40 protein-coding genes (1 of these 40 only partly in view) are annotated in these 57,671 nt (G+C 53.9%); 18 read left to right on the top strand and 22 right to left on the bottom strand.

What is annotated here, in order from left to right:
* The first annotated feature begins 175 nt into the window (after window positions 1-175).
* The 3 genes from CCY01nite_RS24005 to CCY01nite_RS23995 all read left to right on the top strand — a co-directional run bounded on the left by CCY01nite_RS24005 (window position 176) and on the right by CCY01nite_RS23995 (window position 5,388).
* Entirely contained in the window at window positions 176-1,114 is a 939-nt protein-coding gene (locus CCY01nite_RS24005; RefSeq protein WP_146867085.1) for an alpha/beta fold hydrolase, read from the top strand.
* A 234-nt stretch (window positions 1,115-1,348) separates the two neighbouring features.
* Window positions 1,349-3,934 (top strand): phosphoenolpyruvate synthase, encoded by a 2,586-nt coding sequence (gene ppsA / locus CCY01nite_RS24000; protein WP_146867084.1) that lies wholly within the window; start codon window positions 1,349-1,351, stop codon window positions 3,932-3,934.
* 47 nt (window positions 3,935-3,981) lie between these two features.
* A complete protein-coding gene (locus CCY01nite_RS23995) occupies window positions 3,982-5,388 on the top strand; it encodes a sulfatase family protein (protein WP_146867082.1) in 1,407 nt (468 codons plus the stop codon).
* A 2-nt stretch (window positions 5,389-5,390) separates the two neighbouring features.
* On the opposite strand, the gene CCY01nite_RS23990 is transcribed toward CCY01nite_RS23995, so the two are convergent.
* Window positions 5,391-6,248, bottom strand: a complete 858-nt coding sequence (locus CCY01nite_RS23990; RefSeq protein ID WP_186831235.1) for an AraC family transcriptional regulator — start codon at window positions 6,246-6,248, stop codon at window positions 5,391-5,393.
* A 125-nt stretch (window positions 6,249-6,373) separates the two neighbouring features.
* Between CCY01nite_RS23990 and CCY01nite_RS23985 the strand changes: the two genes are divergently transcribed.
* From CCY01nite_RS23985 to CCY01nite_RS23965, 5 genes are all read left to right on the top strand, one after another.
* A complete protein-coding gene (locus CCY01nite_RS23985) occupies window positions 6,374-7,195 on the top strand; it encodes a phytanoyl-CoA dioxygenase family protein (protein WP_146867078.1) in 822 nt (273 codons plus the stop codon).
* A 92-nt stretch (window positions 7,196-7,287) separates the two neighbouring features.
* Window positions 7,288-7,911, top strand: a complete 624-nt coding sequence (locus CCY01nite_RS23980; protein WP_146867076.1) for a bifunctional 4-hydroxy-2-oxoglutarate aldolase/2-dehydro-3-deoxy-phosphogluconate aldolase — start codon at window positions 7,288-7,290, stop codon at window positions 7,909-7,911.
* 71 nt (window positions 7,912-7,982) lie between these two features.
* Window positions 7,983-9,131 carry a galactonate dehydratase gene (dgoD, locus tag CCY01nite_RS23975; protein WP_146867074.1) on the top strand — a complete coding sequence of 383 codons (1,149 nt, stop codon included), beginning with the start codon at window positions 7,983-7,985 and terminating at the stop codon, window positions 9,129-9,131.
* A gap of 21 nt (window positions 9,132-9,152) precedes the next feature.
* Window positions 9,153-10,433 (top strand): MFS transporter, encoded by a 1,281-nt coding sequence (locus CCY01nite_RS23970; RefSeq protein ID WP_146867072.1) that lies wholly within the window; start codon window positions 9,153-9,155, stop codon window positions 10,431-10,433.
* Window positions 10,426-11,352 (top strand): 2-dehydro-3-deoxygalactonokinase, encoded by a 927-nt coding sequence (locus CCY01nite_RS23965; protein ID WP_186831234.1) that lies wholly within the window; start codon window positions 10,426-10,428, stop codon window positions 11,350-11,352. The genes CCY01nite_RS23970 and CCY01nite_RS23965 overlap by 8 nt, the downstream gene beginning before the upstream one ends.
* On the opposite strand, the gene CCY01nite_RS23960 is transcribed toward CCY01nite_RS23965, so the two are convergent.
* Window positions 11,333-12,841, bottom strand: coding sequence for a sulfatase (locus CCY01nite_RS23960; protein ID WP_222614485.1), 1,509 nt, complete (start codon window positions 12,839-12,841; stop codon window positions 11,333-11,335). The genes CCY01nite_RS23965 and CCY01nite_RS23960 overlap by 20 nt on opposite strands.
* A gap of 78 nt (window positions 12,842-12,919) precedes the next feature.
* Between CCY01nite_RS23960 and CCY01nite_RS23955 the strand changes: the two genes are divergently transcribed.
* A complete protein-coding gene (locus CCY01nite_RS23955) occupies window positions 12,920-13,672 on the top strand; it encodes a sialate O-acetylesterase (RefSeq protein ID WP_246130030.1) in 753 nt (250 codons plus the stop codon).
* A gap of 44 nt (window positions 13,673-13,716) precedes the next feature.
* On the opposite strand, the gene CCY01nite_RS23950 is transcribed toward CCY01nite_RS23955, so the two are convergent.
* From CCY01nite_RS23950 to CCY01nite_RS23855, 20 genes are all read right to left on the bottom strand, one after another.
* Entirely contained in the window at window positions 13,717-15,564 is a 1,848-nt protein-coding gene (locus tag CCY01nite_RS23950) for a sulfatase family protein (RefSeq protein WP_146867066.1), read from the bottom strand.
* Between the two features lie 148 nt (window positions 15,565-15,712).
* Window positions 15,713-16,267, bottom strand: coding sequence for a hypothetical protein (locus CCY01nite_RS23945; RefSeq protein ID WP_146867064.1), 555 nt, complete (start codon window positions 16,265-16,267; stop codon window positions 15,713-15,715).
* Between the two features lie 78 nt (window positions 16,268-16,345).
* Window positions 16,346-17,740: a sialate O-acetylesterase gene (locus CCY01nite_RS23940; protein WP_186831233.1), complete on the bottom strand. Its 1,395-nt coding sequence runs from the start codon at window positions 17,738-17,740 to the stop codon at window positions 16,346-16,348.
* A 10-nt stretch (window positions 17,741-17,750) separates the two neighbouring features.
* Window positions 17,751-19,931, bottom strand: coding sequence for a DUF2961 domain-containing protein (locus CCY01nite_RS23935; protein WP_186831232.1), 2,181 nt, complete (start codon window positions 19,929-19,931; stop codon window positions 17,751-17,753).
* Window positions 19,928-20,893 (bottom strand): glycoside hydrolase family protein, encoded by a 966-nt coding sequence (locus CCY01nite_RS23930; RefSeq protein WP_146867058.1) that lies wholly within the window; start codon window positions 20,891-20,893, stop codon window positions 19,928-19,930. The genes CCY01nite_RS23935 and CCY01nite_RS23930 overlap by 4 nt, the downstream gene beginning before the upstream one ends.
* Window positions 20,894-20,904: 11 nt before the next feature.
* Entirely contained in the window at window positions 20,905-22,197 is a 1,293-nt protein-coding gene (hisD, locus tag CCY01nite_RS23925) for a histidinol dehydrogenase (protein ID WP_146867056.1), read from the bottom strand.
* Window positions 22,198-22,218: 21 nt separating this feature from the next.
* Window positions 22,219-23,382 carry a glycoside hydrolase family 172 protein gene (locus CCY01nite_RS23920; protein ID WP_146867054.1) on the bottom strand — a complete coding sequence of 388 codons (1,164 nt, stop codon included), beginning with the start codon at window positions 23,380-23,382 and terminating at the stop codon, window positions 22,219-22,221.
* A 10-nt stretch (window positions 23,383-23,392) separates the two neighbouring features.
* Window positions 23,393-24,565 carry a glycoside hydrolase family 172 protein gene (locus CCY01nite_RS23915; protein ID WP_186831231.1) on the bottom strand — a complete coding sequence of 391 codons (1,173 nt, stop codon included), beginning with the start codon at window positions 24,563-24,565 and terminating at the stop codon, window positions 23,393-23,395.
* 6 nt (window positions 24,566-24,571) lie between these two features.
* Window positions 24,572-26,716, bottom strand: a complete 2,145-nt coding sequence (locus CCY01nite_RS23910; RefSeq protein WP_246130029.1) for a hypothetical protein — start codon at window positions 26,714-26,716, stop codon at window positions 24,572-24,574.
* On the bottom strand, window positions 26,713-27,927 hold the full coding sequence (locus CCY01nite_RS23905; RefSeq protein WP_186831230.1) for a hypothetical protein: 1,215 nt from the start codon (window positions 27,925-27,927) through the stop codon (window positions 26,713-26,715). The genes CCY01nite_RS23910 and CCY01nite_RS23905 overlap by 4 nt, the downstream gene beginning before the upstream one ends.
* Window positions 27,927-28,730: a glutamine amidotransferase gene (locus tag CCY01nite_RS23900; RefSeq protein ID WP_146867050.1), complete on the bottom strand. Its 804-nt coding sequence runs from the start codon at window positions 28,728-28,730 to the stop codon at window positions 27,927-27,929. Before CCY01nite_RS23900 ends, CCY01nite_RS23905 begins: the two co-directional genes overlap by 1 nt.
* A 12-nt stretch (window positions 28,731-28,742) precedes the next feature.
* A complete protein-coding gene (locus CCY01nite_RS23895; protein ID WP_146867048.1) occupies window positions 28,743-30,554 on the bottom strand; it encodes a sodium:solute symporter family transporter in 1,812 nt (603 codons plus the stop codon).
* Window positions 30,555-30,573: 19 nt separating this feature from the next.
* The gene (locus CCY01nite_RS23890; protein ID WP_146867046.1) at window positions 30,574-31,782 is read right to left on the bottom strand and encodes a glycoside hydrolase family 172 protein; all 1,209 of its coding nucleotides are present in this window, start codon (window positions 31,780-31,782) and stop codon (window positions 30,574-30,576) included.
* A 28-nt stretch (window positions 31,783-31,810) separates the two neighbouring features.
* Window positions 31,811-33,646, bottom strand: coding sequence for a RagB/SusD family nutrient uptake outer membrane protein (locus CCY01nite_RS23885; RefSeq protein ID WP_146867044.1), 1,836 nt, complete (start codon window positions 33,644-33,646; stop codon window positions 31,811-31,813).
* Between the two features lie 21 nt (window positions 33,647-33,667).
* Entirely contained in the window at window positions 33,668-36,841 is a 3,174-nt protein-coding gene (locus CCY01nite_RS23880) for a SusC/RagA family TonB-linked outer membrane protein (RefSeq protein WP_146867042.1), read from the bottom strand.
* A gap of 190 nt (window positions 36,842-37,031) precedes the next feature.
* Window positions 37,032-38,036, bottom strand: coding sequence for a LacI family DNA-binding transcriptional regulator (locus tag CCY01nite_RS23875; protein ID WP_146867040.1), 1,005 nt, complete (start codon window positions 38,034-38,036; stop codon window positions 37,032-37,034).
* A 183-nt stretch (window positions 38,037-38,219) separates the two neighbouring features.
* Window positions 38,220-38,945, bottom strand: a complete 726-nt coding sequence (locus tag CCY01nite_RS23870) for a DUF6630 family protein (RefSeq protein ID WP_146867038.1) — start codon at window positions 38,943-38,945, stop codon at window positions 38,220-38,222.
* Between the two features lie 86 nt (window positions 38,946-39,031).
* A complete protein-coding gene (locus tag CCY01nite_RS23865; RefSeq protein WP_146867036.1) occupies window positions 39,032-40,741 on the bottom strand; it encodes a GMC oxidoreductase in 1,710 nt (569 codons plus the stop codon).
* Between the two features lie 17 nt (window positions 40,742-40,758).
* The gene (locus tag CCY01nite_RS23860; protein WP_146867034.1) at window positions 40,759-41,280 is read right to left on the bottom strand and encodes a gluconate 2-dehydrogenase subunit 3 family protein; all 522 of its coding nucleotides are present in this window, start codon (window positions 41,278-41,280) and stop codon (window positions 40,759-40,761) included.
* Between the two features lie 196 nt (window positions 41,281-41,476).
* Window positions 41,477-43,177, bottom strand: a complete 1,701-nt coding sequence (locus tag CCY01nite_RS23855) for a right-handed parallel beta-helix repeat-containing protein (RefSeq protein ID WP_146867032.1) — start codon at window positions 43,175-43,177, stop codon at window positions 41,477-41,479.
* Window positions 43,178-43,379: 202 nt separating this feature from the next.
* Between CCY01nite_RS23855 and CCY01nite_RS23850 the strand changes: the two genes are divergently transcribed.
* The 9 genes from CCY01nite_RS23850 to CCY01nite_RS23810 all read left to right on the top strand — a co-directional run.
* The gene (locus CCY01nite_RS23850) at window positions 43,380-43,958 is read left to right on the top strand and encodes a TetR/AcrR family transcriptional regulator (protein WP_146867030.1); all 579 of its coding nucleotides are present in this window, start codon (window positions 43,380-43,382) and stop codon (window positions 43,956-43,958) included.
* 15 nt (window positions 43,959-43,973) lie between these two features.
* The gene (locus CCY01nite_RS23845; RefSeq protein WP_146867028.1) at window positions 43,974-45,305 is read left to right on the top strand and encodes a TolC family protein; all 1,332 of its coding nucleotides are present in this window, start codon (window positions 43,974-43,976) and stop codon (window positions 45,303-45,305) included.
* 26 nt (window positions 45,306-45,331) lie between these two features.
* Window positions 45,332-46,465, top strand: coding sequence for an efflux RND transporter periplasmic adaptor subunit (locus CCY01nite_RS23840; protein WP_146867026.1), 1,134 nt, complete (start codon window positions 45,332-45,334; stop codon window positions 46,463-46,465).
* A gap of 40 nt (window positions 46,466-46,505) precedes the next feature.
* Window positions 46,506-49,697, top strand: a complete 3,192-nt coding sequence (locus tag CCY01nite_RS23835; protein ID WP_146867024.1) for an efflux RND transporter permease subunit — start codon at window positions 46,506-46,508, stop codon at window positions 49,695-49,697.
* 270 nt (window positions 49,698-49,967) lie between these two features.
* Entirely contained in the window at window positions 49,968-50,555 is a 588-nt protein-coding gene (locus tag CCY01nite_RS23830; protein WP_146867022.1) for an RNA polymerase sigma factor, read from the top strand.
* Between the two features lie 69 nt (window positions 50,556-50,624).
* Window positions 50,625-51,806, top strand: a complete 1,182-nt coding sequence (locus CCY01nite_RS23825) for a FecR family protein (protein ID WP_146867020.1) — start codon at window positions 50,625-50,627, stop codon at window positions 51,804-51,806.
* A gap of 100 nt (window positions 51,807-51,906) precedes the next feature.
* On the top strand, window positions 51,907-55,419 hold the full coding sequence (locus CCY01nite_RS23820; protein WP_186831229.1) for a SusC/RagA family TonB-linked outer membrane protein: 3,513 nt from the start codon (window positions 51,907-51,909) through the stop codon (window positions 55,417-55,419).
* Between the two features lie 10 nt (window positions 55,420-55,429).
* A complete protein-coding gene (locus tag CCY01nite_RS23815) occupies window positions 55,430-56,980 on the top strand; it encodes a RagB/SusD family nutrient uptake outer membrane protein (protein ID WP_146867016.1) in 1,551 nt (516 codons plus the stop codon).
* A gap of 16 nt (window positions 56,981-56,996) precedes the next feature.
* On the top strand, window positions 56,997-57,671 hold the 5' portion of the coding sequence (locus CCY01nite_RS23810) for a hypothetical protein (RefSeq protein ID WP_146867014.1). The gene runs 597 nt beyond the window's last position; the window shows 675 of its 1,272 coding nt (coding positions 1-675); it begins with the start codon at window positions 56,997-56,999; its stop codon lies off the right edge, out of view.

The following is a 57,671-nucleotide window of genomic DNA, read 5'->3' as shown; positions in this document are numbered from 1 at the left end:
ATTGAGTAGCAGTTTTACTTTCTTTTAAATGGTTTCGAATAAAACTACAAAAAGTTTCATTCTGTTGCAACGTATTCCGTTTTATTGTCGCTATTCCCCCTATGATTGTCGTATATGCACAGCGATTACGATAGCGTCGTTGCCGAGATTTGTATCCTAAACAAATAAACACGATATGAATAAGCAAATTATAACCGGTTTCGCAGCCGCTATGATGATTACGGCGGCAATATCCTGCCAGCCGCGCCAGAAAGAACCGCAAAAAGTTCCGGCAGAAACAGGGGAAACAACCGTCGGCCAAAGCGCAAAGCCGGCTGAAAGCGGGTATGCGGACGTGAACGGGCTGAAGATGTATTATGAGGTATACGGCGAGGGCAAGCCCATCGTGCTGCTGCATGGCTCTTTTATGAATATCCCCCTGAACTGGTCGCAAATCATTCCGCTGCTGGCGGACGACCGGAAAGTAATAGTGGCTGAAATGCAGGCCCACGGCCGCACAAAAGATATACCGCGGGAGTTTAGTTATGAGGGGATGGCGGACGATGTATCCGGACTGCTTAAACATCTGAAAATAGACAGTGCGGACATACTGGGATACAGCATGGGCGGCGGCATCGCCTTCCAGTTTGCCGTGCGCCATCCTGAGCAGCTGCGCCGGCTCGTGGTGCTGTCAGGCACCTATGCGCATGATGGCTGGTGGCCCGAGGTAGAAGCCAGTTATGCTACGTTCACGCCTGAAATGTTCAAAGGCACGCCGATACAAAAGCAATACGACAGCCTGGGGAATGATCCGGCGCGTTTTCCTGAATTTGTAAAAAAGGTGCTCAGCATTGATCTGAAGCCTTATGACTGGTCGGAAGAAGTAAAAAAGATACAGGCCCCGATGCTCATGGCTATTGGCGATGCCGACGGCGTACGGTATGAACATGCGCTTGAACTGTTTCGCGCCAAGGGCGGCGGGAAAATGGGCGACATCAACGGACTGCCGGAGTCCCGCCTCGCTATACTGCCGGGCACCACGCATATTGGCATGATGTTGCGGACGGACTGGTGGATACCGATGGTCAAAGACTTCCTGGATGCCGATCTGCATGCGCCCCCTCCTACTTTCTGAAGAACGCCCCGCAATGAAAATGCCCCAGGAAGCGCCAGGCTTTTTGGGGCATTTTCATAACAAAGAGGAGCGGCTTTTTATTTTGATTAGGTCTTCACCGATCCCTTTATTTTGAAGGAAAACGCCCCCGTTTTCATCATTATTGTGCGCAAAAAAATATAGTTCGAAAACGCTGTTTTCGCGCTTTTCGCCTTGTACTTTTGGGCTTTCCATACTCCCAAAATTCATCAGCATATGAGCACGTATGTACTTGAACTATCCCACATCAACAGCACAAAGTTGACGCTCGCCGGTGGCAAAGGCGCTAACCTTGGCGAGCTGTCACGGATCAGGGGAATACAGGTGCCGGCGGGGTTTTGCATAACCACCGAAGCGTATAAAAAAATAAATAGCCGGGAACTTGATCATCTGCTGGATGAGTTAACACATTTCAAAGCGGAAGACAGGAAGCAGATCAGCGCGGTCAGCGCAAAGATCCGCATGATCATTGAAAGCACCCCCATTCCCGCGGATATAGCGGAAGAGATTGCAGTTTATCTTGCAAAGTTCGATGAGCACGATGCCTTCGCCGTACGTTCCAGCGCTACGGCGGAAGACCTGCCCGCCGCCTCCTTCGCGGGGCAGCAGGATACCTATCTGAACATCACCGGTAAAGCGGCCATCCTGCAACATATCAACAAATGCTGGGCTTCGCTGTTTACGGACCGCGCGGTCATCTACCGGATACAAAACGGGTTTGACCACCGGCAGGTGTACCTGGCCGTCATCGTTCAGCAAATGGTGTTCCCGCAGGCTTCGGGGATCATGTTTACCGCCGATCCCGTTACTTCCAGCCGCAAGGTGTTGTCTATCGATGCCGGTTTCGGACTGGGAGAAGCGCTGGTTGCCGGCCTGGTATCTGCCGATTGCTATAAAGTACAGGATGATCAGATCATTGACAAGATGATCGCCAACAAAAAACTGGCTGTCCATCCACTGAAAGAAGGCGGAACGGAAACGCAACCGGTAAGTCCTGATCAGCAAAAAGCACAAACATTAACGGATCTGCAAATTTTACAGCTGGCACGTATAGGAAGACAGATCGAAGCGCATTTTGGTTGCCCGCAGGACATCGAATGGTGTTTGGCGGATGATGTATTTTATATGGTTCAAAGCCGGCCGGTCACTACGCTGTATCCCATCCCGGAAGCGGATGACCGGGAAAATCATGTTTATATATCCGTCGGCCACCAGCAGATGATGACCGATCCGATAAAGCCATTGGGACTGTCCTTTTACCTGTTGGTAACCCCTGCTCCCATGCGTCAGGCCGGCGGAAGGCTGTTTGTGGATGTTACCAATATGCTGGCTTCGCCCGCCGGCAGAAAAACGCTCCTCGACTCCGCGGGAAAATCAGATCCGCTTATAAAAGACGCCCTGATGACCGTCATGGAGCGGACAAATTTTATTAAGCCCGCGCCGGATGACGCCGATAAAGTCCCCCGCTCTTTGCGCTCCCAGCCACCAGTCGAAAACGATCCCGCGATCGCTGCAGACCTGATCCGCGCCAACCAGGCATCGGTAGAAACGCTGAAGCAAAACATCCGGGCAAAATCAGGACCGGAGCTGTTTGACTTTATCCTGGAAGATATCAAGGAATTGAAAAGGATTTTATTTGATCCGCAGAACGTGGCGGTGATCATGGCCGGGATCAATGCAGCCTCGTGGATCAATGAGAAAATGGAGGAATGGCTGGGAGAAATGAACGCGGCGGACACGCTTTCGCAGTCCGTGCCCAACAATGTTACGTCGGAAATGGGGCTGGCGTTATTGGATGTTGCGGATGCGATTCGCCCCTATCCCGCTGTAATCGATTATTTACAACATGTAAAGGATGATGGCTTCCGGGATGGATTGGAAAAACTGGATGGCGGGCCCGAAGCCCGGAGTGCTATTGATGCCTATCTTGACAAATACGGGATGCGCTGCGTTGGTGAGATCGACATCACCAGGACCCGCTGGAGCGAAAAGCCCGCTACCCTGATCCCCATGATCCTCAGCAATATCAGGAACTTTGCGCCCAATGCCAGCCAGCAGCGATTTGAGCAAGGGCGGCAGGAAGCGCTGAAAAAAGAACAGGAATTGCTGGACCGCCTGAAGCAGCTGCCGGACGGCGCGCAAAAGGCCGGGGAAGCCAAACACATGATAGACCAGATCCGGAATTTCGCCGGTTACCGGGAATATCCCAAATACGGCATTGTCAGCCGTTACTTCGTTTACAAGCAGGCGTTGTTGAAAGAAGCCGCGCAGCTCGTGCAGGCCGGCATTATGCACGAAAAAGAAGACATCTATTATCTCTCTTTCGAAGAACTGCACGAAACCGTCCGCACCCGCAAGCTGGACGGTCAGATCATCCCCCAACGGAAAGAAGCCTGGAAACGATATGAAAAGCTCACGCCGCCGCGTGTGATCACGTCTGATGGTGAGATCATAACGGGCAGGTATAAACGGGAAAACCTTCCGGCCAACGCCATTATCGGCCTGCCTGTGTCTTCCGGCGTTATTGAAGGGCGGGCGCGTGTTATCCTGGATATGGAAGATGCAGACCTGGAAGAGGGCGATATATTGGTCACCACTTTTACCGATCCCAGCTGGACGCCCCTCTTCGTATCGGTGAAAGGGCTGATCACCGAAGTAGGCGGACTGATGACCCATGGCGCCGTTATCGCGCGGGAATACGGCCTGCCGGCGGTTGTTGGCGTGGAGAACGCGACTACGCTGATCAAAGACGGGCAACGTATCCGCGTGCACGGAACGGAAGGTTATGTGGAGATACTATAATTAAAATGTTTTTATTATGTTTATCGTCCATCGTAAAAACGGAACAGATGCAACCTCAACACAAATGGAAACTGAAGATATCACTGGCAGTTGTTATCGCGGCGGTAGCGCTGTGGACAGGCCGGCATCCCGCTTATTCCGTAACGCATGCGCGGCCGGACAGCAGGCCCAACATCATTTTCGTTCTGACGGATGATATGGGCTTCAGTGACATCGGCTGTTTCGGCGGGAAATTTGTTCCTACGCCTAATATAGACTGTCTTGCCAAAGAAGGCAGGATGTTTACGCAATATTACAGCGCAGCGCCCATTTGCTCGCCGTCCCGGGCGGGATTATTGACCGGCATGTATCCCGGCAGGTGGAATTTCACCACCTTCCTGCATACAAAGAAACACAACCGGGACGCTGAACAGGCGGATTTTCTCGACCCCTCCGCTCCCTCCATCGCCCGTTTCTTTAAAAATGCCGGTTATGCCACCGGGCACTTCGGCAAATGGCATCTCGGCGGAGGCAGGGATGTGAAGAATGCTCCGGGCTTTGAACAGTACGGGTATGATGAACACGCCAGCACTTATGAAAGCCCGGACGCCGATCCGCTTCTTACCGCCACCAACTGGATCTGGTCTGATAAAGACAGCATCAAGCGGTGGGACCGCTCGAAGTATTTCGTGGATAAAACGCTGGATTTCCTCAGCAGGCATAAGAACAAGCCCTGCTTTGTAAACCTCTGGCCCGATGATATTCACACGCCCTGGGTGCCGCGGAAAGACCCGGAATACACCGGCCAATACCCGATGAACCGCGAGGAAGAAGCCGCCTTCAAGCTGGTGCTGAAAGAATATGATCTGCAGGTAGGCAGGCTGATGGACGGATTAAAGAAGCTGGGGATGGAAAAGAACACCATCGTGATCTTCACGAGCGACAACGGCCCGTTACCAAGTTTCAGGGGAAGCAGGGCCGGCGGATTGAGAGGAACAAAGCTTTCTTTATATGAAGGCGGTACGCGCATGCCTTTCATCGTAAGCTGGCCGGGGCATATTCCCGCCGGAACGGTTGATGGATCATCCGTGATCAGCGCCATTGATATCATTCCTTCGCTGGCCCGGCTGGGCAATGTTCCCCTACCCAAAGAATACGCCGGCGACGGTATGGACAGAAGCGCCGTGCTGCTGGGTAAACCGGCATCCAGAACGGGCGACCTGTTCTGGGAATATGGCCGCAATAACATTGCATACAGCTATCCCGGCGGCAACAATAAAAGCCCGAACCTGGCCATGCGTTCGGGGGAATGGAAATTATTGATGAATAATGATGGTACGGACATCCAGCTGTACAACATGGTAAAAGACAAGTACGAAACCACGAATGTGGCGGACAGCGAGCCCGCGGTTACCGCGAAGCTGAAAGACAAATTATTAAAATGGCGGAAATCCCTTCCTGAACTGGATCAGTGATCTTACAGCACGCCAAACTGCTGACGGTAATGCAGCGGGCTTAACTGCATCCTGGATTTGAACGTTTTATAAAAATGGGATATATCGCCAAACCCGCTGTCGAAACAGATATCCGAGATCGTTTTGTCTGACTGAATGAGCTGCTGCGTGGCGTAATTGATCCGGTATTCAATCACCGTTTCCATAAAAGTTTTGCGGGTGATCCGCTTGAAGTATTTGCAAAATGCATTCGGCGTCATGCTGGCAATAGCGGCAGCTTCGTTCAATGAAATCTCTTTTCTGAAATTCTCCACGAGGTAAGCGAAGATCGGGCTTATCCTGGCCTGGTTGGCCGGCGAAAGCTCCGCTATCAGCCGTTGCTGATCGAGCAATGCATATTCTTTCGATACCGCCAGCTGCTGCAGTATCTCCAATAGCCGGATCAGTTTTTTGAAATTATTCTTCTCCTCTGTAAGTTCCTTTATCTGTTCCTGCACCGCAGCCCGTGTTCGTTTTATAAACTGTATGCCGCTGCCGCTTCTGTGGAAGAGCTGGTGAATACCGGCCAGTTCAGCTTTATCAAAAAAGCCGTTCCCTAAAAAATCCGGCGTGAACTGTATCACGATAGAACGCGCTGTCTTCGCGTCCGGCTGCAATTTCCAGCAATGCGGCACATGCGGCCCCAGCAATACCAGGTCGCCATCCGAAAAATCCGCCATATTGCTGCCCGCATACCGTTTGCCGCTTCCTTTTACGATCCACGTCAGTTCATATTCCGGGTGAAAATGATAAGGGGCCGCGAACCCTGTTTTCCCGAACGTTCTCAGCAGGAAAGAAGAATTGCCCGCGGGCTGCAGCACTTCATAAGAGGCTTTAAGCATGGCCTTTTTTATTGTAAAGTAAGCATATTTGCCATCAACGGATAAAATACCCCAATAAATTACCAATTTCAGCATTTTTTTCCCGCCGGCAGATGCTTTACTTCGTCATACTAAAACTTGTCAGCATGCAAACCACCACACCCACCCTGCCGGAATTAAATGATACCAGGGAAATTTCCCCCGCACAGGTGGAAGCCTTCCGTAAAAACGGACATATCCTCATCCCCCATGTGCTGGACGCCGGGGAAGTAGCAGCCTACCGCGATGTGATTGTGGATGCCGCCCAAAAGTATAATACGGAGAAAAGGAAGATGGAGGAAAGGGACACCTACGGCAAGGCATTCCTGCAGATCATGAATCTATGGCGGGTAGATGAACGGGTGAGAAAATTTGTGCTGGCCAAACGCTTTGCAAAGATGGCCACAGACCTGATGGGCGTATCCAACGTGCGCATCTACCATGATCAGGCTTTATTCAAAGAGCCTGGCGGCGGCCCCACCCCCTGGCACCAGGACCAGTACTACTGGCCCATCGATACGCATAATACCATTACCATGTGGATGCCGCTGGTGAATATCGATGTGGACATGGGCATGCTCACCTTCGCATCCGGATCGCATAAAAACGGCGTTGTTTTCGATTACGAAATCTCCGATGAATCGGAAGGTGCGTTCAATCAATATGTCAGCCAGCAACAATTCCCCGTTACCCGCGCCTCCACCATGAATGCCGGCGATGCCACCTGGCATTACGGGTATACCATTCACAGCGCGCCCGGCAATAATTCGCCGGACATGCGGGAGGTCATGACGGTGATCTATATCGCGGAAGATGCGAAGATCACGGCGCCCAAACACAAATGGCAGCAAAACGACCATGCCACCTGGCTGATGGGTTTGCCGGTGGGCGGACCGGCGGCGTCCGAATTGAATCCGCTGGTGTTGTAGCGGCATCGAAAACTTTGTGCGGCTGTTGGAAAGGTTGAAAATACACTTAATTATTTCTATCTTTCCACTATTCAATCATACGCACAAATTCCATGTCCACACTCTCTCAAATACTCGAACACAAGATCATTGCTATTATCCGCGGAGTACAGCCGGCAGACGTATTGCCCATCGCGGAAGCCATGCACGCAGGCGGTATCCGCCTATTGGAGGTGACCATGAACTCCCTCGAACCGCTGGCCGTTATTAAAGAAGTGTCCGCCAGCATGGGTGATAAAATGATCATAGGCGCCGGCACCGTGCTGGATGCCGCTACCGCCCGCGAAGCAGCCGCTGCGGGCGCGCGGTTCATTCTTTCCCCTGTACTGGAGCCAGAGGTCATCAAAGCCGCCAGGGACCTGGGCATAGTGAGCATTCCCGGCGCTTACACGGCCACGGAAGTGTATGCGGCCTACAAACTGGGGGCGGACATGATCAAGGTATTCCCCGCCACTTCTCCCGCATATATCAAAGACATTTCCGCACCACTGCCCAAAATGCACCTGCTGCCCACCGGCGGCATTACGCCGGACAATATCAAAGACTTCCGGAAAGCCGGCGCCGCCGGATTTGGTATCGGCAGCGCGCTGGTGAACGCCAAAGCCGCCGTTACGCCGGAGTACCTGCAGCAGCTGACGGAAAAATCGCGTCAGTTCATCAAGGCCATTCAATCCTGAACAAGCACTGCATGAAACGCGAAGCCTTCACTGCCGCAAAACGACTGAAGTAAAAAAGACAATCAACACAGATGAAAATAAAAAGCTACGAACTGTTCCAGGTGCCGCCACGCTGGCTGTTCCTGAAAATAGAAACCGACGAAGGCATTACCGGCTGGGGCGAACCGGTGATAGAAGGAAAAGCCGCCACCGTCAAAGCCGCGGTGGATGAACTGATGGAATACCTGCTGGGCAAAGACCCCATGCATATCGAAGACCACTGGAACGTGATGTACCGCGCCGGCTTTTACCGCGGCGGCCCCATCCTGATGAGCGCTATCGCCGGCATAGACCAGGCGCTGTGGGACATCAAAGGAAAATATTACAACGCACCCGTCTACCAGCTGCTCGGCGGCCTGGCGCGGGACAAAATGAAAGTCTACTCCTGGATCGGCGGCGACCGCCCCGCGGAAGTAGGCGCCGCCGCCCGTAAAATGGCGGAGCAGGGTTTCCTCGCCGTAAAGATGAACGCCACGGAAGAGCTGCAGTATATCGACAGCTATGAAAAGATTGACGCCGCCATTCAGCGCATCGCCGCTGTACGCGACGCGGGGGGGCCGGGCATGGGCATCGGCATAGACTTTCACGGCAGGGTGCACAAGCCCATGGCCAAAATACTGGCGAAGGAACTCGAACCCTTCCGCCCCATGTTCATTGAAGAACCCGTGCTGCCGGAAAACAATGAAGACCTCCGCGAGATCGCGCAGCATGTTGCCATTCCCATTGCCACCGGCGAACGCATGTTCTCCAAATGGCAGTTCAAGACATTGCTGAAAGACGGGTATGCGGACATCATACAGCCGGATGTTTCCCACGCCGGCGGCATCACCGAATGCAAAAAGATTATTTCCATGGCTGAAGCCTTTGATGTAGCCGCCGCCCCGCATTGCCCGCTCGGCCCCATTGCACTGGCCGCCTGCCTGCAGGTAGACGCTACCTGCCACAACGCCTTTATTCAGGAACAAAGTCTTGGCATCCACTATAACCAGGGCAGCGATCTGCTGGACTACCTCACAGATAAAACCGTGTTTCAGTACAGGGACGGATACGTGGATATTCCCTCCCAACCCGGTCTCGGTATCGAGATCAACGAAACGCATGTACGAAAAATGGCCGCGGAAGGACACAACTGGCGCAACCCCGTGTGGCGGCATACAGACGGCAGTGTGGCGGAATGGTAAACACAGACCTGCAATCAAAACATGAAACCTACTAAAATACGCTACCAGGTACTGTTCCTGATATTTGTGAACGTGGTGATCAATTACATGGACAGAAGCAACCTCGCCGTAGCCGCTTCGGAAATAGACAAGGAGTTTAATTTCACACCGGTGCAGCTGGGGTTGATCTTCTCCGCTTTCAGCTGGACGTACCTCGCCTTCCAGATACCGGGTGGCATACTGGTGAACCGTTTCAGCCCGCGCATCCTTTACGCTTTCAGTCTCATCGCATGGTCGATTGCCACGGTATTGCAGGGATTTGCAAAAGGCTTCGCCTCCCTCTTCGGCCTGCGCATGGCCACCGGCGTGTTTGAAGCGCCCGCCTACCCCATCAACAACCGGGTAGTCAGCAACTGGTTCCCGGATAACGAACGTGCTTCCGCCATTGCTGTGTATACCTCCGGCCAGTTCCTGGGCCTCGCTTTCCTGATGCCGGTGCTGTCGAGGATACAGCTGGAAGTAGGCTGGAAAGGACTGTTTGTGGTGACCGGCCTCATCGGTATTGTTTGGGGCATTGTATGGTACCTGTTTTACCGGGACCCGCTCAAACATAAGTCCGTCAATGCCGAAGAGCTGCAGCATATTGAAAGCGGCGGCGGCATGCTCGACAAGCAGCAGGGTGAAAAGAAAACCGCTTTCCGCTGGACGGACCTGAAGGCCGTACTCTCCTACCGCAAGCTCTGGGGTATTTATCTCGGCCAGTTCGCGGTGAACGCCACCACCTGGTTTTTTCTCACCTGGTTTCCGAAATACCTGGTAGATTACCGTGGGCTGGACTTCATCCATTCCGGCTACTGGGCCTCCGTACCATATCTTGCGGCGTTCATAGGCATTTTATGCTCCGGCTTTTTATCTGATTATTTGGTAAAAAAAGGCGTGTCGCCCGCAAAAGCACGCAAGTGGCCCATCATCATCGGCCTGCTGATATCCGCGTGCATACTCGGCGCCAATTATGTACACACGCCCGGGCTCATCATCTTTTTTATGTCCCTCTCCTTCTTTGGAGTAGGCTTCGCTTCCATCACCTGGATATTTGTATCTACGCTCGCGCCGAAACATCTCATCAACCTGACTGGCGGCGTGTTCAACTTCATTGGTCAGCTGGCGGGCATTATTGTACCGATCGTGATCGGCCTGCTCGCGAGTGGCGGCAGCTTTGCGCCGGCACTGGTGTTTGTGGCGGTGTTGGGATTGCTCGGTGCATGCTCGTATATTTTCCTCGTGGGAAATGTAGAACGGATAAAAACGGTGGATGATGAATGAGTATTTTTTAAGTTGCGACTGGGGCACCAGCTCCTTCCGGCTGCGGCTGGTAGCGGCAGGGAGTTTGAAGGTAATCGCGGAAGAACGTTCCGGCGCCGGTATTGCCGGCACTTACCAGCAATGGCAGCAAGCATCACTGCCACGCGAAGATTTTTTTGCTGCGATCATCAACCGCCAGATCGATGTATTAGCGGAAAGAACAAGTATTCCGCTGAAGGACGTGCCGGTAGTGCTGTCCGGCATGGCGTCTTCCAGCATTGGCATGGTAGAGCTTCCCTACAAGGAACTGCCCTTCAGCCTGAGCGGAGCAGATTTGGCCGTGCACAGGTCAGGCCGCTTCATCATTATTTCCGGCGTCTGCAGCGGGCAGGATGTGATGCGTGGCGAGGAAACCAAAATTGCAGGCTGCGCCGCATGGTTACCGGATACGGAAAAGGAACAATTGCTGCTGCTGCCGGGCACGCATGCCAAACACGTGCGCGTAAGTCATCATCAGGCAACAGGCTTTCAATCTTTCATGACGGGAGAATTTTTCGATCTGCTGTCCACCCACAGCGTGCTGGCCGCATCGATAGACCGGAGCAGCGAACTGAATGATGCCGCCCGCGCCAACTTCGCGGAAGGGCTGCAGGCGGGACGGACAGGAAACCTGCTGCACAATGCTTTTATGGTACGCACCAACCAGTTGCTCAAAAACATTTCACCGGCGCAGAATCATTTTTATTTAAGCGGCCTGCTCATCGGCACAGAACTGAAAGAAGTGCCCCCGCACATGCCCGTTTACCTGGTAACGGGACCGCTGCACGCACCGCTGTACACCCTGGCCTGCGAGGTGCTGAACATTCCCGTGGCGGCTGTGATAGATGCGGATGAAGCATTGATACGCGGGCAGCAGGCTGTCATTTCAAATTGGGCTTAACTGGGCGGGCCCGCTGCCACCCATCATGAAGCTGCTGTTTTAATTTTCCGGTCAAAGCAGCATTCGTTGCAATATTGGCGATGTTATTTACTTCATCAGGATCAACCTGGTGGTCATAAAGCTCCGTGGCTTTGATTGCATCCGTTTTAAAATCACGCCATTCCACGTAACGGTAACGGTCTGTTCTGATAGCGTACCCCATTGTTTCAGGTTCGCCCTTGTATTGCCAGGGGCGTGGAAACTGGCTGAACACGGCGCTTTTCCAGGGTTGACCGGGCCTGGTCAATAACGGTACTAAAGAAGTGCCTTCCAATCCTTCCGGAACCGGAAGCCCGCCCAGCTCGGCTAAAGTGGGATATAAGTCTACCAGCTCAACCAGTCCATCAGATTTCACACCGCGTTCTTTCCCCGGCGCCGCAATAATTAAAGGCACCCTGGTGTCGAGTTCATAATTGGTCGCCTTTGCCCACAAATCATTCTCGCCTAAATGAAACCCATGATCGCTCCACAAAACAATAATGGTGTTTTTCGTTAAACCTAAGCGGTCCAGTTCCGCCAGCACCTTTCCGATCTGCGCATCCACATAACTGATCGCGGCATAATAACCGTGCAGCAATTCCCGCTTTTTTGCATCAGGGATCACGTTATTGAATCCAATATCACTATATCCTCTCAGCTCTTCGTTGCGATGCCTGGCATAGACGGGGATATTGGAAGGAAGCGTATACGGAACCGGCAGCGGGATCTTGTTCCGGTCGTAGAGATCCCAGTATTTTTTGGGCGCGCTGAAAGGTAAATGCGGGCGGCGGAACCCTACTGCCAGGAAGAAAGGTTTGTCTTTGATCTTTTTTAAAACCGCCAGCGCCTGATCCGCTACCTGTCCATCTATATAAGCATTATCAGGCACATCCGCCTGTTCCGACGCCGCGGCTTTGGAAGATTTTTTCTGAAGATTTTCCGGCAGCACATATTTTCCCTCTTTTTTCGTTACCGCGGATATTTCCGGCACAGACCACGAAGGCGCATCCTGTGCCTTGGCGGGGTCGTGATAAATTTTACCGACGCTTTGCGTGTGATAACCATTGTTCTTAAAATACTGGGGCAGTGTAATTACATCCGGGATATTGCTGCGAAAATGCGTTTTTAAATCCCAAACCCTTGTTGTATTCGGTCTTCTTCCCGTCATTAAGGAAGTCCGGGAAGGAGAACATACCGCCTGCTGGCAGTACGCCCGGTTGAATACAACGCCCGATCCCGCCAGTTTATCAATATTGGGGCTCTGCACGATCGGATCTGCGTAACATCCTAATTGAGGACGCAGGTCGTCTACTGCAATGAAAAGGATATTGGGTGGCTGTTTATGATGACGGGATCCTTTGTTTATCCGGCAGCTGCTCATTGTGAGCATTGTCATCAGGATCGCTAAAAATGCACGCTTATCTGCGCAGAATATCATGTGCTTATGGAGTTTGAGATTGAAAATAAACATCGGATATTACTTTCGCAAGGATATGTAATACAATTAATATTCCGTAAATATGCATCCATGAATCTAAAAACCGGAAGTTTGTTTGTAGCAATCGTGCTGCTGCTTACTTCATTTTCAAAGCCGGATCAACCCGACCCGAACTTTCATCTCTACCTGTTGGTGGGGCAGTCCAACATGGCCGGGCGGGGCGTCATCACCGATGAATACCGGGACATATCACAACCCAATGTACTGATGCTGAATAAGGAAGGTAAATGGGTCACCGCATCGCATCCCCTGCATTTTGATAAGCCCGCCGTAGCTGGCGTTGGGCCTGGACTTGCATTTGGTCTGGAAATGGCGAAAGCGAATCCCGATGTGCGGATCGGGCTGATCCCCTGCGCCGTTGGCGGCACCGCAATTGAATACTGGGAACCCGGTGCGGTAGACCACGTAACCAAAAAACATCCCTATGACGACGCCGTATCCCGGTTGCGCATAGCGATGAAAAGCGGCGTTATCAAAGGCATCATCTGGCACCAGGGAGAGGGGAACAGCAAGCCTGGCGGATATGAGGACTACCTTAAAAAACTGAAAACGCTCATCGGCCGCCTGCGGAAAGTAGCCCGGGATAAAAAACTGCCCTTTGTTGCAGGAGAACTTGGGCGTTACCGCCATAACTATCAGGTAATAAATGATCAGCTCAAGCAATTGCCCGGGAAAGTAAAAAATACCGCTGTTGCCAGTTCGGAGGGGCTCGTTCACAAGGGAGATAAAACCCATTTCGATGCTGCTTCAGCCACGGAACTGGGCAAACGCTTCGCGGCGCAAATGATCCTCCTGCAGCAATAAATGTATCCTGATCAATAAGTCATATTGGCCTGTTGCTGGTGGTGTCACGGCTCCCTCGACAATGCATTCATCGTAAACCGCAAATCGCTGATCTTCCCCTCATACGTTCCCAGTTTCCCTTCCAGCTCCTCTCCCTGTATCATCCCACAGGTCACATATCCAGCTTTGATCTTCGTCAGATCGCGCTGCAGCTCTTTCGTTAAAACAGTTTCCCCGTTAAACCGCACTTTCAGAACGCCCGTTTCCGATAAGCTGACCAATAATTGCCCCTGATCGGCATCGATCCGCCTGCTTGCTATTTCAGTGCCATCTTTCAATACCAGACCGATCTTATGCTGCCAGGCGTATAGCTTAAAGTTGGAAAAATAATCACACACTATGCCTCCTTTGCCGATCTCTTCCAGGTAAGCGGTGATGAGCAGCGTATCCGGGTTCCATCTTTTTTTATTGAAGGAAAGATCGGACGCGCCCATGTTTTGCCGGATAGTGTAACTCTGATCAAAGAACTGTGGTAGCGGCCCTTCCAGTATCATTTCATCTGTTTCGCCCTGGCGGTTCAGTTCTTTATCCAGCAACTGCGCCAGCTCGCCGGCTTTGCGATGATAAGCGGGGTTGCCGGCGAGGTTCTTAAATTCAACAGGGTCTGTATTCAGATCGAACAGCTCTTCCGGCGGACGATAGCTGTAACGGTTGAGCAGGAACCTGGTCTGCGGATCAGTTTTGGCAGCCGTTATCCAGCTGTCAAAGTAAAATTCGTTCTGTTCTACTTTGTCGATGTGCGTGATAAAACGAACGCCGGGATGATAGTTGCGGATATAATGGAAGCCGTCGCTGGTAATCACCGTCCGCGAGGGCGTGTAGTTGTACCAGAAGTGCGGCTCCACGGAGGTTTCCGCAAAAATGTAAGCATGATGATCTTTCTTTTTGTTGATCAGCACGTTTTTAAACGATTTGCCATCCAGCGCTTCCACCTCTTTCCCACCGCCGAGATCGATCAATGTGGGCGTCAGGTCCACGAGCGATACCAGCGCATCAGATACTGATCCCGCGGCCACTTTCCCCGGCCACCTGACGATCAGCGGCACTTTCAGCCCCTGGTCATACACCGTCCATTTTGCGGAGGGGAACTGTGCACCCTGGTCCGACAGGAACATCACGGCGGTATTGTTTTTTTGTCCCGCTTTGTCAATGGCCTGCAATATCTCTCCCAGCATTTCATCGGCTTTCCCTATGCTTTGATAATAAGCGGCCAGCGCCTTGCGGGTGGCTTTGGTATCAGCGAGATAATCCGGCACTTTTATTTTTTCAGGATCGAAATCTTTATTGGGGAACCAGGGCACATGCGGCACCCAGGGCGCAATGATCAGGCAGATCGGCTGTTCCGGCCGTTCTTTAAAATGCTGCCCGATCATGTTAACGCTTTCCTTCTTGCGGTCCAGCCGGTTCTCCACGGGAAAATACTTCCCGAACTCCTCCCCGATCCTTTCAAACGGAAAATTATGTAGAGGGAATACATCCGTCTTGCCGGAGATCACCACGCGGTAACCCAGCTTTTGCAGGAACTGCGGCAGGTTCCTGGTATTCGGCCTTACCGTAAAATGGTTCATCTGCGAACCGTTGCGGAACGGATACAGCCCTGTAAACATCACGCTCCTGGAAGGCGCGCACATGGGTGATGCCGCATATGCACGGTTGAACCGCATGCCTTCGGCAGCCAGCTTGTCCATGTTGGGCGTTCTCACATCGGTATTGCCATAACAGCCGACATCCTGCTGATTCAGGTCGTCTGTAAGAAAGATGACGATGTTGGGCTTGCTTTGCGCAAACACGGAGGAGAGGTTACAACAAACAGCTAACAGGGCTGTAAAAATGATCTGTGGAAAGGTGGACATGGAAGCGTTGTTTCTGATTATATCCGCAAAAGATATAAAAGATCCGGCAGCTGCGCAAGGGGCGCAAATACCGGGTACAGGATCTCCCCGGCACTTGAGCATATGGAAACGGCGATACCCGTCTTGGAAAAGGTGATCAACGCCCTGTCTAAATTTTAGCGATCCGCTCCGAGGTCTTCAGATCGTAGAGCAGTATTTCGTTTTTGTCCGTTTTGTCGTATTTGCCGTTATTGTTGGAATCGTAATATCCCGTAATCACGATCGCGCCGGTTTGCCGGTTGATGACCCAGGTGCGCACAAAGAACTTGTCTTCCGTCAGTTGTACCTTTTCCTGCCCGTCCGTTGAAAGGAGGATGACCTGGATCGGGTCGCTCCCGTCTATCCGTCTGCTGTTGTCCAGGTTGACCGTTTTGGCTACCAGGAGCACTTTGTTGATCTGCAGGCTGTCTATCCTGATCTGCTCGATCCGGTATATCCAGGCGTCTTTAGGAAAATCGATCTGTCTGGACTGGCCGTTGCTGGTGTTGATGAACAGCAGATATCTGTTGTGGACGGTCATCTTTCCCACATTGTCAATCGTTGCGATAACGTGTGGCGTTCCATGCAGTTCGGTCAGTTTGTTGAAGTAAACGTAATTGTATTTGTCTTGTCCGTAAGCTGAAATCGTAAACGCCGTGAACAGGAAGATCATAAAATGTTTCATGGTATACTGGTTTGTCATTAAGACGACCAGGTATACGAAAGGTTTCAGGTATTTTGGGCAAGACAACTTCCCGGAGGTTCACTCCGTCTTCACATACCAGTCATCCGTCCGGAATGGCGCCACGGGCAGCCCTTCCCTGCTGAAAAGATTGCCCATTGCCGCGTCGCGGAAGCCGTAGCGCACGGCTACGGGGGCTTTCACATTTTTGCTGGACACCGTTACGGTTTGCTGACGGATGGACACCGTGGCCGGATAGAATACTTTATCCTCCCCCGCGATCAGCCACTCCGTGGCGGTCTTGCCTTTGATCATCAATCCGTTTTCCGCGTGATCAAATGTAATAACGGCTTTGTTCCCACGGATACGCATGCTGTTAAAAACGGGACTTAGATAAACGATCCCCTGCCGGTGATAAGTATCCGCCAGCGCAAGGTTCGCCAAACGCAGGCCAACATCGTGTTTGTTCGCCGGATGCACATTGTTGGTGTCGGACACGAGGTCCGTGATCACCACCATTCCCGTTTTGTGATGTTGCGCGCTTTGCAGCTGGGCTTCCCGCAACAGGGCGCCGGTGTTTTGCAGTTTATACCGGAAGGGCGCTATCTGCACGAAATAAAAAGGGAAATCCCTTTTCCATGCCGCGCGCCAGCCGTCTATCATGGCGGTGAACAAGGGTTTGTAAGTAGAGGCGGCTTCGGTGTTGTTCTCGCCCTGGTACCAGATGGCGCCGGCAATCGCATAGCGCGTCAGTGGCGCGATCATGGCGTTGAACGCATAGCCGGGCTCGTAGGGGCACATACCGCTCGGTTTTATTTTTTTCGCGGCTTGTTTCAATACCGGGTTGTGGCGGACGATGCTGTCCGGCGTCCATATCTCCGCGGCGGTTCCGCCCCAGCTTGCGGCGATCAGCCCGACGGGAACATTCAGTTCTTTGCTCACACGTTTGCCGAAAAAATACCCGACCGCGCTGAAGGTTTGCAGCGTGATGCTGTCGCAGGCGGTCCATTCGCCGGTGCAGTCTTCCTGCGGGTAAGGTGCGGTTGTTTTGGGGATGTGAAAGAAGCGGATGTTGGAAAAATGCGCGGAAGGCAGCTCTGCTTTAATGTCCTGCAAGCCCCATTGCCCGCACATTTCCATATTGCTTTGCCCGGAGCATATCCATACTTCGCCGAGCAGCACGTTGTTCAGCACGATGGTGTTCTTCCCTTTCAAAGTGATCGTATATGGGCCGCCGGCGGCGGGCGTTTCCATTTCCACTTCCCAGCGTGCGTCGCGGGAGCCGGTGGCTTCGTACGTTTTATGGTCCCAGGAGGCGGTGACCGTTATCTTTTCATAAGGGTCCGCCCAGCCCCAGATCTTCACTTTATCTTTTTGCTGCAGCACCATGTTGCTGGCGATGATCTTAGGGAGGCGGATGTTGCTGTAGGACGAAAGCGCCGTGCATAACAGCGCGATCAGGCATATTCCACGCATATTCTTCTGCTTATTTAAAATCGGGCAAAACATAACTGTACACATCATATTTCAGTTCGCTCCAGGCGCTCTGGCGGGGGAACGGATGACCGGGATAAAGCGCCTGGTGATCGGGAATGCATTTGATCCTTACCCGGATGGCGTCGCGGCCTTTGGTGAGCGCGGCGGGGATCAGGAATTCATCGTCGCGGAAGCGGCGGTTGGAGGTTTCCACGTGGTATTTTCGTGGCGACAATTCGCCCGGCGGCCGGGAAACGACGTACGTATTGGAGCCGGCGAGGTACCAGGCGCCGGCGTACTGCCAGTTGTCCGTTCCCTTTGCCGCAATGAATACTTCGGCGGTCTGGTTGGGATAGCTGTAATCCAGTGTCCGGCGAAGGAGCGCGCCCATATTGTCTTTCCGGAGGCGTACCGTGAATTCGGAGGTGCCGGTGGTGGTGCGGCCATCTTCTTCATGCGCGGGGTAGATCTCCTTTCCGATCAGATGCCTGTATCCTTCTTTCTTTGGCAGATCGTAACCCCAGGCATGCGCGGGATAGGCATCCGGCCCCCATTCATATCTCGATGATATCTTTTCCACGGCGGAGGCTTGCGGGGAGTGGTAGGCATGTTGTGCTTCGTCAGCTGTTTTGCCGATGTCCAGCGAATCGGTCTTGATCAGTGAAGCGGCAGGCAATCCGTACCAGTAACACACCGTTTCATAATGTTCCTGCGATACATTCTCATTGTGCTCGAATCGGATCACGGCGCGCTTGCCGAAGGGCATGAGGTCCGCGAACAGGAAGCGGTAGGCGGACTGAATAAGGTCCTTGTCGTTCACGGCGGTTTTCTTTTCTGTTGATCCGCAGGGATGCCCCGCCAGCGGCAGCGTCATGTTCTCCCCGCCCCAGTAATCTCCGCCGCCGGCCCATTCTTCCGTACCGGTGCCGTAAGCCTGCGGCGACCGGCTGTCGTCAAAGAAGAACCGCGGATCGCCTTCCAGCGTGTTGAGGTTGGCGTTGTGCGAGAATATGAATGAAGTGCCGAGGAAACTACCGGACCACTGCTGGCGCCCTTCCACCCCTTCCGTATCCAGCCAGGTCATGTCCTGCCCCAGTTCCGGTTTCGGGAAATCGCGGTAGGTAGCGTGGAAATAGCTGCTCCGGCTGGCGGACACTTTGGTGCGTTCATACCGCAGCTCGTAACTGATCTCGGTATCATCCGGCCGGATATTTGTCAGCTCGAATTTTGCATTTTTGAAGAACGGCATGGGATAATAGCAGGCCAGCTCGATCTTTTTCCCGGGATAATCGAAGCGGATATTGATGGGCAGCCCTTTGACGAGATATGCTTTCTTTTCGCGGTTGAAAAATGTGCCCGCTCCGAAGAAAAGACATAAAGGCGCGTCAATGGAAGGATGTGCGGCATCGTCCCAGGTCACGCGCAGGCGTACACGTTCCAGCGCTTCTGCTTTGTCCAGCGGCAGCGTCAGCTTTAAAGCCCGGAGCGATGATGAGCGCGCGTTGATGGTTGCCAACAACACGGATGATTTGTTCAGCTTTACGGCGCCGGTGGCTTTGCGGATATTTTTCGGTGCGATGTCTGTACCCGCGCGGCTTACAAGATCTACGACATCCTGGTCGGGTGTTTTATTTAGATTCCAGCTCGGAAGATTATGTTTATCCGCATAAAGATGATAGATGTAGTAGCCGGTGCCGTAGAACGTTCTGGAATAGGCGATCTGCAGGGAATCGCGGAAGGCCATGGGCGTCCAGATCAGGTTAGCGCCTTTGGTGGTGCCCCAGGTCCAGGCCATGGGTTCGGGAAGCGTTGCCGTGGGAAAGAAGGTGGTGGCCTTGAACTTTTTTACAGCGTCCACGGGATCGGCGGTAGCGGTTTCCGTTACGATGTTATCCTTTCCATCCACCACAAAATGCCAGGGACTGCCGTGCCAGTGGTTCGCGCGGAAGAAATACAGCACGCCGTTGCCTTTTACATCCAGCGTTACATTTTCATCTTCCTTATTCATAAAAAGAAAATTGGAAGCGTCATATCCGCCGCCCGTGCGTGCATAAGTGCTGCGCATGTACGCCCTTACGCCAATGCGTTGCTGCGGCAGTTTTTCCCAGGAGCGGAAAGCGTCATAACCTTGTGCGCTGGCCAATAACGGTGCAAAGCACAAGAGCAGTAATAAATTCCGTAGTGCGATCATAATCCGGTTTGTTTTTTCCATGTTAAGGGAGCGAGGAAAAGACCTTTCTTGTCCCACCCCGTATTGGAGATGAACCAGCCTTCTTTTTCATCGTAGATCACTTCAGCCGCATGTACCGGCAACGTACATACGAGATTTTCTGCCGGGAAATTTTCCGGGTCTTTTGACCAGAAAACGGCCGTCTGGTTGTAGGCCGTCATAGCCTGGCAGATGAAGAGGTAGAACAGCCCGTCCTTGTGAATAACGAAAGGGCTTTCTGCATCCCCGCCCCAATAGATCTCGTAAGGCTGCGTATGCGCGATCTTCGGGCCGCTCCAGTGCAGGAGGTCCGGGCCGGTGCGAACGGCTACGGCTGAACGGAGATCGGTTTCGGTTTGTACCCGCGTATAGTAATAGTAATACCGGTTTTTGTATTTGAGGATGTAGGAATCGCGGGCATGACCGGGATCGCTGAACAGCGGGTTGCGGTCGTGCCGCTGCCAGGTAAAGAGATCCTTGCTGGTGGCGAGGCATAGCTGTCCCCACGAGGCATAGTCCGGCGCATTTTTCTGCATGTTGCCGATGTTGTAAAACATGTAATACGTATCCTTTTCCCGTATCACATGCGGCGCCCACATCACGCGCTCCACGCCCGGCTGCGCGCTCATGGCGTAGCCATGGTCTTCCCACTTCGCCTGTTTGATGGACGATGCGGAGATGTGAAACAGGCGCGTTTCTTCCCAGGGCCTTACCGGCAGGTGGTGAATGATGCCATAGGCATGCCAGGCGCCGTCTTTCCCTTTGATGAAAGTATGGTCGTTGGTATACCAGGAGCTGTCTCCCTCCTTTCGCGTGTCGTTCGGGTTGAAGATGTGCGTAAAGGGGCCGCTTATCTCTGGCACGAGGTAAGCGGCCTTTTGTCCGTCGGCCCTGGAAAAGGCGGACAGGATACCTACCACCAATAATAAAATTTTTATCCGCATAACGTTGCCGTTTATTTTTCTTTGACGGGTTCCTGCTGATACCTTTTCACGCGCAGGGCGGCCTGCTCCTTGTGCGCGGCGAAGCCTTCCAGCTCGCAGAGGCGCATGGCGTATTCGCCGATCATGGCGCTGGCTTCGGGCGTACAGCGCTGGTAGGTACAGTTTTTGAGGAACTTGCCCACCCACAGCCCGCCGGTGTACCGCGCGGCTTTCATGGTGGGCAGCGTATGATTGGTGCCGATCACCTTGTCGCCAAAGGCCACATTGGTTTCCGGGCCAAGGAACAGCGCGCCGTAGTTCGTCATGTTGTCGAGAAAGAACTGCGGATCTTTTGTGAGCACTTCTACATGCTCGTAGGCCAGCGCATCCGCTTCGCGCAGCGCTTCCTCCTCATCTTCCACCAGTATCACCGAGCCGTAGTTTTCCCAGGCTACGCTGGCGATATCCGCTGTGGGAAGGTACTGAAGTTGCCGTTTAATTTCCGCCAGCGTTTCCAGCGCCAGTGTTTCCGATGTGGTGATCAGCGCGGCGGGTGAAGTGGGGCCGTGTTCCGCCTGCCCGAGCAGATCACAGGCCACCATTTCAGCGTCCGCCGTTTCGTCGGCGATCACCAGTATTTCGGTGGGACCGGCAAAGAGGTCCATGCCTACGCGGCCGAACAGCTGCCTTTTGGCTTCGGCTACATACGCATTCCCCGGCCCTACGATCATGTCTACCGGCGAAATGGAAGAGGTGCCGATCGCCATGGCGCAGAGGGCCTGCACACCGCCCAGGACGTATATTTCATCGGCTCCCGCGAAATGCATGGCGCAAATGGTGGCTTCGGGTATTTTGCCGTTGATGGGCGGCGTAGCGGCGATCACTCTTTTTACGCCGGCCACTTTCGCGGTCAGCACGCTCATATGCGCGGAGGCCACCATCGGGTAGCGGCCGCCGGGAATATAACATCCCACGCTGTTCACCGGGATATTTTTATGCCCGAGAAATACGCCGGGCAAGGTTTCTATTTCTATATCCGAGATAGAGGCGCGTTGCTGCTCCGCAAAGAACCGGATCTGTTGCTGCGCGAACAGGATATCGTCTTTCACCTGCTGCGGCGTACCGTCTACAATTGTTTTGATCTGCGCGTCCGTCAACCGGAAAGATGCGGGCGACCAGTTGTCGAATGCCGCCGCATATTTCCGCACGGCCGCATCGCCGTTCTCTTCTATGTCGCGGATGATCTTTTCCACGCTTTTCCTGACATCCGCATCCGCGTTTCTGATATCGGACTCACTTTTTCCCTTTTTTAAATACCTGCTCATTGGTTTGGTTAACTTTTGTGATTAATTCCCCCATAAAGCGGGGTCGTTGCCTTTGCTTTTCCGCCATTCGTTCCGCCACCGGTGAATGTCCGCGGGACCGATCAAGGGGCGCGGTTTCCGGGCCGCGGCATCGGGAATGGCGGGTATCCGCGATGCTTTCGCCTGGTACCAGTATGCCACACTGGCGAGGTCCAGCGTCAGCACGTTCATGCTGCCGTGTTCGATGGTGAAACGGAAAGATGTATCAAAACAAACCGGGTCCTGTATATGGAACCGGTAGATATGTGTTCTGCCGAGAAAGCCCTTTTCCCCGTTCACTTTCGCGTAACCGAAGTAAGGGCTGGCATAAGGCTTGTCCGGCGCGCCCCAGGAAGTGTTGAAATAATCTTCCGTGCCGGTGCCGTGCAATGTGGGGCGCTCATCGCCGTCGATGAATATCATGTCGTCTCCCTCCCCGTACCAGTAAGGCGTGGGGGAATGCACATAATAATTCACGCCGGCGAAATGCCCTTTCCCTTTGATGTCCGCTATCACGTAATTGTTGCTGCCGGTTTTGTTGGGCTTACCGGGACCGAACATCCAGTGTTCATTTTCCACGCTGTCTTCCGCGGCCGTCAGCTGGTGGTTGTACCAGGCATGGAACCGGCCGGTCTGCGGCGGCAGCTCTTTCATCTCCAGGTAATCGATATAGAAATACAATGTTCTTATTTCGCTGGCGGACTGGTTCTCGATCTCTATCCTGGCGCCATTCGCGAACGGCATTGCAAAATAGCTGACGAGCCCCATGCCGTTCACCGGCGTAGCGGCCAGCGGCGCGGACGTAAAGAGGTAGGAATCATTCCAGCCCTGCCCGAAGAAGGGGCCGATGGGTGATTGCACGGAGGGATAATCGTTGCCGTCCCAATACATGCTGATGATGACATCGTTGCGGCTTAATTTGTCCGGCTCCGGCCCCATGGTAAACCAGATATGCTGGATGATGCCCGCGCCTTTTACGTCAAAGATGACGCGCTTCTCCCCGCTTTTGATATGCTGCACGTTGTCGTTGTTATCGCCGGAGCGGTCGTAGCTACTGACGCGCTTTGACTTTGCATGCTCCCTGATCCTTGCGAGACCGGTCATTTCCTGCGCGAACGCGGGCACGGTGCAGCAACAGCATATCATCAAACGGAACATTGTTTTCATAACAGTGGATTTAATTGCCCCACAATTGAGGATCGTTGCCTTTGCTCTTTCTCCATTCATTTCTCCATTTATGGAAATCGCCGATATTGATCATCGGCTTCGGCGCGCGGGCTTCCTTGCCGGGTATCGCCGGAACCGCGGTGGCTTCGCTTTGGTACCAGTAAGCCACGCTGGCGAGGTCCAGCGTCAATACGTTGTTATGACCATGTTCGATGGTGAATTTGAAGGACTTGGAAAAGTACAGCGGATCGGTGATGTGAAAGCGGTAGAGGTGCGTTCTCCCTAGCCATCCCATGTCGTTGTTCACACGCGGATAACCGTAGTAGGCATGCTGGAAAATATTCTTCGGACAAAAAGCCGTGTTGAAATAATCCTCCGTGCCGGTGCCGTGCAATGTAGGCGTGGAAGCGCCATCGATATAGATCATATCGTCCCCTTCACCGTACCAGACGGGCGTGGGGCAATGCACATAATAGTTCACGCCCACGAAATGGCCTTTCCCTTTGATATCGGCGAACAGGTAGTTGTCTTTACCCGTAGTGTTGTTGCCGGTCTTGCCCAGGATGCCCCATTCGTTTTCCCCGCCATCGCCCGCGGAGCCGGCGAGCTGCTTGTTATACCAGCTGTGAAAGCGGCCGGAGTTGGGTGGCAGCTTGTCCATCTCCACATAATCGACATAGTAATAGAAATTGTCGATCGCCCGGCCGGTTTCGTTCTCTATTTCTATGCGGGCGCCATTGGCGAAGGGCATGCTGAAATAGCTGACCAGCCCTTTCCCCCTGTCCGGCCCGGCGATCAGCGGCAGGGAGCTGAATTCGTAGGACTCATCCCATCCCTGCCCGAAGAAGGGCCCGATGGGCGATACTACGGAAGGTTCCGCTTTTCCGTCCCAGTACATGCGGATGATGATGTTATTCCTGTTGAGCGCGCCGGGGTGCGGCGCCATGGTGATCCAGATGTGATTGATGATACCCGCGCCTTTTACGTCGAATATGATCTTCTTTTCATTATTTTCTATGCGGATAAAATCGTCGTTGCCTCCGCTTCTGTCGTAGCTGCTGATCCTTTTCGAGGTCATGCCGGTTTGTATCTGCGACAGCGCTGCCAGGTCACTGGCGGGCGTTTGCGCCTGCGCGCCGATCGCGATGGCGCATAGCAGGGCGATGGTTATGCTTGTTTTCATGTGTTTTTATTTACGCATCATTGATTCAATAACGGGGCCCGCCGGTTTTGCGATCGCGGAATTTTTCGTCAGCTCCCAGAAGTTTTCACGCTGCTGTATCTGCGCCTGCGTGGTCACGATCCAGCTTTGTATCCATCCTGTGAGCGTACACCAGGCGCCCCATCCCGCGTCGGAGTTGGAAGCCCAGTAATCCCACCGCCCGAAATCAAATCCCCGGAACCAGGCGCCGTCCAGGTCTTTATGCTTTTCACTTTGCACCTGTATGCGGGTGAGGAAATCGGACAGCTTGCTGACCGCGTCGCGGTACTTCTGGTTGCCGGTTGCGCCGGCGGCTTCGTTGAGGCTGAACACGGCGAAGTTGCAGGTATACAGCATGCAGGCTACTTTTTCGCCATTGCGGAATATCAGCGAGCCTTCATCAGAACCGTAATCCTCGTTCTTCTTCAATTCTTTGAACATGCCTTTGCCTTTCCCCAGTTCTTCGCGGATGGCGCCGCTTTCGTCCTGGTACTGCAATATCTCGTTCACCATTTTATCCAGCCACTGCCGGTGCTGTTCCGTGTCTTCTACTCTCACGAGCCATGCCAGCGGGAGGATCATGCGCGCGCGTTGCGTTTGCATGCTGCTGCCCCAGCGCCATTTGTCCGGGTACGCTTCCATGGTGATGCGGATCGCTTCTTTTGATTTTTCCAGCAGCGGGGCGTATTTCGTTTTGTCGTACAGCCAGAGGTAGCAGGCCCACATCCAGGATTCAAAATGGGGAGACGGATGGATGAGGTCGCGTTGCTGGTAGAATGCCAGGCCGTTCCGGATGATGTCTGCTTCTTCCAGCCGCTCGCCGCGGAAGCCGAGCTTGCCGGTGGTCCTGAAATTGCCGATGATGGCTTCGGTCAGCGCTTTATCCCACTCGCTGCTGTTGAGGTACGATGCCGCGCCGATAGCGCCGAGGATGGCGCGGGCATTGTCGTCACCGTAAAACGTACCGGCGTTGGTGGTGGCCCAGCCGATCAGTCCGTAGGCGGGACTGGCGGGATCATTCTTCGCGCCGGCGCGCATGTTCGATGTTTTGAACATGTAGTTGATGATGTTCGTGGCTTTTTGCTGGTATGATTTGTTCGATAAAAGCCGTCCCGCCGCGGCCAGCGCCATGCTGGCCTCTCCCTGCACGTCGGCGCGCATCCAGTAGCGGTATTCCTGGCTGCCGTCGTAAAAGATGGTGGAGGTATGCCCTTCCAGGATGCCGAGGCTGCCATCGCCGTTGGGCTTGTCCTGGCTGACGGGCGGGCCTACCGGCTTGAGGCCGTTGCTGCCGTATTTTTCCCAGTCCTGTTTCCAGGACGGGTGTATGAAAAAGCGGCCGTTCTCAAACCATGCCGCGCCTTTGCGGATGCTGTTCAGCCGGGCGTCCGCGGGCAGCGGGGTATTTCTTCCGTACATGGGGCGCACGTCTTCTTCCCATTTATCCAGCTGAATATCCTTCTTCCCGGTGATGCGGGACAGGATGTATTTCCACACCGTTTTTACCGCGGCCTGCGGGCCGTAGCGCCCGGTCTGGAAATTGCTTAACCCGGTCATGCACACCAGTGCGTTATCCTGTTCGAATAACAAGGGATAGGTTTTGGTATCCGCGAGTCCGTATTCCGCTTTATCGAAGCCCACTACTTTCGCCAGCACGATCAGGGGATCTTTTGCATCTACGGGCAGCACGTGGCAGTTCTGGATGCCCAGGAGGTCCATAGGCGCCAGTTCTTTGCCGAAAACATCCGCGGTGATAACGCCGCGTTCCAGGTGTGTTTCCACTGGTTGGGCGGGAATGTTCAGGCCGGGGAATGCCGCGGGATATTCGATGTAGAGTTTGAGGGATTTTTTGTTGGCTGCGTCCAGCAGTTCAGGCGAGATGCGGTTGACAGGGTCTGTCTGCGGATAGTTATCTGCCAGTATGAATACACCCGCTCCTTTGGGCGCCGCTTTCACCACCGCTTCCGGCGTATCGTATTTTCTGATCGTGAATCCTTCGCGCTGTAATAACCGGTACAGGTCGTTGCGCTCATTACCATAGAAATATATTTCTTTCCCGTTGCCGGCGCAAGCGGTGAGCCCTGCTGCGAGGAGGCACAGCCATAAAAAGATTTTTATCTGTCTGATCTTCATCTTGATGAATTATTTAACGTTGTGAGCAGCCGCAGCGCTTCCGTGGTGATCAATGTATCCGCGTTCTCCGCCAGGTACGACCATTTACCCGGCCCCGTTTCATATCCGCCTTCCGCAAATGCTGCTGCCGTGGGAATATACCCGATGGTGTTTTCCGCGTATGCCGCTACGATGGTATGCGCAAAGGGAGAACCCCGTTCGATGGCGAAAGCGGTTGCTGTAAAAGGTTCACCGGGGATGAACACCATCGCCAGCGAACCGATGCGGATGGCGCTGAACCGCGCGAGCGCGTCAGCCTGCGTCATACCGGCTTCCGGGCGTACCGGGAACTGCATTTCGCTGTGCGCATGGCTGAATGCCTCTTCGCAGCTACTTCTCTCCTGCTGCTGCACCAGTTCCGCCAGTGCGCGGCCATGCCGCTGCGCGTACGCCGGCCCGCAGGAAACGGTGGGCGGATTGATCTCGCCCGCCGCGCCATTCAGGAATATGGGCATGCCGTGTTCTCCCGATGCTTCCAGCGCAAGGCACATTTCACCGGGAAATTCCGCGGAGATATGCGGCAGCAGCATTTCATGTACGGGATGGCATACGGCATGCACCAGCGTGGCGATCGTGTCGCCATGCTGATCCCGGAAGGCCACTGAATGCACCCGGCGGTCCACTGGCTGCCGGTTCATCAGTTCCGGTGCGATGGGTTGCACGGCGTCGGACATGATCACGCCTTCCGGCGTGGGGATGCGGCGCAGCAGGGTATAGCCTTCCAACACGCCCACGGCGAATGAAGCATGGCAGGGCCGCGCCGCCACCGCTGCTTTCAGGATGGCTTCCTTTACCTTGTGCTGCACATCCGCCAGCCATTTTTTATACACCGGTGTTTTGTACAACCCGGATAATGCCACCGATTCCGGGCCATTGTGTGTATGCGTGCACGTTATGATGATCCTTTCCGGGGGAATGACGCCGGACAGCCCTTCCTTGAAGTGTTGCCACCCACCGGTGGCGGTGTCGTTCAATGCGAGCAGGTCCAGCGAAACGATGGCTACCAGGTCTTTCAGCGTTCCCAGTACGAGCACACGGGCTTTCAGCGGCAGGCGCACCGATTCGAAAGGTTCATACGATCCTTTCACGGAGGAAGTGAGCAGGCCCACTTCCAGCGGCGGTGTAATGTCTGTTACCGAAGTACCGGCGAGTAATTGCGTTTGTTCCATCATTATTTTTTCTTCACCCAGTTAAGCGCCTGCTGCCAGAAAGCATCGTAGCTGTCCCACAATTCAAAGTTCAGGCCCCAGTGCGGCGCGGGGTCGGACATATAGGTAAGGATGCGGCCCTTGCCATATTCGCCTGCCACCACCAGCGGATGGCCGGTTTCTTTCACCCGTACCAGCACTTCGCCTTCGGGCTTCGCGGTCACTTCATTATATCCGAAAATGGGCGGGAAGTTTTTCCAGTTCAATCCTTTTACCACAGGATGATCGGGCACCAGCACTTCCGCGGTGAATCCGGCGGAAGATTCCACCAGGTCTTCCGTAACGAGGCATTGTACGGGCAAAGCATGGGAGAAGGAGCTTCTGCCCCATCCGCCTTTGCCGAAAGCGCCGCTGAAAGAGAGCCATCCGCCGAGCATCAGCAATCCGCCGCCGTCCGCTATCCACTCTTTCACCAGCGTGAGCCGGTCGGGGAAGGTAACGACTGTATCCTTGCGCTGCGCGCGGTCGAAGAAGCTGGGGAACAGGTGAAAACATTTTGCTTCCACATCGCTGATGATAAGGCCGGCTGATGTGTCCAGTATTTCTTCGAGCCTGCCGGGCTGCATGCGGTACAGCTCCCAGTTGGCCATGGTGGTAACATCCGCCAGCGGCTCGATCGCTTCCTTGAGCTTTTTTCCATAGAAATGCAGGTCTGCATCTTTTGTTTCCGTTCCGAAAGGTGTTTCGATAAATAGCGGTCCCACGCTGAATACCCAGTCGCCCAGGTAAAGTATGTGCTCGCGTTTTACGTCCGTCGCTTGTTTCATGTTATCTTGATTTTATTTGTTTTGTTCGTTGATATTATCCGCTGCGCGTACTGACAGCAGCGCGAGGTATTGTTTCGCCATTTTCCAGAAGATGATGTACAGCGCCACTGCTGTCACAAGGGTGAGCGCGGCCATGGCATAGCGTGCAAACCAGGCATGCGTAAGGCCGACCATCAGCAGGGAAACCGAGGCCGCGCCTGCAATGGCGATGAATATGCCGCGGAACACCGGCCGGAAAGAGCCGTCAGCGCCGGGTTTGTCCAGCGATCTATAAGGCGTCCAGCAGCCGAGCGGATGCGCGCGGAGATAGAATTTCCGCAGCAGCTCGTCCGGGTCGGGCTTTGTGAGCAGCGCTACGGTTATCCACAACACCGTTGTCAATCCCATCACCAGCAGCGTTTGCCAGTACCAGGGAATCAAAGGGGCGTTGAAGCCCAAAAGGGTCAGCAGCTTCGGCCCCAATACCACCAGGCAGAAGATCGCCGCGCCGCCAAACGAAGCAGCTACGCGGGCGGGACCGTTGAAGCGCCACCACCACCACTGTGCCCAGTTGGCCGGCAGCTCTGCCGCGCTGAGGGACAGCATGAAGATGGCCACGTCCGTAATGATCATCACATTGAACACCACGGCGATGGACAACGCGAGTATCACGATCATCCCCACTTTACCCATCAGCATATAATGGCTTTCCTTCGCGTCGCGCACAAACCAGCGGCGGTAGATATCGCTTACCAGCACCTGGCTGCCGAAGTTCAGGTTATCGCCTACGGTGGACATGGTGGCAGCCAGCATCGCGGCCACCATCAATCCCATCGCGCCGGCGGGCAATAATGTTTTCATCAGTTTGCCATATACCAGCTCCCGGTCCGCATCGATCGCCCGCAGCTCCGGCCACATCACGGCGGCGCTGATGCTGGGCAGCGTCACCAGTAAGAGCAGCAGGAACATGCTGATAGCGGTTACTACATACATCGTCAATGCTTCCGAAGGCGTGCGCGTGGAAAGGATGCGTTGTCCTTCCATGGCGCCGCCCATGGGCGCGGCATCTCCGCCATAGCCAATACTCTGCCCCAGCAGCCAGCCCAGCGCGGCTGCCAGCGGGAATACCGAATGGTCCTGCGGCGGCATGGAGCCCAGTATCTCCGCGCTATCCGGACCAAACGTCGTCTGTATGGCGGTGACCATTGCTTCCGCGCCGCCGAAGTGCTCCAGCGTGAGCCAGGCCAGCATGATGGTGCCCGCGAGAAAGATGATCATCTGTATCAGGTTGGAGATCACCACGCCTTTGTATCCCGAGGAGAATACGAACAGAATGGACACCGGCACTACCAGGTATAATGTCTGCAGTTTGGTGAGATCGAAAGCGGGGCCCATGATCTTGTACGCCGCCAGCAGCGTAATGCCCGTCCATGCCGGCATGGCGATCAGCGACGTGCGGATGGCGATCCAGAGGCGCATGGCCGCGGCGGCGCCTTTCGGGAAACGCAGATCATAGAATTCCAGCGTGGTGAACAGGTTGAGCCTTCTCCAGAAAACGGCAAACAGCACGCCGCCGAGGAACAGCGCCAGCCCGAAGCGGCTGAGGTACCACCAGCAGATGAACCCGCCGGTTGCAACAGCGAGGCCGCCGTAACCGGTAGCGGCATCCGGACTTACCAGCGCCGCCGTGTAGGAAATACCGTTGAGCCAGCCGGGTATCTTGCGGCCGCCGAGAAAAAAGTTGTCCATACTTTTATTCGCGAAGCGGCGGTGCCAGAACCCGATGCCGAGCATCCCCAAAATGTATATGCCTACGATCCAGATGTCTACGTGCTGCCAGTTCATATGATGTAATTCCGGTTTGTCAGAGAATGCCTTTTAAACGTTGTGCCAGTGGCGCGAGCGGCGGCAGATCATTTTCAGGTCTGTCCAGGTAGAAATAAGCGGTGGCGGAATAGTTATCCACGCGGAAGAAGTTCACCCATTCATCCGCCGGAAACCTGTCGTCCGTATAAGCCGGATATGCCGGTTCTTCTTCCAGTTTGATGAGCTTTTCTTTCGTCATAACGCTGATGGGTTTCACTTTACCGCCGGCTTTTGCGATCTCACGGATCTTGTCGCGGCCCCCTCCGCCCATCATTTGTATGGTCACGCGGCAATCCGTCTGGAAATAGATGGGATCGGGCACATGATAGCGGTAAAAGGCGAACTGCCCTTTTGCTTTGTCAACAATGGGCGCGCCCTGGTAGAGATGCGCAAAGGCGCCGAGGTTCCAGGCGGAGCCGATGTAATCTTCCGTGCCGGTACCCACCAGTGTGGGATATTCCGTGTCGCCGTCCAGCCAGGTTTTTACTTCTCCTTCTCCGAACCAGGTATCGCCGTAGATCTTGTCTGCAATGATGCTCAGGTTGGTGCCGAGGAAACGGCCTTTGCCTTTTACTTTCGGCAGTATCTCGAAATCCTCTCCCAGCCTGCCGTCCGTGCTGCTGTTCCAGTGCGCGTGGAAATAAGCTATGTCTTTCGGGTGTTTTTTCACTTTTGTGAGGTTCACGTCAAAGAACAATAGCTGATCATGTTTTGATTCATTTACAAAAACGATCTTCGCGTGTTTTTTAAACGGCATGGGCACGGAGCAGTTGAACGACTTCCCTTCCGGATCGGTGAACAGCGCGCTCTGGAAAGCGGTTCTGCGCCCCAGGCCGATGCCGAAGAAGTCCCCCAGGGGCACGGCCACCGCGGGTTTGCCGGCGCCGTCCCAGTACATCTCGATGTAAATGGAACGCAGCGAAGCTGGACTTCTTTCGATGATGGTAAGCCATATGCGGTTGATCACACCTGCGCCTTCGTAGTCCATCATCACCTTTCTTTCCCCGGCTTTGATCCATTCGGATGCGTGTCCTTTTGCACCTTTGTTTTCCATGCCGCCTTTGCCTTTCGCGCCGGTAGCGTTTTCCAGGCTGATCCACCGGGTTTCTGTTCCGGCGGGCAATTCATATAATTGCTGCGCGTTCACCGCTGCCGGTAATATGCAGCCCAACAGGAACAACCAGCCTGCGTAACATAATCTTGCCATGCTTGTACGTTATTGTTTGATAATGTCTTTACCAGCCCGGGTTCTGCACGAGGTTCTTGTTCTTTTCCAGTTCACGTTGCTGTATGGGCCAGAGGTAATGTTTCTTTTCGAACACTCTTTTTTCTACTACTCTTCTTTTATAGAAAGCGTCGCTGGTGATGTCATATCCGTCGGTCAGCACATCGATGCCGTAGATGTTTCCGTTATCGATGGTTTCCGCGAGCTTCCAGCGGTGCAGGTCGAAATAACGGTGTGTTTCAAAAGCCAGTTCTATTCTTCTTTCGTGCCGGATCTTTTCGCGCATGTCTTCCTTCGAGAGGCCGGCGGGCAGGCCCGGTAATCCGGCGCGGTCGCGGATCAGGTTCACATATTTATACACATCCGCCACGGGGCCGTCTGCTTCATTCAGCGCTTCCGCATAGTTGAGGTACTGTTCGCCGAGGCGGAAGAATATCCATGTTCTGATAGGCCCCGCCGGAGGTTGCTGCACGTAAGCGGGGTTGGTTAATTTCTTCATAAGATACCCCGTTTCGCTGAAATTTGCACCGGCATCAAAGGGCCGTCCATCCAGCCCGCTCTTCCAGAATTGCAGCGGCGTGTGCCGGTTGTGCGGAGCGCCCGTTTTGAACTTGGCGCCGGTGAAGCTGATGCTGGCATAGAACCGGGGCTCTCGGCCTACGTACATGCCGCGGGTGCCGGCGTAATAATGATCCGTTGCATCGGCGGCCTGTGTGCTTTCATCGTAGCCGGACAACGGGTTGATGATGGGCGTCATGTCCGGGTTGTAGCCGAGGATGGGGCGCATGCCGTTCGCCATTTCATAATCGTCCACGATGTTCTGCGTGGCCGCCTGCAAAGGCCAGTTGGCATTGGGCATTCCCCTCGGCTCGCTGTAGGCGTCTATGTTGATATAACCGGGATCGTTGCTGGTAAAGAATACTTCGTCGTTGAAATTGACGTAGAACGTTTCATAGTAGTTCTGCACGGGGTCGTTGCCGGAGCGGTGCAGCTTGTGCCCAACGGATTCCGCCAGGTCTATGCATGCCTTGGCGGCGTTGGCGGCGGTTTTCCATCTTGCTGGCTGGGCATCGGGAAACAGGCGCATGCCCTCTTTGTCCACAAAACCGGCATAGTCCGGGTTGCCGTTCCAGAGCGGGCTGGCCATGTACAGCAGCACTCTTGCTTTCAGCGCGGCACAGGCTACTTTTGATGGTTTGCCGTAATCGTTGGCGGCGGTGATCCTGGGCAACAGCAGCTCCGCGGCCTTGTCGCATTCGCTGACGATGAAATCCACGCATTCTTCTATCGGCCGGCGTTTGAAGGCCACGAGGTCTTCATTCAACTGTATCGTCCTGTCAATGACCGGCACCGGTCCATACGCCCTGATCAGGAAAAAATGGTTGAGCGCGCGGAGGAACCGCGCTTCCCCTTTCCAGTTATTGATCCTGTCCGCCGAAGCCAGTTCGGATGGCGCCAGCTTGTCGATGTTCTCCAGGAAAATGTTCGCTTTGCGGATGGCGAAATAGGCATGCGACCAGATGTCCTGCACATAGGAATCCGCGTTCCAGTTGCCGGCATTAATGGCATTGGTGAAATTCGGTTCGTAGCAGATCTCCAGCTCGTCCGTTGCCGCGTTGAAGGTATTGTTCGGCGGCTGCCCGCCACCCGGATTATCTACCATCGCCAGCTCTTTCGGCAGATGCGAGTAAATATTGGCGAGGAACTGTTCCGCAAATACAGCGTTCGTAAATACCTGCTCCTGCGTCAGGTCTTCGTCCGGCGTTTTCTCCAGGTAGTCCTTGTTGCAGGATAACGCCGTGAGAAGCAACACTGTGGTCAGCACAGGAATTATATATGATTTCATGATTCCAGTTTTTTTGATTGACTAAAAATTGGCTTCCAGCCCGAAATTGTAATTGCGCGGAATAGGATACCCGCCCGTACCGAAATCGGATTCCGGATCGATGACCTTGATCTTGTCCCAGGTAGCCAGGTTGGTGCCCTGTATAAACACCCGTATGCTTTTCAGTGTGGCTTTTTTGGTCAGGTTGACGGGGATGGTGTAGCCGATCTCCGCGTTTTTGATCCGCAGGTAGTCACCGCTTCTTTGCCATAGCGTAGAGCCGGTATAATTGTTTTTGCTGGCCGCTCTTACCGCCGGAAATTCAGCGTGCTCGTTGTTGCCGCCCACGATAAAACGTTTGTCGTATACCTGCTGCATCACGTTGTAATAACCCGCCTGTGCGGAGAAAGCCCATGCCGTCCAGCCCTGCGTGAAGAAGAAGTCCCTGTTGGCCGCTCCGGTGAAAAAGATGGTAGCATCAAATCCTTTCCAGGCGGCGGTGGCGCCGAAGCCGTACATGATCTGCGGTTCGGAGCCGTAAGTGCCAATGACGGTGCGGTCCGCCGAAGTGATCTTGCCGTCCTGGTTAATGTCTTCATATTTGATGTCACCGGGACGAATGATCGCCTGCAATGCTGTTTGAGAGGGGCTTTTGTCGATGTCCTCCTGGTCCTGGAAGAAGCCGAGCGCCTTGTAGCCGAGGTTGGAGCCGATGGGATAGCCCCGGAGGTCCTGGTAAGGATACAGCGCGGGCGGCGCATCATTTTCGATGATCTTGTTTTTAGCGTAAGTAAAGTTGACGGTGAAGGAATAGTAGAAGCCGCTTTTGGTGGTATTCCTGACCTGTATGTTGGCTTCGATCCCTTTGTTTTCGGTGACCCCTACGTTGCCGAAGGGCACGGTGCCGCCGGGATAGCCCGCGTAAATGGGGATGGTCCTGCGTTCCAGCAGCTGCCCTTCCCTGCGTTCGTGGAACACGGTGGACGACAGCGTGAATTTTCCGTTGAACATTTCCAGGTCGAAGCCGAGATCTGTTTTATAGGCCGTTTCCCAGGTCACGTCCGGGTTCCCGATGCGGGCTTCGCTTTTGCCGCCGGGATTGACGTTCTGGTCCCTCCCGAACACGTAGCCGGTGGCGGATTTGTTGTAAGTGCTCAGGTAGAGGAAGCGCGCGCCGCCGATCCTGTCGTTCCCCACGATCCCGTAGTTGCCTCTCAGTTTCAGCAGGCTGAAGGTGTTCTTGTTCCAGAAGGCTTCATTGGAAATGATCCAGCCGGCGCCGATGGCGGGGAACAATCCGTACCGCTTGCCTTTCGGGAAGTTCTCCGAGCCGTTGTATCCGGCGCTCAGCTGGAGCAGGTACCGGTAATCGTAGTTGTAAGTCAGGCGGCTGATGAGGCCCTGTCGGCGTTCCGGCAGGTTGGCGATGGAGTTGCCGGCGTTGACGTTGGTGAACTCCCTTCTTTCTCCCGTGAGCATGCCGGTAACATGGTGGTTGCCAAAGGAGCGGTCGTAGTCGATGCCGGCCTGTGCGTACATTGTTCTGTAAGTTTCATTCAGGTTATAGAAGCCCAGCGGTGATTCGGTGGCCCATTGCTTGTAGGTTTCCGCGCCGGTCACCGGGTCTTTGGAATAAGAATACGTGGCCGGTGTTTTCCGGCGGATGTTCTGGGTGATGTCTACCACGTCGAAGGCCACGAGCCCGCGGGCGGACAATCCCGGTGTTACATATGAAAGGTCCCATTTGGCGGAAAGGTTACTCACCAGCGTGTTATAGAACTGTTTCGTATAGCCGGTCTGTGTGGTCAGCGCATAAGGATTCAGCAGGAGGTCGCCGAAAGCGCCGGGCTGGCTGCCATTGGGATTTTTAACGGGATAGGTGTTCGGCGCCGTGAGCTTCAGGCCCATCAATATCCTGCCGGCGTCCGTGCCGGGGAAGTTGGTGTTGGAGATGATGCCGGAGAGGCCGAGCGCGAGCGAGAACCTTTTGCTCAGCTTCACGTCCACATTCGATCTGAAATTATAGCGTTTCAGCGCGGCGTTGGTCTTGTAGGTGTTGGCGGGATCTTCGTTGTAAATACCTTCCTGGATGGTATAGCCGAGGTTGAGGTAATACTTTACCGTTTCCGTACCGCCGGATACGCCCAGGTTATTCATCATCTGGCGGGTCCTTTTCTTCAGCACCACATCGTACCAGTTCACGTTGGGATACATGTAGGGATCGGAGCCGTCTTTGTATTTCTGTATTTCTTCGGCCGAGAACTTGGGCGCTTCTCCCACGTTTTCCAGCGCTTCGTTATGCAGCAGGGCGTATTCATATCCGTCGATATTGTCTTCAATACGCATCGGCACTACCATGGCGGCTTCTGTGCGGAAGGTAATATTGGGCTTGCCTACCACGCCTCTGCGGGTGGTGATCATGATCACGCCGTTCGCGCCCCTGTTGCCGTATACCGCGGTGGAGGCCGCGTCTTTCAGTACGGTGAAGCTTTCAATTTCCTGGATGTTCATGGTGGTCCAGTAGTCCTGTAGTTCGCGTTCCACGCCGTCTACGATGATCAACGGCTTGTTGGTGCCGCTCTGGGATACGAGGCCGCGGATAAATACTTTGGCCGCGTCATACCCCGGTTCGCCGGAAGTTTGCCGGGTAATGATACCGGCGAGCTTTCCGCCGATGGCGTTGGTCAGCGATGGCGTGGAGTACTTCTGTATCTCGCGGGCGGAAACAGAAGATACGGCGCCTACGTTGGCGATCTTTTTCTGCGTGCCGTACCCCACGATCTGTATTTCATTCAGCTTCTGGCTTTCTTCATCCGGCATGAGCCTGACGGTGATATTCCTTTGGCCGCCTACTTTGATGGTGGTGCTGTAGTAGCTGAGGAAGCTGAATACCAGGGAATCTTCCTCGCGCTGCACTTCGATCATGAACTTGCCGTTCGCGTCGGTGGTAACGCCTTTGGAGGTGCCTTTGATACGGACCGAAGCACCGGGCAGGGCTTCGTCCTTTTCGTTGGTGACGAGGCCCGACACCACGAAAGAACGTGCGTCCGCGGGAGGTGTATGCCCGGCCGCCATAGCAGCGGCCGGTGCGATATAAAAGAAGAGCAGCATCACGGATGCATAAGGCGTGATGAACCGGGCGGCGGAGGAAATATATCCACCCCGGATTTTTCCGAAGAACAGATCGGTGAACCTGAATCCCGTAGAGAATTGCATAAATAATAGGTTTAAAGGGTTCGGCGTTTGTTCGAATTTTTCGTGATAACGTGAATGTTTACGGTCTTTGGAACTTACAATTGCTTCATTAAGTCGGGCTGATGATCCTGGTTGATAATAAAATCATCTGATAATCATTTTCATTACTGAAATGAATACGTATTCAAAAAATAAAACGGCAAAAAAAATGCTATTTCCTCGAACGCACGGTATTCCGCACCACCAGGTGCCCCTTCATCATTACGATGCGGGATGCGGTGGTCTTGTCATTGATCTCTTCGATGAGCAGCTCCACAGTACTGTCTACCATCTCTTCCAGCGGCTGTTCCCAGGTGGTGAGGGAATAGGAAGGCCACTCGGACATGCGGATATTATCGAATCCCACTACGGATACGTCTTCCGGTATTTTCAAACCGATCGTTCTGATGGCGTCCATCACGCCGAGCGCGATGATGTCGTTCCCACAGAAGATACAATCGATGCTTTTGTTTCTCGTCATCAGCTCCTGCGCGGCTTTGAAGCCGCTTTCAAACGTATAGTTGCCCGGTTCGATCATCAGGTTGCTGATGGACCGCTCTTCCAGCACTTCCCGGAAACCTTTCAGCCGGTCGATCGTGGTGGAGGTGTCGGAAGGCCCGGAAATAAAGGCAAAGGAGCGGTGACCGGTTTCTACCAGGTACGTGGCGATCTGCTTGGCGGCCAGGTAGTTATCGCAGAACACGGCGCTGCTTTCCAGGTGCTCCGTATAGCGGTTGAACAGGATTACGGCGATGCCGTAGCGTTTGAACTTCTGTGAGGCGGAAGAAGACAGCAGCGCATCGGTAATGATAACGCCTTCTATATTGTATTCCAGGAGCTGCGTTACTTCGCTCTCCTGTATTTCTTCATTTTCTGAATTGATAAAGATGAGATGATATCCCAGGGCTGATAACCGGTTGTGGAAGATCTCCAGCACGGCGGAATAAAAGGGATTGCGGATGTTGCGCATGATGATCCCCACCATCATGGTCTTGCGTGTAATAAGGCTTCTGGCGTGGGCGTTCGGCTTATAACCCAGCTTCTCGGCCACTGCCAGTATTTTCTTCCGTTTCTTCTCCGACACATTCGTATTACCGGCAAATACCCGCGAAACAGTAGACTGTGATACGCCTGCTATTTCCGCTACGTCCTGTGATGTGTAATTCTTTTGCTTCAAGACTTGCCTTTTTAAACCGGGAATCGGGTGGAATGAAAAATGAATGCGTATTCATTTCTACAAATATAATTTCCTTTTTTGGAAAAAGAAGAGAAATTTTCAGAAATCCGGAAAAAATTTGCCTGCTGTAGCAAAGCGGACCGGAAATGCATATGCGATAAGCTGCTTTCAGTAAAATGCAGATCAGTATGAAATTTCGTAATAGCCATACCCTGTTAGCTTTACGGCCTCCTCTACCCTTTCCTTCTGATCCGTTTTAAAAACAAGCAATGCATAGTCATCTCCACCGGTATTCATGAAACCCAACTGAAACCCATGCTGCCGTAGCGTGTTGTCATACGTTTTGAATACGTTGTCGTATGACACGGACGCATTGGGTTCCCATTGCGTGTCGGAAGGCAGGCCGATCACCGTATCGTAGTTTTGTTTGAGGGAAGTTTCTATCCGCCATACCAGGTCTTCGATGGCGGATTTCCAGTCCAGCAGGGAAATAAAAGCGATGTCCTCATCATCCGTAAAATTGCTCAGGCTGTACAGCGGCTCGAAAGCGTCGTTGCTATCGTTAAAAGTTTTCAGTTGATTGATGACGGGCTCCAGTTTGGGATGCAGCGCGGGCGTCACCAGCTCCCGCATGAGCTGCAGGAAGCCCTGCTTTTCACTGACACTCAGCGGTTCGGCGACAACGGCATCCGTAAACTGATCGAAGGTATGCGCAGCCTTGCTGACAACCGCCGGTTTCTTCTTTTCAAACCAGCCGCTGCCGGCAAACTCCTTTTTACACCAGAGATAGAATACAATGATGCCTCCGCCGACGAACAGGAATTTGTCGCCGGGGAAAAAATACATCCTCAGCAAGAAAAGTGCAACGATCAAAATGATCAATACGATAAAGTACATCCTGTTTCCCATAAGTATTGTTATTGTTTCTTTTCGCGGTAAGGTTATTTACCTGTAGTAACAAAAAAGCCGCCCTGTATGAGCGGCTTTCCTTATGATCAAAGTTCGTTTTTCTTCAGTTGCCCCACGGCATAATCCACTGCCCGCGCCGTTAACGCCATATAGGTCAGTGACGGGTTCTGGGTGGATGTGGAGGTCATGCAGGCGCCGTCTGTTACAAACACGTTATGGCAGTCATGCAGCTGGTTCCATTTGTTGAGCACGGACGTTTTGGGATCGTGGCCCATGCGCGCGCCGCCCATTTCGTGGATATCCAGGCCGGGAGCCTGCTTGCTGTCGCTTACACGAATATCGGTGAAGCCTGCTTTGGTGAACATCTCTGTCATCTGCTCATGATAGTCTTTGACCATCTTTTCATCATTATCATCATAATCGATATTCACCTTCAACAGCGGCATGCCCCATGCGTCTTTCTGTGATTTGTCCAGCCGCACATAGTTCGATTCTTTGGGAATGGTCTCTCCCATCATGTGCGAGCCTACGTGCCAGCCGCCCAGCTCTTTTTTCATCAGCTGCTCTTTCAGCCCTTCACCAAAGCCGCTGGTATCGCGGTGTGTGCCTCTGCCGGCGGAAAATCCGGCGGCATATCCCCGCAGGAACCCGGTTTCCTGGCGGTATACGTTCCTGAAGCGGGGAAGATAGGCGCTGCTGGGGCGTCTTCCTTCCGTATACACATCCTTGAAATCGTTGAAGCTGCCGGATACACGTGCGCGGTAATTATGGAATGCCACATACTTGCCGAGAACGCCGCTGTCGTTGCCAATCCCTTCGGGGAAGCGTTGGGAAACGGAGTTCAGCAGCAGCAGGTTGGTATTGAGCGCGCCTGCGTTCACGAAGATGACCTTTGCATAATATTCGATCACCTGTTTGGTCTTCGCGTCTATCACGCGCACACCGGTGGCCTTGTTCTGTTTGTCGTCAAAAATGATCTCCTGCGCCACGCTGTCCGGCCGCAAAGTGAGGTTGCCGGTCCTTGCCGCCCAGGGCAAGGTGGAAGAGTTGCTGGAAAAGTATCCGCCGAAGGGGCAGCCCCGCTGGCATAACACGCGGTTCTGGCATTGCGCCCTCCCCTGGTCCAGGTGGATCTGCTGCGGCTCGGTAAGGTGGGCGCATCTTCCGAAGATAACGTGCCGGTCCTTATAGTTCTTGCCGACTACGCCCTGGAAATATTTTTCCACGTCGTTCAGTTCGAGTGCGGGCAGGAACTCGCCGTCTGGGAGCATGTCCAGCCCGTCTTTATTCCCCGCGATGCCCGCGAATTTCTCCACGTGGCTGTACCAGGGGGCGAGGTCTTTATAGCGGATCGGCCAGTCTACGGCAAAGCCGTCACGGGCGGGGCCTTCAAAATCGAAGTCGCTCCAGCGCTGTGTCTGCCTGGCCCAGAGCAGGGACTTCCCCCCTACCTGGTAACCGCGTATCCAGTCGAACGGCTTATCCTGTACATAGGGATGTTCTTTATCTTTCACGAAAAAGTGCATGGCGTCTTCCCGGAAGGCGTAGCAACGGCTGACTACCGGGTTTTCGTCCGTGATCTCCAGCGGCACCTGGCCCCGGTGCTCAAATTCCCAGGGCATCATGTTGGTGGTCGGGTAATCTTTCAGATGCTGCACGTCCCTGCCGCGCTCCAGCACGAGTGTCTTCAATCCTTTTTCCGTCAGTTCCTTCGCTGCCCAGCCGCCGCTGATGCCGGAACCGATCACAATAGCGTCGAACGTGCGCTGACTGATGGAATCGTTGGTCTTGCTCATATCTTGTTATAGTGGAATTATACTTTCACGCTGCTGACGAATTTGCCGGGTACCAGCTTGTATACGTCTACTTTAGTGAGGAAATATTCGGAGCTGGTGTATGCCTGGATGGTCAGGCGTTTGAAGGTTTTGTAGAACCAGGCGGCATCATCGACCCCGCCCTGCTGTGCGGCCGAGATCACTTTCTCTTTTTCCGCGGGAGTGCATTGCGCATAGGTCTTGTTATGTTGTCCCTTCACATGCTCCTCAAACTGCCTAAGCCCTTTTATGAACCTCTCCCGGTCTTCTTTTTTATAGCAATCATTCACCATGCGGAGCGCAAAAAGATGCGCGCCCACTTCTTTCGCCCCCGGCGTATCGGTGGTAGGAATGATGGTGGAGGATATCTCCGCCAGTGTTTCTTCGTCTTTCGCGGTGAGCGGAAGGTGGCTGAAAGTCCCGGCGGCCGGTTTGTCGTTGCTGACACAAGAAGGCAGGATGGCCGCTCCGGCGGAAATGATAAAAAGCTGCTTTATCGCTGATCGTCTGTTAATATACATTGATAAAAGTTGACATGGTTTACACGCATTACAAGCCTTACAATATAGAAACAAGCCGTCAAAATAACAACAGCAGGAGAAAAAAAACTCATTTTTCGCCGGCTGGCATTATATGGCGGCCTGCTCATGACGGCGTAACCGCCAGAAGTGGATATTTCAGGAACACAAACCCGGTCTGCAAAGGCAGAATATAATATCAGCGGCCGGAGGTTTTGATCCCCGCGTTTTTTTTGATGTGCTCGTCCTGGCTTTCGTTGTTGATAAATACGTTGTCGTGCACTTTCGTGCCTTTGTTCTCTTTCAGATGGTCCACATTGGGGAGGTTGGTAAATACGTTATCCTTTACCGTGATGAAAGCGCTGTTGTTATCGAGGAACACGCCGTTCACGGGATAGTTGTCTGCCCACCCGCATTTCGTATAGTCGTGTATCCAGTTGGAATAGATCTGTGTGCCTTTCTGGTTGCTGAGCGTGTAGATGGCGCCGCCGTCGTCGTGCAGCAGCATTACATGGTGGATGTTGTTGTAGCGGATGAGGTTGTCCTGCGTGCCGCTGCTTTTATCACCGTAATGATTTCCGATCTGCATGCCGGTATAGCGCCCGTAGCGGATCTCGTTATGCTCGATGACCAGTCCGGCTACACAGCTGGCGATCAGTCCCATGCCATTCGTATAGTGGAGGCCGATATGTTCGATCAGGTTCTGGGCCACGAGGTTGTTCCTGCATTGCAGGGTTTGCGGGGGATTGGCTTTTTTATAGGTATCGATGACGATGGCGTTGGCGCTGATCTCGTGGATGTGATTATGGACCAGCCGGCTGTTCCATACACCGCGGCTGAACACCACGCCATTTGCGCCCGCGGCGTGAACGGTGCAGCCGTTCAGCTCGAAGTTCCGGGCAAATTCCACCTGCAGCAGACCCGGGAGGTTGGGCATGTTCTGCCCTCTCAGCTGTGCGCCCTGTGTAAGGATACTGCCCGCGGAATCAGGCATCAGCCAGTTGCTGTAGCTGAAATGGATGTTTTTGAAGAGGATGTTCTGCACGGGTTTTTCCTCCGTGCCGGACACCTGCACCAGCGTTTCCAGCACCGGCGCCACTATTTCCAGCCGCGCGCTCTTTTTACCCCGCGCCGGCTTGTAATATAGAATACCCGCTTCACGGTCGAGGTACCATTCGTTTTCCTGGTCCAGGAACTCGCGGGCGTTTTCGAGGTAGTAAGGTTTTTGCGGCCAGAGCATCTTGTTGCCCGTCATGCCGAAAAGCACCTTGCGCTCGGGTTCCTGCACGGTGATCACGGCGGTGTCTTTGTCCGTTGTATAATTATCTATCCGGACGCGGCTTTGGTACCAGTGCTGGTTGATGACCAGCTCCACCTCGCGGGGCTTTTTCACCTGGGGCACTTCATTAGCCAGGACCCGCACCGTTTTGTTTTGTTCATCAAACCGCTGGATGCGGTTGTACGGCCCATAGTCTTGTGGGTGCTGGCGGTTGGGCGTCCTGGCCCTTACGGCCATTTCACCGTTGACGTAGAGCTGCCGGAACGAGGTACCGGCGGGGATCTTTGCCTGGTAAATACCATTGCCGGCGGAAGTCCATCCGGTAATGCGCCTGCCGCCGGAGATCAGGGCCTGCTCTCCTGGAGTGCTGCTGAAGGTAATATCTGATAAGCCCTCAATATGCAATGTTTTCGGCAGATGGTAGATGCCGCCTTTCAGGTAGATGACCGTTCCCTTAGTGGCCCCGGCAACCGCCTGCTCCAGGTTCCCCGGATGCCCGGCGGTGAACTGGCTACCGGAGCCTTCCGGTGACACATATAAGGTTCTCTGGCAAAAAGCTGAAAAAGGGAGCATTGCGGAAACAGCAAGGGTAAGCGTGGAAAGTTTTCGTGTCAGATTCATTGTCCGTTCGATTTTTTGTATCGGCAGCGTAAATGTAGCCCGGCGGTAATCAACATCGGTATACGCTGATTACAATATGGTGTACAATGGTTTCAGCCGCTCCCAACCTCCGTCATAAATAGTCAACCTAATTGTCAATATTTTGTTAAATTTGCTGAAAACCAGCACAATTTATATAAATAATGCTTCTCTTTGCGGCCGAATGAACGTTCAATTAACATCTGCCGAAAAGAAACAGGCCATCTTTGAAAGTACCCTCCGCCTGATCAGCGATTATGGTTTTCATGGCACCCCCATCAGCCAGATCGCCCAGCATGCTGGCGTTGCTACCGGTACCATATACCATTATTTTGCGTCCAAAGACGAACTCATTGTAGAACTTTTTCGTTATAGTAAACAAAAGATACAGGATGCAACATTCAGGGACCATGACGCAAGCGCCGAATATCACAACCGGTTTGTTACCACCTGGATCAACCTGGTGAAATATTACGTTCAATACCCACAGGTGTTGAGCTTCTTTGAACAATTCTACTCCTCCCCCTATGTTAAGGAGATCTTTACCGATGAAACGGTTTGTTTCCAGGACGAGATATCGCTTTTTCTCAAAGAAGGCATTCGCGACGGATATATCAAACAACTGGATATCAATATCATCAGCGCGGCGTTCCTGGGGACTGTTATCGCAACCGCCAAAAGAGGCACCAGCCAATATTTCAAGTTTAGTGAAGAGGACCTGGAGAACATGGTCGGCATCATCTGGGATGGAATAAAAAAATAGAAACGAATAATTTATATGAATATCAGGAATTTATTTTTCGTTGCCTTATGTTTAGCTGTTTCGTTTTCTTCACGGGCACAGGATTCACTGCATGCCGCCACAAGCCTGCCTCCAAAGGCAAGCCTGCAGCAGTGCATCGATTTCGCCCTGAGTAACCAATCAGCCGTAAAACAGGCAACGATCGACGAAGCGATCGGCGAACGGGACATTGCCTCCGCATTATCCGGCTGGTTCCCGCAGATCGGGGCCACCGGCACGTATAACAACAACATCATCATCCCTACCGCGGTGATCGGCGACCAGGTGATCCAGATGGGACAAAAGAACGTGTCCGCGCTCGTATTGCAGGCCGATCAGCAAATCCTCAACCCGGGGCTCCTGCAGGCATCCAAAGCCGCCAAATATGTAAGGAAGCAGAATGCGCAGAATACAGAGAACGTAAAGATCAATACGATCGTGGAGGTCAGCAAGGCGTATTACGACATCCTGACCAGCGAAGAACAGCTCACCATCATCCAGGAAAACATCGCCCGCATCAACAAACAGCTTTCCGATGCCAGAGCGCGGTACGAAACCGGTCTGGTGGACAAAACCGATTACAAACGCGCGCAGATCACCCTTGCCAATTCACAGGCAGACCTGAAACGCACCACTGAAGTGCTGAAATACAAATACGCCTACATGAAGGAAGTGATCGGCCTGGCCCCCGAAGAGCCGCTGACACTGACGTTCGACAACGCCTCCATGGAAAACGAGATCGTGCTGGACACCGCTGCGGCATTCGACTACCGTCAACGTATCGAGTACCAGCAGCTGCAAACCCAGCGCCAGCTGCAGGGCATCAACACACAATATAATAAATGGACTTACCTCCCCTCTCTTTCCGCCTTTTATAATTACGCCTGGGATTACCGGAATAACAGTTTCGGGAAGATGTTCGATGTGGACTATCCCCGCTCCGTGTTCGGGCTGACGCTGAACGTTCCCATTTTCCAGGGTATGAAGCGGGTGCAGGAGATTAAGAAGTCGCAGCTCATGGAAGAACGCATCGACTGGGACCTGGTGAACCTCCGGAACCAGCTGAACTCACAATATGCCATGGCCATGGCTACTTACAAAGCGAACCTCAACGACTGGGTCACCGCCCGGGAGAACGTGGCGCTTTCAAAAGAAGTGTACAACACCATCAAACTGCAATACGATGAAGGGATCAAAACGTACCTGGACCTGATGACGGCGGAAACAGACCTCCGCACTACGCAGGTCAATTACCTGAACGCGCTCTACGCTGTGCTTTCCGGCAAGCTGGACGTACAAAGGGCTTTAGGCACCATCCCTGTTAAATAATCAAATAACCCGTTGAGATAAATACCATGAACAGAATCAGCATCGCAATTTTCATAGTTTTGGGCGCAGGCGCGGCCGTATCATGTGGCGGCAACAAGCAGCAGCAACGCCCCGGCGCACAGGCAGTACCCGTATCCACAGGCAAGGTCAGCGAAGAGATCGTGACTGGCAGGAAAAGCTACCCCGGCAGCGTAGTTCCGTTGAACCAGACGGACCTCCGCGCGGAAGTGAGCGGTTACATCACCGGCATTTTTGTAGCAGACGGCGCCACCGTTTCCAAAGGCCAGAAATTGTATGAGATCGACCGTACAAGGTATGCTGCGGCGCAGGAGCAGGCACGTTCCGCCCTCGCCATTGCAGAATCCAACCTGGCAAGGGTGAAGCGCGACCTGGAACGTTACCGCAAGCTGGCGGAGCAGGACGCGATCGCCAAACAAACGCTGGACTACGCGGAAACCGACCTCAGCAACGCTGAAGCGCAGGCCCTGTCCGCCAAAGCAGCGCTGACCACCGCTACTACCGACCTGAACCGCTCCGTGATCGTGGCGCCGTTCTCCGGAACGATCGGCATTTCACAGGTGCGCATGGGCGCACTGGTAAGCGCCGGCAATACGCTCATCAACACGATTTCCACCACAAGCCCGATAGCAGTGGATTTCCCGGTCAACGAAAAGGAGATCCAGCATTTCACCAGCCTGCAAAAAAATGCCGGTGCTGAAAAAGATTCCGTGATCACCCTGCAGCTGCCCGGCGGAAAAGCCTATCCCCAACCCGGCAGGATCACCGCGCTGGACCGCGCGGTAGACCCAGGTACAGGCACCATCACTGTTCGCGCTTCATTTGCGAATCCCGATGGTTTGCTGCGGGCCGGTATGAACACCACGGTGCTGGTGCTGGACCGTCCCGAAGGGAAACAGGTGGTGATCCCCTACAAGGCCGTGACCGAACAGCTGGGCCAGTCCTCCGTATTCGTGGTGTCCGACAGCAGCACGGCGGAACAGCGCACCGTAGTGCTGGGCCAGAAGGTGGGCGACAAAGTAGTGGTGAACAGCGGGCTTAAAAGTGGTGAAACCATCATCACCGATGGTCTTATCAACATACGCAACGGCGCAAAGGTCACCACGCAGCAACCGCAGCCGCAACAGCCTGCAAAGCCTTGAGCATTTAAATACGAACAGGAACTTTTAGATTGCACGAAACATGATATCAGAAGTATTTATAAGAAGGCCGGTCACATCCATCGTTATATCCATACTGATCGTACTGGTGGGTGCCATAACCATTACATCGTTACCGATCAGCCAGTATCCCAATATTGCGCCGCCTACCGTAACGGTGAGCGCGACGTACACCGGTGCGGACGCGCAGACCGTGGAGCAGACGGTGACCACCCTCATCGAAAGCCAGATCAACGGTACGCCGGGCATGACGTACATGTCCTCCAACAGTACGTCCGACGGCCGTTCAGCCATTACCGTTACATTTGATGTAGGAACAGATATTGATATCGCCACGCTGGACGTACAGAACCGCGTGGGCATTGCCGAACCGGCGCTGCCCGAAGCGGTGAGAAGGCTGGGCGTAACCACCCGTAAAGCCAACACGGACGTATTGATGATGGTGGCGCTCGTGTCGCCCAACGGCACCCGCGACCAGAAATTCCTCGCCAACTACGTCAACCTCTATGTGCGCGACGCATTGATGCGCGTAAAAGGCGTGGGCGACGTGACCGCATTCGGCCAGCCGTTCAGTATGCGCGTGTGGCTGGATGCCAACAAGCTCTCCGCCCTCGGCCTCACTCCCGCCGACGTGAATACCGCCATACAGGAACAGAATACGAGAATACCCGGCGGCAGCGTGGGCGCGAGGCCGCAAACCAACGCCCAGGTATTCGAATTCCCCGTGATCCTGGATGGCGACCTGGATACGGAAGAACAGTTCAACGAAATTGTGGTGAAAACGAATGCGGACGGCTCCATCGTGTACCTGAAAGACGTGGCGCGCGTGGAACTGGGTGAGTTCGCTTACAACATCACGAGCAAGGTGAACGCCAAGACCTCTTCCGCCATGATGATCGCCCAGACGCCCGGCGGCAACGCCGTGGAAACGGCCGAAGGGCTGTACGCCGCGCTGGAAAGGCTCAAAGCGCAGTTCCCCAGCGACGTGGACTACATCGTGGCATACGAGACCGTATCCGTTGTAAAAGAATCCATCAACGCCGTACTGCATACCCTGCTGGAAGCACTGGTGCTGGTAACGGTGGTGGTATTCCTCTTCCTGCAAAGCTGGAGGGCCACCCTCATTCCCATCCTCGCTATCCCGGTATCCATCATCGGTACTTTTATATTCTTCAATCTTTTTGGCTTCTCCATCAACAACCTGACCATGCTGGCCTTTGTACTGGCGATCGGGATTGTGGTGGATGATGCGATCGTGGTGGTGGAGGCCGTCCAGCACTACATAGATCACGACAAGCTCAGCGCGCCGGAGGCCACGCGGCGGGCGATGAAGGAGATCACCGCCCCGGTGATCGCGATCGCCCTGATCCTGGCCGCGGTATTCGTGCCGGTAGGGTTCATCCCCGGCATGGTGGGGCAGTTGTACCAGCAGTTCGCGATCACCATCGCGGTGTCGGTATTGCTATCCGCGTTCATCGCCCTTTCGCTCACGCCCGCGCTATGTTCCATCCTGCTGCGGCCGTCCAAACTGGGTGCCGGCACCAAAGGCTTCAACCGCTTTTTCTATAAGTTCAATGTGTGGTTCGACCGGGTGACGCGGCGCTATTCCAAAGGCGTACGCTGGTCTATCCGCAGAGCGCCGCTGCTGATCATCCTGCTGATCTGCATTTACGTGGGTACGTTCGGGCTCTTCTCCGCGAAGTCCACCGGCTTCATACCCACGGAAGACGCGGGCATCTTCATTGCCGGTGTAACCCTGCCGGAGGGTGCTTCCTCCGTCCGTACCACCGAGGTGATGGACGAGATCACGGCGGACTTGCAGAAAGATTATCCCGAGCTGGAAAACATCACCTCCATCTCCGGCATCAACCTGCTGAACCGCTCGTTCAAACCCAACGCAGGCACGTTCTTCGTGCAGCTGAAACCCTGGGAAGAACGCACCCGCAGCGTCAGCGAAATACTCGCCGGCATACAGGGCAAATACAGAGGTTATCAGAAAGCGTCCATACTGGCCGTAACACCGCCCGCCATCCCCGGCCTCGGCGTAAGCGGCGGCTTCTCCATGCAGATCCTCGACCAGCATGGCGGTGATATCAAAACCTTCGAAGCCGCTGTAGGCAAGTTCCTCATGGCAGCGAACCAGCGCCCCGAGATCGGCATGGCCTACACGCTCTTCAACTCCAAAACACCAAACTACCTCGTGGAGGTGAACCGCGACCAGGCCAAACGCATGGGCGTGTCTATCGGAAGCGTGTACAGCACCATTTCTTCGTACCTCGGTAACAGTTATGTGAACGATTTCACCAAGTATGGCCGCAGCTTCCGCGTGGTGACCATGGCGGATACCTCTTACCGTATGGACATCAGCGACATCAACAAATTATATGTGAAGAACATGCAGGGCAACCCCGTGCCGCTGAGCGCGCTGGTGACGCACCGCATGATAGAGAACCCTTCCATCGTGAACCACTTCAACATCTTCCGTTCCATTGAAGTAGGCGGCAGCGCCGCGCCCGGATTCAGCTCCGGCGATGCGCTCAGGGCGCTGGAAGAAACAGCCGCGCAAACGCTCGGCGCCGGCTACACGTACGAATTCGCCGGCCTCAGCTTGCAGGAAAAAGAATCCGGCAACGCCACGCTGATGATCTTCGCGATCTGTATCATCTTTGTGTTCCTGCTGCTGGCCGCATTGTACGAAAGCTGGTCGGTTCCCTTCTCCATCCTGCTGTCCGTGCCCCTGGGTATTTTCGGCGCCATCCTCGTGCTGACCTTCATCCCAAGGCTGGATAACAACATCTACGCGCAGATCGGCCTGATCACCATCATCGGTCTCGCCGCGAAGAACGCCATCCTGATTGTGGAATTTGCGAAAGAACGGGTGGACATGGGGATGGAATTGCTGAAAGCTACCATGGAGGCCGTGAAGCTCAGGCTAAGGCCCATCGTAATGACCTCCCTCGCGTTCATCCTCGGCATTGTGCCGCTGATGTTCTCCGGCGGCGCCGGCGCCATTTCGCGCCAGACCATCGGCTGGACGGTATTCGGCGGGATGCTGATCGCCACGTTGTTCGCCATCTTCATTGTGCCGGTGCTGTTCGTGCTGATCACGAGAGTGGCATATGGTAAAAAGAAACTGGCCGCCCTCGCGGCGAGCTACCGGCCGGAGGAACATCAGGACATCCTGCATGCGGACCCCGATCCGGATGAACAATAAAATAACAGTAAAGCCCCCGGTATTGCGCCGGGGGCTTTTTTATTCATATTGATAGTATTTTATCTCCGGCCATAAAATATACCGGATCAAGACCGGGAACCGGCCATGATCGCTGAAGGAACAGACCCGGCAAGGTGGATGTGAGGTGGACATGATGTGGACTTGATTCGCCGTTGGTTTTGCGAATATCCTATCAGAAGCAAGGCCGGCTCACATGGCTCATTACCTCTTTTATCGAATTTTATCTATCTTAACGGGGAGGTTTGCGGTATGTACAAGAATGATGCTTTCTCGGACTCTTTTCCTATTGAAGAACTGCAACGTGGGAACAAAGCTGCGTTCAACCTCCTGTTTTCCGAATATTATCCCATCCTTTGCTTTTTCGCTGAGAAGATGTTGAAAGACCGCTTTGCCGCTGAAGAAGTAGTGCAGGGCGTAATGTTGAAGGTATGGGAGAAGCAGGCCGATTTTGAAGCCTTCCCTTCCCTGAAGGCATTCTTATATATCAGCACCCGCAATGCCAGCCTGAATTACCTCGACAAACTTCAGCGCCAGCGCAGGCGCCAGTCGGAATTGGAGGATGCCAGCCCCGCATCAGAAGAGATCATCCTCTCCTCCATTTTCAAGGCCGAAGCCATGCGCGAGATCTACAACGCCATTGAACAGCTGCCCGAAAAATACCGGAAGATCATGGAAATGAGTTTCCGGGACGAACTGAAGGTGAACGAGATAGCCGACCGGCTGTCCATCCCCGTTAATACCGTACATAAACAAAAAACAAGAGCGCTGTTGTCCTTAAAAAAACTCCTCTCCACCAAATCTTTCCAGCTCCTGCTGACCGCCTTAAAGGTTATTTAAAAAAAAGTTGAGGAAAGTTGTCCAAAAACGTCCCGGAGTTCTGTTTCTATTCTGTATACCGTTATTCGTATGAATGATCAGCAGTTAGCAACTTCTCTCAGGATGGCCGCCCTTATGCCTGCCTACCTCCGCAATACCATCAGTGATACTGACCGGGAAGAGCTGGAACAATGGCTCGCTGCCAGTGACAGTAACCGCCGCGCCATGGAAGAGCTGCTGAACGCGGATAAAGCCGGTAAGGAATGGCGTGATCTCACGTACTACAAACAAAGAACGGAAGCGGCAAACGGCAAGGTGCTGGCAAAGATCGGGCAACGGCCTTCCCGACATATACATCTCTACAGAGCGGCTGCTGTGGCGGCATTGCTGATCAGCGCGGTAGCTTTTATATGGCTCTCGCGCGAACAAAAGGCCGCAGTGCCGGCGCAATCCATACATGTGGCGGACATCCTGCCGGGAAGCCAGAAAGCAAAGCTGGTGCTGTCCAACGGAGAAAGCCTCGCGCTCGACCAGGATGCCGATACTTCCTTCATGCAGGGCGCATCCGTGAAAGTACAGCAGCAGCAGGGATTGCTCGCCTACCAGGATTTTGACGCAGGTACCGACGATATACAGTTTCATCAGCTGATCACGCCGAATGGCGGGGAATATCATCTTCAGCTGGAAGATGGTACGCACGTATGGCTGAACGCCGCATCCTCCCTCCGCTTCCCTACCCGCTTCGCCGGCAGCGAACGCCGGGTGCAGCTCACGGGCGAAGCCTATTTTGAAGTGGCAAAAGACGCTAAACATCCTTTCATTGTAGATGTGCAGGAGCGGGCTTCGGTGGAAGTACTCGGCACTCATTTCAATATCAATGCATACACAGACGAAGAGAACATACACACTACCCTGCTGGAAGGCGCTGTGGCTGTAGCCACGGCCAGCGACAGGCGAAGGATCGCGCCGGGCCAGCAAGCCGTTGTAAGACCGGGCGCAGGCCATCCCATTATTGTTGGCGCGGCGGACACCGTGCGCGCCATCGCCTGGAAAAACGGCGTGTTTGACTTCAACGACGCGAAGCTCACCGAGGTCATGCGGCAGGTGTCAAGGTGGTATGACATACAGGTTGTTTATGAACAGGGCGTGCCCGACATCAGGGTTTGGGGCCGCATGAAACGTAACCAGAATCTTCAGCAACTGATCAGAATTCTCAACGGCATGGACGTTAGGGCCAGGCTGGAAGACAGGAAACTGATCGTAATGCCGTAACCGAACAGAAAGTTTTACAAGCGCATGCATTGTGCTGCTGCGCATTATTTATTAACAACCAACCAAGATCAATTTTTGTACTATGCGATCATCTTTCATCATGCTATTAGCATGCGCATTGCTCTGTAAAGACGTGGCTGGGCAAACCATTACCTACACCGGCAGAAGAGTACCGCTACAGCAGGTACTGACCGAAGTACAGAAACAGACCGGCTATCTTGTCATGAGCAACAGCCAGCTCATCAAGGACGCCGGCCCGGTGACCATCACGGCAGACAACGCGCCGCTGGAACAATTCCTGCGCGAACTTTTTGAAGGTCCACACCTGGACTATTCTATCGAGAACAAGACCATCACCATCCGGCGAAAAAAGGTCAGCACCGTTCTTCCCATTGCGGATACCAGCCGTATTCCGCAAAAGGAGATCACCGGTACCGTAACGGACAGCCTCGGGCAACCGCTGCCCGGCGTCACCATCCGGATACAGGGAAAAACCGGTGGCACTTCCACCGACCAGCAAGGCCGGTTCAGGATCAAAACGGACGAAAACGCCACGGTGATCTTTTCCAGCATTGGCTACCTGCCAAGGCAATTCAGGGTGCAGGCCGTGAGGGCCATTCCCAGGATCATCCTGGATCCCGCCACCAACAACCTGGAAGCGGTATCCATCGTTACCACCGGCCTGCAAACGAGGAAAAAGATGGCGATGGTCGGCTCCGTGAGCGAGGTGCATGCAAAAGACCTGGAAAACTCCGGCATCACTACGTTCGACAAGGCGCTGGCCGGCAAAATGCCCGGCGTATATGTGCGCAGCGTATCCGGACGGCCGGGTGAAACGGGGCAGATCATCATCCGCGGGGTGAACACGCTCACCGGCAACGTGGAACCGTTGTACGTGCTGGACGGCATGCCCTTGCAGCCCGGAGAAGTATCCGGCGGCATGAACAGCCTCATCACCAACGGCATCGGCAACATACCTCCCGAAAATATTGAGACCATCACCATCCTGAAAGACGCTACCGCGGCCTCCATCTACGGGTCACGGGCGGCGAACGGCGTAATTGTGATCACCACCAAAAACGGCAAGGCCGGGAATGATTACATCAATTATTCCGGCAAATTCGGCGTTACCATGCGTCCGGTGAACCAATTCAACTTCATGAACTCGGCTGAGAAAGTGCAGTTCGAAAGAGGATTGCGGGATGATTTTTATCCGCCTTATGAAGCCGGCGGCCGCGTGATCCAGCTGTTGAGCCTGGCCGACAAGGGCGCCATCACCTATGATGAAGCGGAAAGGCAGATCGCCATGCTGGAACAGACGAATACCGACTGGATGAAAGAACTGTACCGCATCGGCAAAAGCCAGTCGCACAACATCAGCTTCAGCGGCGGCAATACCAAAACCACTTACTTCGCCGCTTTCAACTTCCAGGATTCGCAGGGAAGCCTGATAGAGAACAGGTTTCAGACAGGCGGGTTGAATATGAAATTGTCCCGCTTCGTGACCGACAAGCTGCTGTTCAGGGTGAACCTGTACACAACGCTGAAGAAAAACGTGGAAGGCAATCCCGGCAACCGCATCGGCGCTGCCTTCCGCGCTGATATGGACCCGTTCCGCTACGCGGCGTTCGCGAATCCTTATGAAAAGCCTTACAACGATGACGGCTCCTACGCCGCGGACATGAGCTACCGCGCGATCCCGTACAACATCGGCTCTTCTTCCGCCCTTTATTACAGCGAATTCAACATGATCCGTGAACTGAGGGAAAACCGCCTGACCAATACCTACGGCAACATCCGCGGGCAATTCTCCGTGGAATATGATTTCCTTCGTCATTTCAAATACACCGGCAACGTAGTAGCATCGTACACTTCCGTGCACGACAAGGATGAATCCTTCGGCGGTACTTACCGCTCCTGGTATTATAACTGGCTGAACCGCTCCTCCACCGGCGGCGGCGTGCTGCCGGAACATAACAGGGGCTTCCTGGAAGAGGCCACCGGCAGAACAATGGACTATACCATCCGTAATACTTTCGAGTACAATAACACGATCGCCGGCAAACACTTTGTGCAGGCTTTCTTTGCGAACGAGTTCGGCGCCGTGAAGAACGACCGCTTTTCCAACTTCAACCCGATCTACCTGCAGGAATATGCCATTGCCGGCTATCCGAGCTGGGACCTGGTGCCGGACAATCGCTTCCTGAACCTCGACCTCAACACGCTGGGCGGCACCTTTACCGGTGAGAACAGAAGCGCTTCCTTCATCGGTTCGCTCGCGTATGTGTATGACAACCGCTATGTGTTCAACGGTAACATCCGGTATGATGGTGTGGACATCATCGGTTCAGACAACCAGTTTGCGCCTTTGTGGTCCGCCGGCGTGAGATGGAATGCCCACAACGAAGCGTTCCTGAAGGATTATCAATCCGTGCTCAGCCGCCTGGTATTGTCCGCCGGCTACGGATACCGCGGAAGTATCAACAGGAACGTGCTGCCATTCCATACCTATACCCTCGGTACCGCCGTATATGCCAATACGCCTGTGGCCTCCGGGTTCCAGTACGGCAACCCCGTCATCAAATGGGAAAAGAAAAAAGAAACCAATCTCGGCGCCGAAATATCTTTCTTCAACGGCCGGTTCAATTCGGAACTGCGCTACTTTAACGAAGAAGTAACGGACCTGCTGGACAATACCAGGACGCCTCCGTCCGTTGGCCGTTCTTCCGCTACCGTGAACGTGGGCAGGCTTACCAACCAGGGATATGAGATCAGCGTGCGCGTGGAAGCCGTTAAAACGAAAGACTGGCTGTGGGAAGTAAGCGGCAACGTTACGCAGGTGAAGAACAAGCTTACCGACGTATTTGAGAAGGAAGTACCGCCGCTGGGCGGGAACAATACCAGCAACATCCAGGGATATCCTGTAAGCAGCTGGTTCGGTTACAAGTTCTCGCATATAGACCCGGAAACCGGCAGCATGATCGTATATGCGCAGCGCAGGGATTCCAAGGTAGTGAACGGAAAAGTAGAAACGACCTATGCCGATGCGCAGATCGATCTGAGCACCATCAGCACGGCGGACCTGCAGACCCTCTACAGACCCTATTATCTTGGCCACAAGAATCCCAAACTGTACGGCGGTTTCAATACCAGGCTGGTATACAAGACCATTGAGATGACAGCGAATTTCGTGTATGCGGACGGCAACCAGATCATGGGCTTCATAGACCGGCGGGAAGGCCCCAGCGGCATTGCTACGGACATCAACGCCAGCCGCACCAACAGGCTGAAAGAAAACCTCTACCGCTGGCGGCAGGCCGGTGATGTAACAGACATCCCGCTTTACCGCACATCCTTTTCCAGCTATGCACAGTACCTCATTTCAAAAGACATTGAAAGCGGCGCATACCTGAAATGCAATGAGCTGGCGCTTTCCTGGCGCGCACCGCGGCAAATGTTTGCCCGCACCGCCATGAAAACGCTGAAAGCCACCATTGTAGCCAACAACCTTTTTGTATTAAGCCCATACAGCGGAACAGATGCGGAAACGCAAACAGCTTTCGGTTATCCGAATACCCGGATGTACACCTTTTCACTAACCGTTGGATTCTAAAATTGCTGTCATGAAACGTAACTTCATCATACTTCTTTTTACAGCGTCGCTGACGTTCTCCTCCGGCTGCAAGGACTTCCTGGACCTGCCGGCAAAGAACGAGCGTACCGCTACTACAGCTTCGGATATCAAAACACTGCTGGGCTCCTATCTTAAAGGGATCGCCGAGCTGCGCATGAAACCGCTGTACGGCAACGTCATGTGCATGGTACCCGCCTCCAGCGTCATGATGTTTGAAGCCTATTCTGATAATATCGATTTTGAGCTGGCGCTTACACAGACCTATCTTCAGCCTAACAACTACCATCTCAAACTGGAACAGGGCTATGCCGATCTGCTGCTGTGGAATGATTACAGCGCGCCTGACCTGCTCTGGAGGCAACACTATGAGATCATCGGCTTTCTGAACAGCCTGATAGATCAAATGGATGACATAACAGACGCCACACCGCAGCAGCGCGACCAGTTTATCGGTGAAATGCGGGTGAACAGGGCCTATTACCTGTTCAAGCTGCTGCAGTACTTTGCGCCGTACAACAAGGCGGAAATGGGCATTCCCGTTTATCTGCACACCGGCGACGGCGTGCTCGGCATCAAAATGCCCCGGAAGTCGCACGCGGAAGTTTACCAGATCATCCTGGAAGACCTCAACGCCGCACTGGAAATGCTGGGCCGTACCGCTCCCATGACCGGGTACAACGTGCTTTATTCAAACCGTTACATCCATCACCTCATGGCGCAGGTATACTGGTTCAAGGCGGAATCGCCCGCGAAGGAAACCTCCGATTATGAAAATGTAAAAACACATGCGGAGATCGCACTCGAAGGGGCTGAAGTAGCTATTCCTACTACCGCTTCAGAGATGATCAGCGCATACGGCGGGAGAAATCCGAATTATCCGGCGTTATGCCAGGAGAACAACGTACAGGGCGCTTTCAGCCCACTATTCGGGTCTTGCTACCAGTACCTGTCCCCCGGTGCATACGGACCGGAAGACATTCCGCTGAGCGAAGAGTTTGCTTCCCTCTTCACGCCCGGCGACGCGCGCATTACCGCGATCTTCAACAGCGATCCCGGACGCGCGGACGGCAAAGTAGGCACGGAAGGCAGGACCCTCAGCTGGTCCTGGCCGTCTGACGGCACTGCCAGCGGCAACGTCAAACGCGGCAACATCTGCCTCTTCAAACCCGAAGATGCCTTCCTCATGCTGGCGGAAGCCCAGTACCGGCTCAACGCCCCCGGTGACGCCATCATCACGCTGAACAGGTTCAAAGCCCTGCGCAACGCGGGAACAGCCGACGGCCTTTCCGGAGAAGCCCTGCTGCAGGAGATCATCAACGAACGCAGGAAAGAATTCTTCGGCGACTCCGACAAACGCTGGCTCGATCTCAAACGCTACGGCAAAAAGACCGTCACCCGCAGCCTCACCTTCTTCCAGAAAACCTACAACCTGAGCGTAGCGCCGAACGACTACCGCTATGCGCTGCCGATACCGCTCACGGAAATGGAAGAGAACCCGGATATTGTTCCGAATGAAGGCTGGATACCCCTCGAATACTAACCATAAAATGAATTGTATGAACAAGATCATAACAGGGCTCGCTTTGCTGGTTATATTCATCCATGCAGGATGCAGGAAAGACAGCTTCGATTATAAAATGTATCAACCCACGATCGACGATATCGATTCGATCTATTTGTCCACCACCGATAAAATGATGGTGGCGGATGGACAGGCCACGCTGAACTTCATCGTGGAGGCGTACCGCACCGTACATCTTTCCAGCGGGAAGGACAGCCTGGAATTTGTGGATTACCGCCTGCTGCCGGAAGGCTCGCTGAAGATCGTGGAAGAAAGGTCAGGCACGGAAGTGGGCATGAGCTATTCCACCACCACCGTTCCTTTCGATACCGTGAAATTCCACGCGCAGATCGGCAGCGTGAAGTCAGACACAAAACCCGTGGCGCTGCGGCCCAAGCCCGTGCTGCCCTCGAAATTGTATGTGGATGTGATCTTTCATGTCTGGGAACTGAACAACACACATCCCACTTACGATGTATCGTCTTACCAGCCTGTGCAGCAGGCGCAGCTGGAAGAGGCCATCCGTTATATGAACGATGTAGTCAACAATAAAGTAGGCTACAGCCCGAACGGCGCTTCCGCGAACATCGAGTTCCGCCTGGCCGTGAACAACCCCGCCGGCCTGGAACTGTCGCAACCCGGCATGAACCGCATCATCTACAGCGATAAT

It is taken from the genome of Chitinophaga cymbidii (assembly GCF_007992715.1).
Classification (GTDB): Bacteria; Bacteroidota; Bacteroidia; order Chitinophagales; family Chitinophagaceae; genus Chitinophaga; species Chitinophaga cymbidii.
The sequence above is the reverse complement of the archived record's forward strand: the minus strand, read 5'-3'. Positions and strand labels throughout refer to the sequence as shown.

Bases quoted from the DNA above. Each gene is read 5' to 3' on its own strand.
- CCY01nite_RS24005 (WP_146867085.1), top strand. From the start codon at position 176: ATGAATAAGCAAATTATAACCGGTTTCGCAGCCGCTATGATGATTACG.
- ppsA (WP_146867084.1), top strand. From the start codon at position 1,349: ATGAGCACGTATGTACTTGAACTATCCCACATCAACAGCACAAAGTTG.
- CCY01nite_RS23995 (WP_146867082.1), top strand. From the start codon at position 3,982: ATGCAACCTCAACACAAATGGAAACTGAAGATATCACTGGCAGTTGTT.
- CCY01nite_RS23990 (WP_186831235.1), bottom strand. From the start codon at position 6,248: ATGCTTAAAGCCTCTTATGAAGTGCTGCAGCCCGCGGGCAATTCTTCT.
- CCY01nite_RS23985 (WP_146867078.1), top strand. From the start codon at position 6,374: ATGCAAACCACCACACCCACCCTGCCGGAATTAAATGATACCAGGGAA.
- CCY01nite_RS23980 (WP_146867076.1), top strand. From the start codon at position 7,288: ATGTCCACACTCTCTCAAATACTCGAACACAAGATCATTGCTATTATC.
- dgoD (WP_146867074.1), top strand. From the start codon at position 7,983: ATGAAAATAAAAAGCTACGAACTGTTCCAGGTGCCGCCACGCTGGCTG.
- CCY01nite_RS23970 (WP_146867072.1), top strand. From the start codon at position 9,153: ATGAAACCTACTAAAATACGCTACCAGGTACTGTTCCTGATATTTGTG.
- CCY01nite_RS23965 (WP_186831234.1), top strand. From the start codon at position 10,426: ATGAATGAGTATTTTTTAAGTTGCGACTGGGGCACCAGCTCCTTCCGG.
- CCY01nite_RS23960 (WP_222614485.1), bottom strand. From the start codon at position 12,841: ATGTTTATTTTCAATCTCAAACTCCATAAGCACATGATATTCTGCGCA.
- CCY01nite_RS23950 (WP_146867066.1), bottom strand. From the start codon at position 15,564: ATGTCCACCTTTCCACAGATCATTTTTACAGCCCTGTTAGCTGTTTGT.
- CCY01nite_RS23945 (WP_146867064.1), bottom strand. From the start codon at position 16,267: ATGAAACATTTTATGATCTTCCTGTTCACGGCGTTTACGATTTCAGCT.
- CCY01nite_RS23940 (WP_186831233.1), bottom strand. From the start codon at position 17,740: ATGCGTGGAATATGCCTGATCGCGCTGTTATGCACGGCGCTTTCGTCC.
- CCY01nite_RS23935 (WP_186831232.1), bottom strand. From the start codon at position 19,931: ATGATCGCACTACGGAATTTATTACTGCTCTTGTGCTTTGCACCGTTA.
- CCY01nite_RS23930 (WP_146867058.1), bottom strand. From the start codon at position 20,893: ATGCGGATAAAAATTTTATTATTGGTGGTAGGTATCCTGTCCGCCTTT.
- hisD (WP_146867056.1), bottom strand. From the start codon at position 22,197: ATGAGCAGGTATTTAAAAAAGGGAAAAAGTGAGTCCGATATCAGAAAC.
- CCY01nite_RS23920 (WP_146867054.1), bottom strand. From the start codon at position 23,382: ATGAAAACAATGTTCCGTTTGATGATATGCTGTTGCTGCACCGTGCCC.
- CCY01nite_RS23915 (WP_186831231.1), bottom strand. From the start codon at position 24,565: ATGAAAACAAGCATAACCATCGCCCTGCTATGCGCCATCGCGATCGGC.
- CCY01nite_RS23910 (WP_246130029.1), bottom strand. From the start codon at position 26,716: ATGAAGATCAGACAGATAAAAATCTTTTTATGGCTGTGCCTCCTCGCA.
- CCY01nite_RS23905 (WP_186831230.1), bottom strand. From the start codon at position 27,927: ATGATGGAACAAACGCAATTACTCGCCGGTACTTCGGTAACAGACATT.
- CCY01nite_RS23900 (WP_146867050.1), bottom strand. From the start codon at position 28,730: ATGAAACAAGCGACGGACGTAAAACGCGAGCACATACTTTACCTGGGC.
- CCY01nite_RS23895 (WP_146867048.1), bottom strand. From the start codon at position 30,554: ATGAACTGGCAGCACGTAGACATCTGGATCGTAGGCATATACATTTTG.
- CCY01nite_RS23890 (WP_146867046.1), bottom strand. From the start codon at position 31,782: ATGGCAAGATTATGTTACGCAGGCTGGTTGTTCCTGTTGGGCTGCATA.
- CCY01nite_RS23885 (WP_146867044.1), bottom strand. From the start codon at position 33,646: ATGAAATCATATATAATTCCTGTGCTGACCACAGTGTTGCTTCTCACG.
- CCY01nite_RS23880 (WP_146867042.1), bottom strand. From the start codon at position 36,841: ATGCAATTCTCTACGGGATTCAGGTTCACCGATCTGTTCTTCGGAAAA.
- CCY01nite_RS23870 (WP_146867038.1), bottom strand. From the start codon at position 38,945: ATGGGAAACAGGATGTACTTTATCGTATTGATCATTTTGATCGTTGCA.
- CCY01nite_RS23865 (WP_146867036.1), bottom strand. From the start codon at position 40,741: ATGAGCAAGACCAACGATTCCATCAGTCAGCGCACGTTCGACGCTATT.
- CCY01nite_RS23860 (WP_146867034.1), bottom strand. From the start codon at position 41,280: ATGTATATTAACAGACGATCAGCGATAAAGCAGCTTTTTATCATTTCC.
- CCY01nite_RS23855 (WP_146867032.1), bottom strand. From the start codon at position 43,177: ATGAATCTGACACGAAAACTTTCCACGCTTACCCTTGCTGTTTCCGCA.
- CCY01nite_RS23850 (WP_146867030.1), top strand. From the start codon at position 43,380: ATGAACGTTCAATTAACATCTGCCGAAAAGAAACAGGCCATCTTTGAA.
- CCY01nite_RS23845 (WP_146867028.1), top strand. From the start codon at position 43,974: ATGAATATCAGGAATTTATTTTTCGTTGCCTTATGTTTAGCTGTTTCG.
- CCY01nite_RS23840 (WP_146867026.1), top strand. From the start codon at position 45,332: ATGAACAGAATCAGCATCGCAATTTTCATAGTTTTGGGCGCAGGCGCG.
- CCY01nite_RS23835 (WP_146867024.1), top strand. From the start codon at position 46,506: ATGATATCAGAAGTATTTATAAGAAGGCCGGTCACATCCATCGTTATA.
- CCY01nite_RS23830 (WP_146867022.1), top strand. From the start codon at position 49,968: ATGTACAAGAATGATGCTTTCTCGGACTCTTTTCCTATTGAAGAACTG.
- CCY01nite_RS23825 (WP_146867020.1), top strand. From the start codon at position 50,625: ATGAATGATCAGCAGTTAGCAACTTCTCTCAGGATGGCCGCCCTTATG.
- CCY01nite_RS23820 (WP_186831229.1), top strand. From the start codon at position 51,907: ATGCTATTAGCATGCGCATTGCTCTGTAAAGACGTGGCTGGGCAAACC.
- CCY01nite_RS23815 (WP_146867016.1), top strand. From the start codon at position 55,430: ATGAAACGTAACTTCATCATACTTCTTTTTACAGCGTCGCTGACGTTC.